The sequence below is a fragment of the Lentibacillus salinarum genome (genome assembly GCF_042679865.1).
Taxonomy (GTDB): domain Bacteria; phylum Bacillota; class Bacilli; order Bacillales; family Amphibacillaceae; genus Lentibacillus; species Lentibacillus salinarum.
In genome coordinates this window covers 1-44,074 of record NZ_JBHTNH010000028.1, presented here as the reverse complement: position 1 = coordinate 44,074, position 44,074 = coordinate 1, and the positions used below count along the sequence as shown (strand labels likewise).

The 44,074-nt window shown below is 44.9% G+C and carries 42 protein-coding genes and 1 tRNA gene; 42 read left to right on the top strand and 1 reads right to left on the bottom strand.

The features are described 5' to 3' along the window. Nucleotides 1–311 precede the first annotated feature (311 nt). The 27 genes from rnmV to ACFQ4A_RS12840 all read left to right on the top strand — a co-directional run bounded on the left by rnmV (nt 312) and on the right by ACFQ4A_RS12840 (nt 26,486). Nucleotides 312–881, top strand: a complete 570-nt coding sequence (rnmV, locus tag ACFQ4A_RS12970) for a ribonuclease M5 (RefSeq protein WP_382401300.1) — start codon at nt 312–314, stop codon at nt 879–881. Beyond that, the gene (rsmA, locus tag ACFQ4A_RS12965) at nt 871–1,758 is read left to right on the top strand and encodes a 16S rRNA (adenine(1518)-N(6)/adenine(1519)-N(6))-dimethyltransferase RsmA (RefSeq protein ID WP_382401298.1); all 888 of its coding nucleotides are present in this window, start codon (nt 871–873) and stop codon (nt 1,756–1,758) included. The genes rnmV and rsmA overlap by 11 nt, the downstream gene beginning before the upstream one ends. A 506-nt stretch (nt 1,759–2,264) precedes the next feature. Continuing rightward, a complete protein-coding gene (gene yabG, locus ACFQ4A_RS12960; RefSeq protein WP_382401296.1) occupies nt 2,265–3,137 on the top strand; it encodes a sporulation peptidase YabG in 873 nt (290 codons plus the stop codon). 245 nt (nt 3,138–3,382) lie between these two features. Further along, the gene (veg, locus tag ACFQ4A_RS12955) at nt 3,383–3,643 is read left to right on the top strand and encodes a biofilm formation stimulator Veg (RefSeq protein ID WP_382401294.1); all 261 of its coding nucleotides are present in this window, start codon (nt 3,383–3,385) and stop codon (nt 3,641–3,643) included. A 312-nt stretch (nt 3,644–3,955) separates the two neighbouring features. Next, the gene (locus ACFQ4A_RS12950; RefSeq protein WP_382401292.1) at nt 3,956–4,123 is read left to right on the top strand and encodes a small, acid-soluble spore protein, alpha/beta type; all 168 of its coding nucleotides are present in this window, start codon (nt 3,956–3,958) and stop codon (nt 4,121–4,123) included. Nucleotides 4,124–4,378: 255 nt separating this feature from the next. Further along, nucleotides 4,379–5,236, top strand: coding sequence for a 4-(cytidine 5'-diphospho)-2-C-methyl-D-erythritol kinase (gene ispE, locus ACFQ4A_RS12945; RefSeq protein WP_382401290.1), 858 nt, complete (start codon nt 4,379–4,381; stop codon nt 5,234–5,236). Nucleotides 5,237–5,308: 72 nt separating this feature from the next. Beyond that, the gene (gene purR / locus ACFQ4A_RS12940) at nt 5,309–6,127 is read left to right on the top strand and encodes a pur operon repressor (protein ID WP_382401288.1); all 819 of its coding nucleotides are present in this window, start codon (nt 5,309–5,311) and stop codon (nt 6,125–6,127) included. Nucleotides 6,128–6,289: 162 nt separating this feature from the next. Beyond that, a complete protein-coding gene (gene spoVG / locus ACFQ4A_RS12935; RefSeq protein ID WP_382401286.1) occupies nt 6,290–6,580 on the top strand; it encodes a septation regulator SpoVG in 291 nt (96 codons plus the stop codon). Between the two features lie 313 nt (nt 6,581–6,893). Further along, the gene (locus tag ACFQ4A_RS12930) at nt 6,894–7,403 is read left to right on the top strand and encodes a PTS sugar transporter subunit IIA (RefSeq protein ID WP_382401284.1); all 510 of its coding nucleotides are present in this window, start codon (nt 6,894–6,896) and stop codon (nt 7,401–7,403) included. A 19-nt stretch (nt 7,404–7,422) separates the two neighbouring features. Continuing rightward, nucleotides 7,423–8,262, top strand: coding sequence for a PRD domain-containing protein (locus ACFQ4A_RS12925; protein ID WP_382401282.1), 840 nt, complete (start codon nt 7,423–7,425; stop codon nt 8,260–8,262). Nucleotides 8,263–8,325: 63 nt separating this feature from the next. Then, nucleotides 8,326–9,711, top strand: coding sequence for a PTS transporter subunit EIIC (locus ACFQ4A_RS12920; protein WP_382401280.1), 1,386 nt, complete (start codon nt 8,326–8,328; stop codon nt 9,709–9,711). Between the two features lie 140 nt (nt 9,712–9,851). Continuing rightward, nucleotides 9,852–10,811 (top strand): translation initiation factor eIF-2B, encoded by a 960-nt coding sequence (locus tag ACFQ4A_RS12915; RefSeq protein WP_382401278.1) that lies wholly within the window; start codon nt 9,852–9,854, stop codon nt 10,809–10,811. An 88-nt stretch (nt 10,812–10,899) separates the two neighbouring features. Further along, nucleotides 10,900–11,820, top strand: coding sequence for a pseudouridine-5'-phosphate glycosidase (locus tag ACFQ4A_RS12910; RefSeq protein WP_382401276.1), 921 nt, complete (start codon nt 10,900–10,902; stop codon nt 11,818–11,820). 843 nt (nt 11,821–12,663) lie between these two features. Next, nucleotides 12,664–14,043: a bifunctional UDP-N-acetylglucosamine diphosphorylase/glucosamine-1-phosphate N-acetyltransferase GlmU gene (gene glmU / locus ACFQ4A_RS12905; protein ID WP_382401274.1), complete on the top strand. Its 1,380-nt coding sequence runs from the start codon at nt 12,664–12,666 to the stop codon at nt 14,041–14,043. 15 nt (nt 14,044–14,058) lie between these two features. Continuing rightward, the gene (locus tag ACFQ4A_RS12900) at nt 14,059–15,012 is read left to right on the top strand and encodes a ribose-phosphate diphosphokinase (RefSeq protein WP_382401272.1); all 954 of its coding nucleotides are present in this window, start codon (nt 14,059–14,061) and stop codon (nt 15,010–15,012) included. Nucleotides 15,013–15,150: 138 nt separating this feature from the next. Beyond that, nucleotides 15,151–15,780: a 50S ribosomal protein L25/general stress protein Ctc gene (locus ACFQ4A_RS12895; protein WP_382401270.1), complete on the top strand. Its 630-nt coding sequence runs from the start codon at nt 15,151–15,153 to the stop codon at nt 15,778–15,780. 122 nt (nt 15,781–15,902) lie between these two features. Continuing rightward, nucleotides 15,903–16,463 carry an aminoacyl-tRNA hydrolase gene (pth, locus tag ACFQ4A_RS12890; protein ID WP_382401268.1) on the top strand — a complete coding sequence of 187 codons (561 nt, stop codon included), beginning with the start codon at nt 15,903–15,905 and terminating at the stop codon, nt 16,461–16,463. Between the two features lie 110 nt (nt 16,464–16,573). After that, on the top strand, nt 16,574–16,804 hold the full coding sequence (locus ACFQ4A_RS12885) for an anti-sigma-F factor Fin (protein WP_382401266.1): 231 nt from the start codon (nt 16,574–16,576) through the stop codon (nt 16,802–16,804). 82 nt (nt 16,805–16,886) lie between these two features. Further along, nucleotides 16,887–20,417: a transcription-repair coupling factor gene (gene mfd / locus ACFQ4A_RS12880; protein ID WP_382401264.1), complete on the top strand. Its 3,531-nt coding sequence runs from the start codon at nt 16,887–16,889 to the stop codon at nt 20,415–20,417. A gap of 216 nt (nt 20,418–20,633) precedes the next feature. Beyond that, nucleotides 20,634–21,170, top strand: coding sequence for a stage V sporulation protein T (gene spoVT / locus ACFQ4A_RS12875; RefSeq protein WP_382401262.1), 537 nt, complete (start codon nt 20,634–20,636; stop codon nt 21,168–21,170). Nucleotides 21,171–21,397: 227 nt separating this feature from the next. Then, nucleotides 21,398–22,984, top strand: coding sequence for a putative polysaccharide biosynthesis protein (locus ACFQ4A_RS12870; RefSeq protein WP_382401260.1), 1,587 nt, complete (start codon nt 21,398–21,400; stop codon nt 22,982–22,984). Beyond that, nucleotides 22,984–24,432: a bifunctional methyltransferase/pyrophosphohydrolase YabN gene (locus tag ACFQ4A_RS12865; protein WP_382401258.1), complete on the top strand. Its 1,449-nt coding sequence runs from the start codon at nt 22,984–22,986 to the stop codon at nt 24,430–24,432. The genes ACFQ4A_RS12870 and ACFQ4A_RS12865 overlap by 1 nt, the downstream gene beginning before the upstream one ends. A gap of 5 nt (nt 24,433–24,437) precedes the next feature. Next, entirely contained in the window at nt 24,438–24,695 is a 258-nt protein-coding gene (locus ACFQ4A_RS12860) for an RNA-binding S4 domain-containing protein (RefSeq protein WP_382401256.1), read from the top strand. Between the two features lie 56 nt (nt 24,696–24,751). Then, nucleotides 24,752–25,051: a sporulation protein YabP gene (gene yabP, locus ACFQ4A_RS12855; protein WP_382401254.1), complete on the top strand. Its 300-nt coding sequence runs from the start codon at nt 24,752–24,754 to the stop codon at nt 25,049–25,051. Next, a complete protein-coding gene (yabQ, locus tag ACFQ4A_RS12850) occupies nt 25,048–25,647 on the top strand; it encodes a spore cortex biosynthesis protein YabQ (RefSeq protein WP_382401252.1) in 600 nt (199 codons plus the stop codon). Before yabP ends, yabQ begins: the two co-directional genes overlap by 4 nt. Nucleotides 25,648–25,651: 4 nt before the next feature. Beyond that, nucleotides 25,652–26,032: an FtsB family cell division protein gene (locus tag ACFQ4A_RS12845; protein ID WP_382401250.1), complete on the top strand. Its 381-nt coding sequence runs from the start codon at nt 25,652–25,654 to the stop codon at nt 26,030–26,032. Nucleotides 26,033–26,105: 73 nt separating this feature from the next. Continuing rightward, nucleotides 26,106–26,486 carry a S1 domain-containing RNA-binding protein gene (locus tag ACFQ4A_RS12840; RefSeq protein ID WP_382401248.1) on the top strand — a complete coding sequence of 127 codons (381 nt, stop codon included), beginning with the start codon at nt 26,106–26,108 and terminating at the stop codon, nt 26,484–26,486. A 181-nt stretch (nt 26,487–26,667) separates the two neighbouring features. On the opposite strand, the gene ACFQ4A_RS12835 is transcribed toward ACFQ4A_RS12840, so the two are convergent. Beyond that, a tRNA-Met gene (locus ACFQ4A_RS12835) sits at nt 26,668–26,741 on the bottom strand. A 247-nt stretch (nt 26,742–26,988) separates the two neighbouring features. Here ACFQ4A_RS12835 and spoIIE point away from each other — a divergent pair. The 15 genes from spoIIE to lysS all read left to right on the top strand — a co-directional run bounded on the left by spoIIE (nt 26,989) and on the right by lysS (nt 43,450). Next, nucleotides 26,989–29,445 carry a stage II sporulation protein E gene (spoIIE, locus tag ACFQ4A_RS12830; RefSeq protein ID WP_382401246.1) on the top strand — a complete coding sequence of 819 codons (2,457 nt, stop codon included), beginning with the start codon at nt 26,989–26,991 and terminating at the stop codon, nt 29,443–29,445. Nucleotides 29,446–29,588: 143 nt separating this feature from the next. Further along, nucleotides 29,589–30,329, top strand: coding sequence for a VWA domain-containing protein (locus ACFQ4A_RS12825; RefSeq protein WP_382401244.1), 741 nt, complete (start codon nt 29,589–29,591; stop codon nt 30,327–30,329). After that, entirely contained in the window at nt 30,292–31,230 is a 939-nt protein-coding gene (locus ACFQ4A_RS12820) for a protein kinase domain-containing protein (protein WP_382401242.1), read from the top strand. The genes ACFQ4A_RS12825 and ACFQ4A_RS12820 overlap by 38 nt, the downstream gene beginning before the upstream one ends. 97 nt (nt 31,231–31,327) lie before the next feature. Further along, the gene (gene tilS / locus ACFQ4A_RS12815; RefSeq protein ID WP_382401240.1) at nt 31,328–32,716 is read left to right on the top strand and encodes a tRNA lysidine(34) synthetase TilS; all 1,389 of its coding nucleotides are present in this window, start codon (nt 31,328–31,330) and stop codon (nt 32,714–32,716) included. A gap of 15 nt (nt 32,717–32,731) precedes the next feature. Next, nucleotides 32,732–33,280, top strand: coding sequence for a hypoxanthine phosphoribosyltransferase (gene hpt, locus ACFQ4A_RS12810; RefSeq protein WP_382401238.1), 549 nt, complete (start codon nt 32,732–32,734; stop codon nt 33,278–33,280). 127 nt (nt 33,281–33,407) lie between these two features. Beyond that, on the top strand, nt 33,408–35,420 hold the full coding sequence (ftsH, locus tag ACFQ4A_RS12805) for an ATP-dependent zinc metalloprotease FtsH (RefSeq protein WP_382401236.1): 2,013 nt from the start codon (nt 33,408–33,410) through the stop codon (nt 35,418–35,420). A 609-nt stretch (nt 35,421–36,029) separates the two neighbouring features. Next, on the top strand, nt 36,030–36,836 hold the full coding sequence (locus ACFQ4A_RS12800; RefSeq protein WP_382401234.1) for a type III pantothenate kinase: 807 nt from the start codon (nt 36,030–36,032) through the stop codon (nt 36,834–36,836). Further along, a complete protein-coding gene (gene hslO, locus ACFQ4A_RS12795) occupies nt 36,833–37,711 on the top strand; it encodes an Hsp33 family molecular chaperone HslO (RefSeq protein ID WP_382401232.1) in 879 nt (292 codons plus the stop codon). Before ACFQ4A_RS12800 ends, hslO begins: the two co-directional genes overlap by 4 nt. A 233-nt stretch (nt 37,712–37,944) precedes the next feature. Further along, nucleotides 37,945–38,871 carry a cysteine synthase A gene (gene cysK, locus ACFQ4A_RS12790; protein WP_382401230.1) on the top strand — a complete coding sequence of 309 codons (927 nt, stop codon included), beginning with the start codon at nt 37,945–37,947 and terminating at the stop codon, nt 38,869–38,871. A 104-nt stretch (nt 38,872–38,975) separates the two neighbouring features. Further along, nucleotides 38,976–39,809, top strand: coding sequence for a dihydropteroate synthase (folP, locus tag ACFQ4A_RS12785; protein WP_382401228.1), 834 nt, complete (start codon nt 38,976–38,978; stop codon nt 39,807–39,809). After that, complete coding sequence (gene folB, locus ACFQ4A_RS12780) at nt 39,802–40,167, top strand: dihydroneopterin aldolase (RefSeq protein ID WP_382401226.1); 366 nt, start codon at nt 39,802–39,804, stop codon at nt 40,165–40,167. The genes folP and folB overlap by 8 nt, the downstream gene beginning before the upstream one ends. After that, the gene (gene folK, locus ACFQ4A_RS12775) at nt 40,164–40,676 is read left to right on the top strand and encodes a 2-amino-4-hydroxy-6-hydroxymethyldihydropteridine diphosphokinase (RefSeq protein ID WP_382401224.1); all 513 of its coding nucleotides are present in this window, start codon (nt 40,164–40,166) and stop codon (nt 40,674–40,676) included. Before folB ends, folK begins: the two co-directional genes overlap by 4 nt. Beyond that, on the top strand, nt 40,646–40,876 hold the full coding sequence (locus ACFQ4A_RS12770) for a helix-turn-helix domain-containing protein (protein ID WP_382401222.1): 231 nt from the start codon (nt 40,646–40,648) through the stop codon (nt 40,874–40,876). The genes folK and ACFQ4A_RS12770 overlap by 31 nt, the downstream gene beginning before the upstream one ends. After that, nucleotides 40,876–41,865, top strand: coding sequence for a tRNA dihydrouridine synthase DusB (gene dusB / locus ACFQ4A_RS12765; RefSeq protein WP_382401220.1), 990 nt, complete (start codon nt 40,876–40,878; stop codon nt 41,863–41,865). The genes ACFQ4A_RS12770 and dusB overlap by 1 nt, the downstream gene beginning before the upstream one ends. Nucleotides 41,866–41,968: 103 nt before the next feature. Continuing rightward, on the top strand, nt 41,969–43,450 hold the full coding sequence (gene lysS / locus ACFQ4A_RS12760) for a lysine--tRNA ligase (RefSeq protein WP_382401218.1): 1,482 nt from the start codon (nt 41,969–41,971) through the stop codon (nt 43,448–43,450). The last annotated feature ends 624 nt before the right edge of the window (nt 43,451–44,074 follow it).

The following is a 44,074-nucleotide window of genomic DNA, read 5'->3' as shown; positions in this document are numbered from 1 at the left end:
GTTCAACTAACATTCAGCGGGGAAAAGCGTCCCACTGAATGAAGTTTCACTTTATCCCGCATATAATGGTCAGTAACCCGCCAAAAAACGGCGGATAACTGACCTTAAATGTCCGATTCTGTTCAACTAACATTCAGCGGGGAAAAGCGTCCCACTGAATGAAGTTTCACTTTATCCCGCATATAATGGTCAGTAACCCGCTAAAAAACGGCGGACAACTGACCCTAAATGTCCGATTCTGTTCAACTAACATTCAGCGGGGAAAAGCGTCCCACTGAATGAAGTTTCACTTTATGAGAAGGGGAATGCATGTGAAAATCAAAGAAGTGATTGTCGTGGAAGGACGCGACGATACAGCCAAGATCCGTCAGGCTGTAGATGCCGATACGATCGAGACCAATGGTTCTGCCGTTAGCGATAGCGTTATAAAACAGATTAGGCACGCACAAGCTAAACGGGGCGTTATCATTTTGACCGATCCAGATTACCCCGGTAAACGAATCCGGCATATCATCGATCAGGCTGTTCCCGGCTGCAAGCATGCTTTTTTGCCGCGTGATGCGGCTCGTGACAGACATTCCGGCCGACAGAGTCTCGGGATCGAACATGCATCAGCTGCGGCAATTCAGGCGGCCCTCCAGGGTGTTTATGCACTGGCTGACTATGGACAGGCTGCGATAACCCGGGAGAACTTGATCGATGCTGGCCTGATCGGCAGTCCAAAAGCAAGCACTCGGCGGGAACGCCTTGGTGACATCCTGAAAATCGGGCATACGAATGGCAAACAGCTGTTGAAGCGGCTCACCATGTTCCGGATTACCAAAGATCAATTTGACAAAGCGATGCGTCAGGTTATTCAGGAGGAAGAAGATGACGGATAAATGGATTGCAACTCCTACACGCACGAAAGCAATACTTGAAACATACGGCTTTACCTTTAAAAAGAGTTTGGGACAGAATTTTATCATTGATGTCAATATCCTGCAGAATATTATCCGAAAGGCCGGTATAGACAAACAAGCGGGTGTGATTGAAGTCGGTCCCGGTATCGGCGCTTTGACAGAACAGCTGGCTATTAGTGCAGACAAGGTGGTTGGCTATGAAATTGATCAGCGCCTGTATCCGATCCTGGCTAACACGCTGGGGCCTTATCCCAACGTGAACATCCTTCATGAAGATATTCTGGAAGCAGATGTGAAGCGCACGATAGATGCCCATTTTGAACCTGCTCAGCCCGTTCATGTGGTCGCCAACCTTCCGTATTACATTACGACGCCGATCCTGATGAAATTGCTGCGTGATCATGTGCCCGTTACTAGCCTAACGGTCATGATCCAGAAAGAAGTGGCCGATCGGATGGCAGCCGGGCCGAATCATAAAAGCTACGGATCACTGTCGATTGCGGTTCAGTATTACACCGAGTCAGCTATTGTCATGAATGTTCCCAAAAATGTGTTTATGCCCCCGCCGAATGTCGATTCAAGTGTGTTAAAGCTCGTCAGAAGGGAACAGGCACCGGTTCAAGTAGACAATGAAGAATATTTTTTTGCGATCGTCCAAGCGTGTTTTGCCCAGCGGCGAAAAACATTACGGAATAATCTCATCAGGCATTTTAAAGCCATGGCTGACAAAACAATCGTTTCAGACACTCTGAAAAAAGCCGGTATTGATGAAACAAGACGCGGCGAATCCCTGACGATGGCGGAATTTGCTGTACTGGCAAATACCTTTTACCGGCTGATCGAAAATAATTCATAAAAAACTGCTGTCTTATTGAAAAGGCAGCAGTTTTTGTAAATATTGAACGACGTTTTCAACATCGAAGTCGGCAGACTCCTCGATCTCATCAAATCTGACTTCTGACCAGCGTTTTTTCTGCCGCACGTCACAGGAACATCTTCTCTCTCATAGCCTGTAGGTAGTGACATGTTTTTATCCCACATATAGCCAGACAGTAAAACCCCTGAGAAGACGGGGTTTAACTGCCTATAAATGTCCGATTCTGTTCGGGCCTGCAGGATGCAGGTCACAAAGGCGTTGCCACAGGACGTGGCGCTTTTAGCCTTTGTTCCTTGGGGGTGTAAGGGAAACCTCCACTGAATGAAGTTTCACTTTATCCCGCATGTAATGGACAGTAACCGGCCAAAAAACGGCGGATAACTGTCCATAAATGTCCGATTCGTTCAACTAACATTCAGCGGGGAAAAGCGCCCCACTGAATGAAGTTTCACTTTATCCGGAACAGAAGCTGTGAGGTGAGCTTTATGAGCTTTTCAACTGGCGAACGTGTGACACGCACATCCTATCATCATGATTTGCTGTTCCGCATTGCAACCATTTCCGGGGATATGGCGATATTGCACGGTGAAGATATGCGTCTTGCCGCAGATGCGCCTTTGGATGACCTGGTGCGTGTCAATGAGAAAGAATTGGCGAAGCGAAAAAAGCAGGGAAAAGAGCAAGAGGAATTTTCCTACCGTTTGTTTCGTCAGGATTACCAGCTGATGAAAGAAAAGCGCGATTACCAATCGGGTAACGGGTATCAGCATTCAGCGGGATTGTTTCAACTGCCGGCAAGGGTTCTGCACATTGATGGTGACCGAACCTACTTGCGGAAGTGTACTGAATTATATAACCGCCTGGGGCTTGACGTCCATGGGGTTTACGTCCATGAAAAGGAAATGCCGCAAGAAATTGGATCTCTCGTAGACACCATTCAGCCGCATATTATTGTGATTACAGGGCATGATGCTTATTCCGGCAATAAAGGCGTGAAAAGTAATCCGCAAGCCTACCGTCATTCGCAGTATTTTGCCGAAACCGTTGACGTCATCAGGCAAAAACACCCACGCCTGGATGATTTGGTCATCTTTGCCGGTGCCTGCCAATCACATTTTGAGTCGCTTATCCAAGCGGGTGCGAATTTTGCAAGCTCACCGTCACGGATTAACATCCATGCACTGGACCCGGTCTATATTGCAGCAAAAATCGCTTATACGCCCTTTATGGAAAAGGTCAATGTCTGGGATGCCCTGCGCAATACATTAACCGGTGAAAAAGGTATGGGCGGCGTGGAAACGCGGGGACTGATGCGGACAGGAATGCCTTACATTCCGGACCATGAGGAGCATGATTAGCGTACTGATGGGAAAAATCTTTCTCGCATAAAATGGAATCGGCGTTAAGCCGGTTCCTAACAATTTCCGACCTCTGACATCTTATCTCTTGTGATATACATAATTTGTTAACATTCTGCCATAATAACCATAGGATGCCAATTTTTATTATTGACATCAAAAAAGCTATGCTGTTATAATATATAGTTTTATTTGACTACTATAACAGCATATGATATTATAGTGGATGAGTGAGGTGGAGTATAGTGGCTAAAACATTGATCGAAATTAAGCAAGGTCTTGAGTCTCATGTTGGTCAGCGACTACGCTTAAAAGCGAATGGTGGCAGGCGTAAAACAATTGAGCGGTGTGGCATATTGGCTGAAACATACCCTTCTGTTTTTATTGTTGAACTGGATCAGGACGAGAATGCATTCGAACGTGTTTCATACAGCTATGCCGACGTATTGACCGAGACGGTGGAATTAAGTTTTCAAGATGAACGAGCACTGATGGCCGAGCAGTAAACAGAAGTTTGCTGCTTTTTTGCGTTTTAGAGTTATACAAAAAGCCCGGAACATGACGCTTCAGATGACGAATCATTCAGCACCCCGACAACGTTTTTTGCGTGATACATCGTTCTTGGATGTTGACGTCACGACATCCTGTGGCTTTTCCTGTAGTTTGGCATGACAATCCGGAAATATGCTCTATCCTATAGACGCAATTGAATTTAAATATTTCCTTTTTTGTCTACATCTTACGGGTGTTTCTTTTGCCATTATCCACAAACTAAGCATGTCGTAAGCACGCTTGACAGGAAAGGGGATGTTTCTCTCGTGGCAAGACGAAAAGGCGCCATGTCAGAGCAACTGAAAGAGGAAATTGCCAAAGAGTTAGGCTTTTACGACACTGTACAGCAGGAAGGCTGGGGTGGCATCAGGGCAAAAGATGCCGGTAATATGGTGAAACGCGCGATTGAAATGGCCGAGCAAAACATGAAGTAACGAGGCAGACCCTTAGGGGGTTTGCCTTTTTTAAAGAATAAATTTTTGGTGACGTTTCTCAACACCGAAATTGGCAAATTCGCCGATTTCTTCCAATCCGACTTCTAACCTCTGGCATCTGAAAAGACCGTCAAATTATCTGCTGGAACAGCCCCTTGAAGGTCGCCTCGTCGGATTGAATATGATACAATTTGCTGTAAGTTTTACATTTCGGATCATGGTCCAATCCTTTTGTCGCAAAGTGTGGTGATAGCGATGGTTTTCTATGAACGGGCACCTGCCAAAATCAATTTATCACTTGATGTTCTTGGAAAACGTCCAGATGGGTTTCATGAAGTGAAGATGATTATGACAACCGTTGATCTGGCTGATCGGATTGCATTATCCGAGATTGAGGAAGACAGGATCGAGGTATCCACTGATAGCCCATATGTTCCCAATGACGAACGGAATATTGCCTGTAAAGCCGCCCGGGTATTTAAACAGCGATACCAATTACGGCAAGGCGTCCGGATTGATATTCAAAAAAACATCCCTGTATCAGCCGGCCTCGCTGGCGGAAGCAGTGATGCAGCTGCTGTATTGCGCGGTTTGAATCAGATGTGGTCGGTTAATGCGTCGCAGGATGAATTGATTGAGCTTGGTGCCGCACTCGGCTCAGATGTTCCGTTTTGTATCTCAGGCAAAACAGCAATTGGGACAGGCCATGGCGAGAAAATCCGTACGTTAGCATCACCTCCTCCCTGCTATGTGGTTCTGGCAAAACCGGAGATCGGGATTTCCACAAGACATATTTTTCCCAGAGTGACCATGGATACTCTAAACCATCCAAACACCGACGCAGTCATCCGCGCCTTGGAGACAAAGGATTTTGCCGACCTGTGCCGGCATATCGGTAATGCTCTGGAAGGTGTCACCTTTCCTTTATACCCTGAAGTGAAACGAATCAAGGACAAGATGCTGCAAACGGGCGTTTCCGGTGCCGTTATGAGTGGGAGTGGCCCCACTGTGGTCGGACTTACCGGGCACTTCAGCAAAGCCAGGAGGATTTATAACGGATTAAGGGGTTTTTGCAGTGAAGTCTATATTGTGCAGCAGCTCGACCGCCGTTGAGATGATTTGATAAAACACGTATAATAGTGGTATATTTAAATAAAATATTCGGATATAACTTAGAGGTGGCATATGAAAAGAAGTGATCGACTCGTATCATTAACACATTATTTTTTGGAAAATCCAAAGTACCATACGTCATTGCCGTATTTCAGCGAAAAATACGGTGCGGCGAAGTCCTCTATTAGTGAGGACCTGGCGATTATTGACCGGGTGTTGCAGGCGGAAGGAACCGGCCATTTACAAACGCTTCCCGGTGCATCAGGAGGTGTCAGCTTCGTCCCCGAATTATCCCGGGAAAATGGCAGCAAGTTTATTGCTGAGTTACGTGAAACCCTTGAGGATCCCGCCCGTATTCTTCCGGGTGGTTATTTATACATGAGCGATATTTTAGGTGATCCGAAAATGGTCAACCAAATAGGACGTGTATTGGCCGCTGCATTTTCAGGATTGGCTATTGACGTTGTCATGACGGTTGCAACCAAGGGGATTCCGCTTGCTTATGCAGTCGCCGCTGTGTTGAATGTCCCCGTTGTGATCGTCAGACGGGACCCTAGGGTGACTGAAGGGTCATCTGTGAGCATTAATTATGTTTCCGGATCGTCACGGAAAATCCAGACAATGGTCTTGCCTAAGCGAAGTTTACAGGAAAATGCCAATGTTTGTATCATTGATGACTTTATGAAAGCAGGCGGAACGATTAATGGCATGGTCAGTTTACTGGGTGAGTTCAATGCTAATGTTCAGGCTATCGGCGTTTTGGCTGAGGCGGATGATGAGGAAGATGAGCGTGTCGTGGAACACTACACCTCCCTTGTTAAAATTACGAATGTCGATATGAAACAGAACACGATTGATGTCCATCCCGGAAATGTCGCTGACTATCAATAAGCTGTTTTGGGAGCACCTTCTGAATACCACGTGAGCAAGATGTGAACCATTCTTTTCAAAGAAAACAATATTTTCTCAAATTTTTTTGATAAATAGGCAGGAATTCTTATACTTATGTTGAATTATTGGTAATAAGACAAAGGGAAAAGGTGGTGAAACATCATGGAAGTAACTGACGTGAGATTACGCCGCGTGAACACAGAGGGGAGAATGCGGGCAATCGCTTCGATTACCATGGATGAAGAATTTGTCGTTCATGATATCAGGGTGATTGAAGGCAATAATGGTTTGTTTGTGGCGATGCCATCTAAGCGTACCCCTGATGGTGAGTTCAGAGATATTGCCCATCCGATCAATTCAACCACCCGCGGTAAAATTCAGGATGCCGTATTGGACGCGTACCATCGTGCTGGCGAGACAGAAGAGAAATACGAAGAAGCCGGGGCGTCCTAAAATAGCTGACAACAAGAGGTCTAATCTGAGGGCAGGTTAGCCTTCTTTTTTTGTCCCGCCTTAACGGGCAGGCCCGACAGTAACATCACAATATACTTGCAAATAAGAGGGGAACATTATATACTTAAAATGTAAGTGATTACATTGTCTAATTAAATAATAGCTAAGTGAGATTGTGACTTTCGTCAATGGTCTTTCTAATCTCTATATTATTAGAAGACTGATAAATTCGTTAGGCAAGACTCAAAGCAACTATTCTTTAGTTTGTTTTGGGTCTTTTTTATTTTTTGGTAATGATTTAAGGAGGGGTAGTTTGAAAAATATAGTTAAAAAACTTCTAAGGGGTAAAGAGGAAAGCAGTAATCATTCAGGCATAGACAAGGTATATGCTCCGGTTGATGGAGAAATTATTTCATTGAAGAACGTAAATGATCCGGTTTTTCAGGATGGCAGCATGGGGGATGGATGTGCAATTATTCCGACAAAAGGAGTGGCTTATGCACCGATTTCAGGGAAAATAACGACAATGTTCCCGCATGCTATAGGCATCATTGGTAATGACGGGAAAGAGATACTATTACACATTGGTATTAATACTGTTGACTTGAATGGAAACGGTTTTAAACCTTATGTAAAAAAAGGAGATGATGTGAAAGTTGGTTCCAAGATAATGGAATTTGACTTAGAACTCATTAAAGAAAAGGGTTATGAAACCGATGTATTAGTTATTCTAACAAATTCAAAAGAATATAATGGAATTTCTCTTGAACCGAAATCTGTAACACGTAATGAAATCCTTTTTACGGTAAATGATAAGAGTTAAAAAATATTGGGGGATGTTCATGATTATAGTTAGGATTATGAACAATAATGCGGTGGTGGCATTAGATAACAATGAAAATGAAGTCGTTCTATTGGGAAAAGGTATTGCTTTTCAAAAGAAGCCAAAACAACACGTTAATCCCGATAAGGTAGAAAAGAAGTTCGTTTTGCAATCTTCAAACGAGCTACACTACCTAGAGGAACTGATTCGTTCGATTCCTCTTTCCTATATAACAGTAACAAACGAGATTGTTCAAAAAGCTCAAGAATTACTTGAGGCTGATATAAAGGAAGATAGTTTGTTTATTACACTTGTGGATCATATAGCGTTCGCTATCGAAAGGAAAAAGTCTGATGACTATCTGAAGAATCCTCTATTAATCGAAATTCAAAAATTCTATTCAAACGAATATAAGGTGGGTTCAATTGCGCTTGACATTATCGAAAAACATACAGGTGTACGGTTAGATGAAGATGAAGCTGGTTATATAGCATTTAATATAATAAATGCTACCCTCAAAGCTGGCTCCAGTGATGTGAAGGAAGTTACGGTTGTTATTAAACATTTAATATCAATTATTGAGTCTCATTATCAGTTAGAGTTAAAGATCAATTCTGTTTATTATATACGTTTTATCACGCACTTGAAATATTTCTTATATCGTCTATTTTCAAATGAGGAAAATAGCAATGATGAGTATTTATATAAAGTTGCGAAAAAGAAATTTCAAAATGAGTATGATTGTGCAAAAAAGATAGCAACATTTTTGAAAGAAAAGTATAATTTCTCTGTATCAAATGAGGAACTTGGATATTTAATGATTCATATTAACTCAATGATTCTTCATAACGGCAAGTAGCAATAAGCAGTGCACAAATGCTTTCATGTCAAACCTTATCCTATTCAGAGAAGAGGTCTATTTATGGAAATTAATAACCTAGCTAAGGAAATATTGCATCTTGTTGGCGGTAAGGAAAATATTTCTTCTGTAACCAGTTGCATGACTAGACTACGATTTGTATTAAAAGACAATTCAAAAGCACAACAAGAAAAAATAACTGAAATACCTGAAGTCATTAAAGTTATTGAGTTTGGTGGACAATACCAAATTGTCTTAGGATCCATTGTGGAAGATGTTTATAAGGCCATTATAAAAATGGGAGATTTACAAAGTAAAGAATTGGGTGAGGATAACCAAGGTACTGAAGCATCAGATAATAATGCTATTAAAGATAAACAAAGCATCATAGATTCATTAATCGGCACCTTGTCGGGGATTTTCACACCACTTATTCCGGCGATGTTGGGCATGGGGTTCTTGAAAGTTCTCTGCGTGATTTTAAATGTTTTTTGGGGAATAACAGAATCGAATGCAACCTATGCGATCTTAATGACGTTATCGGATTCGTTCTTTTATTTTCTTCCAATACTTGTCGGTTGGTCGGCAGCTAGAAGGTTCGATACAAATGTTGGTGTCTCGTTAGTGATTTTGGGATTACTCATTCATCCTGATTTTATTGAACTTTTGGATACTACAAGTGATGTCACGTTTTTAGGCATTCCAGTATCTGATGTTTCGTATGCTAGTTCTGTTTTACCAGCCATTCTATCGATATATTTACTATCAAAATTCGAATTATTACTAAAAAAGGTAATCCCTAAAACGCTGAGATCCATATTGGTTCCATTTTTAAGTTTACTAGTCATTGCTCCAATCACTGTATTATTGTTAGGTCCAATTGGAGATTGGGGAGGGAGATTAATTACCACCGTCTTTACCAGTCTATATGATCTAAGTCCATTACTAGCCGGAGCCTTAATAGGTGGTACCTGGCAGTTGCTTATCATTGGGGGGATGCATGTCGTAATACTTTCAATGGTAACAATTCCTAATATTGCGGCTTTTGGAAGGGATACTGTTATTGTAACCCATGCACCTGGACTGATTTGTCAGTGTGCTGCTGGGTTAGCAGTTGCTTTAAAAGCAAAAGATCCAAAAATAAAAAAGACCGCGGGGTCACTAACTTTTTCCAGTTTTTTTGCTGGTAGCGTGATTGAACCGGTTATGTATGGTGTTAATCTGAAGTATAAAAAGCCATTTTATTTTGCTTTAATTGGAGGTGCAATTGGAGGTGCAATTGCAGGAGCAAGTTTTGCTGGGGTAACTGCGCCAGTAGCCTTGAGTATTTATTCCTTACCTGCATTTTTTGGAACTGGCTTTACAGGACTAATAATAGGAACAATTATTGGTAGTTTAGTAACTTTTGTGCTTACCTATGTAGTTGGCATAGATGAAGAAATAGAGTAGAAAATACTTGGTTTATCGAATTAAGGGGGTGAGGCGAAGAAGTAACCATTAGCAAAGTAGTTATTCCTAATACTGTCAATTTAATTAAAATTCATATCAAGCATATTCTTTATAGGATAAATAAAAAAGGAGTTTTCAAAATGATGCAAGTAACAGATATCGAGTTTAAGTCGGCTGAACATGTAATAGAAGAAATAGAAAATATGAATGTAAAAGGTGGAAGTCCTTTTGGAAGAGCAGCAGCATGGGCTTATAAATTAGTTTCTGATCAAGAAAAGTTTACCAATGTAAAGGATTTAAAATTAAGATATGACCGAATATCTTCTGAAATGCTACGGCTAAAACCAACGATGGCGACTATTTATAACAGTAAAAAGTTAGTTTATAATCTTTTGGATTCAATTCCTGAGGATACAGATGTATCCGAAATTCAACGACAAGTAAGTGAACTTTGTGCAAGTATTATTAATTATTCACTGAAGGCCGTCGATTCGCTAGGAGAATATGGTTCTAATATTATCCAAAATGGAGATACAATTATGATGCACAGCTACAGTAGTGCATTAATGAGTATATTTATTCAGGCTGCAAGTGCCGGTAAGAAATTCAGTGTAATATGTACTGAATCCCGTCCACTTAGAGAATCGAGATTAGCAGCTAAAATACTGCAGAGTTATAATGTCCCTGTAACATATATAACGGACGCCTCTGTTTGGGAATTTATGCCTGTTGCCGATTATATTATGATGGGGGCAGATACAATTTCTTGTAACGGTAGTGTTGCCAATAAAATGGGAACTGCTTTAATTAGTAAATTGGCGCAAAGCTGTAAAAAGAAGGTTTATATTGCCAGTGAAATATACAAGATTGACCTTAGAACCCAAGAAGGACAACCAGTTGTGTTAGAACGACGAACAAAAGATGAGGTAATTCAGGACGGAGATTTTGATAGCCTAGATGGAATTGACATAATTAATCAATTTTTTGATTTAACCCCTGCGCCCGAGATAGAAGGTATTATTTGCGAGTTTGGTGTTGTTCCACCTTCCATGGTTACAAGTTATTGGGGGAAGCTTGAGGAAATAGTAGCTGGAAATTAATTGTTTTGAAATGGTTAAACCATTCGATCAAAGTGTACCTAAAGAAGGAATTATCAAAACGCAAACATGATGTGGAGGAAATTTTTAAATGAATCAGTACATTGATTTATCAGCCGAAGTCCAGCAAGCAAAAGAAGAAGGCAAAGCCATTGTGGCATTAGAGTCTACCATTATCTCTCATGGCATGCCTTATCCCCAAAACGTCCAAATGGCACGAGAAGTGGAACAAATTGTCCGTGATAACGGTGCTGTTCCTGCGACCATTGCGATCATGGACGGAAAAATAAAAGTCGGTCTGTCGGACGAGGAATTAGAACTTTTCGGCAATAGTTCCGATGTTGCCAAAGTGTCCCGACGTGATTTGGCCGAAATTGTCGCCGCCAAAAAATTAGGAGCCACTACGGTCGCAACCACGATGATTTGTGCTGAATTGGCTGACATTAACGTATTTGTCACGGGCGGTATTGGCGGCGTACATCGCGGTGTTGAAGAAACAATGGATATCTCAGCCGATTTGGAAGAACTGGCAAGAACCAATGTGGCCGTCGTTTGTGCAGGCGCGAAATCGATTCTGGATTTACCAAAAACATTAGAGTACCTAGAGACACAAGGGGTGCCTGTCATTGGCTATGGAACTGAATTTTTGCCTGCGTTCTTTACCAGATCAAGCGAGCATAAATTAAACGCTTCTATCGATTCGGTTGACACGATTGCTGACACACTCATCGCCAAATGGGACCTGAATTTAAATGGCGGAGCAGTAATCGCCAACCCAATCCCGGAAGAACATGCGATGGATGAGGACTACATTAATGGCATTATTAATCAGGCCATCAGTGAGGCAGAAGAAAAGCATATTACGGGTAAAGACAGCACACCATTTTTGCTTGAAAAGGTAAACGAAATGACAGAAGGCAAAAGTCTCGATGCCAACATTGCATTGGTCAAACATAACGCAAAGGTTGGTGCAGAAATTGCGGTCCGTTTTAATCAGAAAACGAAAAACTAAATCACCCCACCATAATACCTTTTAGAGTCTGTTCAAAAAGGAGGATAAAAGGACCGAGAAGTTCGAGGCGGCGCAGTTTCGAGCAGCGGAATGTATGCATTTAGATACATGAGCAGCGGAGAAACAAGCCAACGACGAAATTCGATGTGTCATTTTTACCGGACTTTTTGAACAACCTCTTTTAGTAATACAACTGAACTGACCAGAAGCCACTTGTCTTAGCAGGTGGCTTACTTTACGTGGAAAGGGATCCTTTTTGGCCAGTTATTCCGGAAAATCAATCAGAATTTGTTCGCCTGACTGAATGTTCCTATCCATGACGCATCATTGGCAATTTCTTTATCTGTTGGCAGAAAATCACCGTTTATGATATTGTCTTTGATCTTCTTTGTCAGACCGTTTCCCTGTTTATCAAGAATCTTGCTGAATAGCCGAAATGATTCAGACCGAAATATACTGGTATGAGTTCCCAGACATATTCAAACTAATCGGCATAACTTTTCATGATGGCGATTGGCATATCGCACATATTTTGTGCTTTTACTCCATATTAATGGCCCATTTCATAATGTAGCTCTGATTTGGTTTTTATTCGTCAATCAGTAGTGCCAAGTTAACCTGCGAAATTACGATTAAGGAGCCATTTTCGTTCATGATAACTTTATCTTATCTTTTGCGCTCTCATACAGCCGGGATAAGAATATTTTTCATGTTTTTTGCCTCTTTTGCTGAACATCGCCAACCCTTTATCCCCGGGATACTTTTAGTTGACATATTTAATTGTTGAAATTAACGTTTTTTTAAGATATATTCATAATGATAAATGGAATGGAGGATTCCCTCATGGCAAATCGTTATGCTGTGATTCTTGCTGCGGGACAGGGTACCCGAATGAAGTCAAAACTGTATAAAGTGCTTCATCCAGTTTTAGGCCGTCCCATGGTGCAGCATGTAATCGAACAATTGAATTCGTTTAAGCTTGATAAAATGATTACAATCGTTGGCCACGGTGCCGAGAAAGTTTCTGAGCATATTGGCGATAACAGCCAAATGGTTTTACAGGAAGAACAATTAGGGACAGGCCATGCCGTATTACAGGCTGAGGATTTACTGAAAAACCAGGATGGAACGACAATTGTCGTCTGTGGTGATACCCCTCTGATCACGGGTGAAACGTATCAGGCACTTTTCGACCATCATGAGCAGGAAGACGCCAAGGCAACGGTTTTAACCGCAAAAGCTCCAAACCCCGCAGGCTATGGCAGAGTGATACGCAATGATCGAAATGAAGTGGAGCGAATTGTAGAGCACAAAGATGCGGAAGGTTCAGAAATTCAAGTGGATGAAATCAATACAGGGACCTATTGTTTTGATAATAAAGCACTTTTCGAAGCACTACACCTTGTATCGAATAATAATGCACAAGGTGAGTACTATTTGCCGGATGTCATCGGAATCCTGCAAAGCCGAGATGCAAAAGTAAGTGCTTTCCATACATCCGATTTTGAAGAAACGGTAGGAATCAATGACAGGGTGGCACTGGCACAGGCTGAAAAAACAATGAAAAGACGCATCAATGAAACCCATATGCGAAACGGTGTGACGCTGATCGATCCGGATAATACGTATATCGATCCGGATGTTGTCATCGAACCGGATGTGCTGATTCATCCGGGCTCGATCATTAAAGGCAAAACAACGATCAGAAAAGATGCTGAAATTGGCCCGCATACCGAGATTGACCATTGTGTTGTCGGTGAGGCTAGCCGCATCAGACAAAGTGTGGCTAAAGACAGTCATATCGGTGACCAGGTGCAGATAGGGCCGTACGCACATATCCGGCCGGAAGCATCCATCGGCAATGAGGTGAAAGTCGGCAACTTTGTCGAGGTGAAAAAGTCATCTTTGGGCGATCGGAGCAAAGTGCCCCATTTAAGCTACATCGGGGATGCCGATGTGGGTAGCCATGTCAATATTGGCTGCGGGACGATTACGGTTAATTATGATGGAAAGAATAAGTATTTGACGACGATTGAAGACGATGCCTTTGTTGGCTGTAATTCCAATTTAATCGCACCGGTAACAGTCGGAAAAGGCTCCTATGTTGCTGCAGGCTCGACCATTACAAATGATGTGCCCGAGGATTCATTGTCGATTGCTCGCGCAAGACAGGCGAATAAAGATGGTTATGCATCACGAATCAAAAATCAAAACAAGTACTAACGGAGGGTTAATCTCATGGCATCTGGCTATAAGGATCCAATGTTGAAAGTATTCTCGTTAAATTCGAATCACAAATTGGCTGAAGATATTGCTGACCATATTGGAACGACACTGGGCAAGTGTACCGTATCGGCATTCAGTGACGGTGAAATCAAGATCAGTATTGATGAAAGTGTGCGTGGTGGCGATGTATATGTTGTGCAATCGACTTCTTCCCCGGTAAATCAGCATATGATGGAACTCCTGATCATGATCGATGCCCTGAAACGTGCTTCGGCAAGGTCCATCAATATTGTGATGCCATATTATGGATATGCCAGACAGGACCGTAAAGCACGCTCAAGAGAGCCGATAACGTCAAAGCTCATGGCTGACCTTCTGGAAACTGCAGGGGCTGACCGGGTGATCACCCTTGATCTGCATGCACCGCAAATCCAGGGCTTCTTTAACGTCCCGATCGATCACCTACAGGGTGTACCGCTGCTGGCCAATTACTTTGAAAAGAAAGACCTTGAAGATATCATCGTTGTTTCCCCTGACCATGGCGGTGTGACACGGGCAAGGAAAATGGCGGATTATCTCAAGGCACCAATTGGTATCATCGATAAACGCCGTCCGCGTCCGAATGTGGCAGAAGTGATGAACATTGTCGGTAATATCGAAGGGAAGACAGCCATCCTGATTGATGATATTATTGATACAGCAGGTACGATCACCCTTGCCGCCAACGCATTGGTGGAAAACGGGGCGAAAGAAGTTTATGCCTGCTGCACACATCCGGTCTTGTCAGGTCCGGCCATTCAGCGTATAAATGATTCCAAAATCAGGGAATTGGTCGTGACCAATTCGATCCCCCTTTCAGAAGACAAACAGAGTGATAAAGTTACGGAGTTGTCGGTTGCCCCGCTGATCGGCGAGGCTATCACCCGTGTGCATGAACTGAAGTCGGTCAGTATCCTGTTTGACTGATATGCTACACATACTAGCCAGTCAGAGGTTTTGTGTCAAGACACGAATTATGTTTTAATAGAAACGTTACTGAAATAACAATTTGCCATCGGAAACCCGGGCAAAATCCGGGTTTTTAAATAATGGAGGGTGATAGGAATGGCAGTAACATTAAAGGCAGCAAAACGCGAAGACCTTACGAAATCTGTAACAAAACAGATCAGAACGAATGGCGATGTCCCGTCAGTTGTTTACGGTAAAGATAAGGAATCCAAGGCTATTTCGGTCAACAGCATCGAATTAGTCAAAACAGTCCGTGATGAGGGCAGAAACGCGATTATTTCACTTGCTATTGAAAACGAAAAACCGGTTAATGTCATGCTGCATGATTATCAGACGGAGCCATTGAAAGATGAAGTGATTCATGCTGACTTCTATATTGTCAACATGGATGTGGAAATGGATGTATCCGTATCCCTGTCTCTGGAAGGCGAGCCGGCCGGTGTGAAGGATGGTGGCGTCCTACAGCAGCCATTGTATGAAGTGCAGGTAAGGGCAAAACCGGCGAATATTCCGGATGTCATCACTGTCGACGTAGCCGAATTGGGCGTTGGGGATACACTAACTGTTGGTGATTTACCTAAAGCAGACAGTTATGAGGTCATCGATGAAGAAGAAACGACTCTGGCGACGGTTGTTCCGCCGGATACAGTCGAGGATACTGAAGAGGCACCGGACGACGGTGCTGAACCTGAATTGGTGGATGCTTCAAAAGAAGAAGAGCAATAAATAAGCGAATAGCTTAAAAGGTGAAGCCCTCCTGATCAGCAGCCATTAGGAGGGTTTTGCTTCATTGGCGAAAGCCCGTATTCAAATAGCTTTCCGAAAAATGACATAAAGGAAGTCATCACATGAAATGTATTGTGGGCCTTGGCAATCCAGGAAAAAAATATAACAAAACCCGTCACAATGTGGGGTTTATGGTCATTGATGAACTGGCCGGCCGTCATAACTGGACATTAAAAAAGGATAAATTTAAAGGCAAATCAACTGTGGAAACGCACGATGGCGAAAAGGTTATCCTGCTTAAACCCCAGACATACATGAATCTTTCCGGCGAGTCGGTTCGTCCGTTAATGGATTTTTACCAGCTTGCGCCGGAAGATGTGCTGGTTATTTATGATGATCTTGATCTGCCGGCAGGAAAAATCCGTTTGCGTCAGAAAGGCGGTCATGGCGGGCACAACGGCATCCGTTCACTAATTGATCATTTGGGTACAAAAGAATTTAATCGATTGCGGATTGGGATCGGAAGACCGGATACAGCTATGCCTGTTGTCGATTATGTCCTGCACCCATTTTCCAGGGAACAGCAGGAGGATATACAATCAGGCGTTAAAAAAAGTGCGGACGCATGTGAATGGTGGATGCAGCGGCCGTTTGCCGAGGTTATGAATGAATTTAACAATTAGGATGGTTAGAAAGTTCGACGACACTCCCTGTTAAACGGCCAGATGTCGTATAAAAATACGCTTTTCGGATAAACTTTAGGATATCGTTTGTTTATTCGAGGAGGTATATTATGCCTATTGTCTATAAATGCAGGCATTGCGGACAGGAGATTGGCAGGCTGGAACAACAGGTTGTTGATGAGTCAATGCTCGGACTGGATCAATTATCAGCTGAGGATAAACGTGATATGATTAGCTATGAAGCAAATGGTGATGTCCGGATAAAAGCCATATGTGAAAACTGTGAAGCGTCACTTGGCAGCCATCCGCATTATCATGAACTGGACTATTTTATACAATGATGTAATATATTAGGTAAAAAAGCTTTGGTTATCTTGATTTATGATAATCAAGGCATTTTTGCACGTAAACAGGTGGGGAAAAATGAACGGAATCCATGAGTTTTTACGATCGAAAGAAGATATAGAATCAGTCATCAATGGCGTCTCCGGCGGTATGAATGAACAGCTTATCGCCGGCTTGTCGGGATCGGCCAGAAGTCTTTTTGTATCAATTGTCAATGAGGCGCTCGACAGACCTGTTTTGCTGGTGACGCATCAGCTCGTCCAGGCACAGGAACTGTATGATGATCTGGCGGCGTTTGTTGGGGAAGAGAGGGTTCACTTATATCCGGTCAATGAACTGATTGCCTCGGAAATTGCTATCGCTAGCCCCGAACTGAAAGCACAGCGGATAGAAGCCTTAACGGAGTGGTCCCAAAAGAAATCGGGCATTTTGATTGCGCCTGTCGCAGCCTTAAAACGGATGCTGCCACCAACCGATTATTGGCGCAACTATCAGCTGGCTTTTACGACCGGGGAAGAAATTGACCTGGATACCTATCTATCATCCCTGGTAGATATGGGCTATGAACGCGTCTCGATGGTAACGGCCCCGGGGGAATTCAGCCGGCGTGGTGGCATTATTGATATTTATCCGGTAACCGAAACACATCCCGTCCGTATTGAGCTGTTTGACGATGAAATCGATTCCATTCGATTATTTGATGCAGAAAGCCAGCGTTCATTGGATAAACAGTCGTCGATCACAATCGGCCCTGCCACAGAGATGCTGCTGACTGAAGAAGACAGGCTGTCAGCGGCACAGCGGCTGGAATCGGCATTGGCCGAATCACTGAAAAAGACCCAGTCCCAGGAAGCTAAAGAAACCCTTGCTGAGACGATCGACTATGACATTGAACGACTGAAGAATTCAGAACACTTTCAGGAAATGTACCAATACATTGGCTTCTTCTATAACAAACCCGCTAGTTTGTTAGATTATTTGCCTTCTGATGGGCTAATCATCTTGGATGAAATGAGCAGAATCCAGGAAACAGCCACCAATCTTGATACCGAAGAGGCCGAATGGTATCGTACACTGCTAGAAGCCAATAAAATGGTGCGGAACAGTCGATTTTCTTATGACTGGCATACGGTCTGGGAAAATATTGATCAACAGCGTATTTACATGTCGGTGTTTTTACGGCATATTCCCAATACCCAGCCACAAAACATTGTTAATTTATCGACACGGACGATGCAGGAATTCCACGGTCAGATGAATTTGTTCAAAAATGAGCTGAAACGTTGGGAAAAGGGTGACTTTTCCGTCGTTATTCTGGCCACCGGCAAGGAACGGGTGGAAAAGATTCATTCCATTTTCATGGATTATGACATTGAGGCAGATGTCACAAGTGATCTGAAGCTGCCTGTCAAGCGACCTGTGATTACGACAGGAAATATCAGCAATGGCATTGAATTTCCGATGCATAAGCTCGTTTTGATTACGGAAAATGAACTGTTTAAAAAGAAAACAAAGCGGCCACGTAAAAAACAGAAGCTTTCCAACGCCGAACGCATCAAAAACTATCAGGAATTAAAAGTGGGCGATTACGTGGTCCACGCACATCACGGCATTGGGAAATATTTGGGCATTGAAACATTGAAGATGAATGAATTGCATAAAGACTTCATGCTGATCAAATATTCCGGTGATGATAAATTATATGTCCCAATCGATCAGATCGACCTCGTCCAGAAGTATGTCGCCTCCGAGGGTAAAGAGCCAAAACTGTATAAACTGGGCGGTAGCGAGTGGGCCAAGGTTAAACGGAAAGTTCAATCCAGTGTGGAGGACATTGCAGATGACCTGATCAAACTGTACGCCGAGCGCGAAGCAAGACAGGGATATGCCTTCAGTGAGGAGACGGAACTGCAGCATGAATTCGAGGCTGTTTTTCCTTATGACGAAACGGAGGATCAGTTGCGGTGCATTGCGGAAATCAAAGCAGACATGGAAAAAGAACGGCCGATGGACCGGCTGTTGTGTGGTGATGTCGGCTACGGAAAGACCGAGGTGGCCATCCGGGCTGCATTTAAGGCGGTAGCAGACGGTAAGCAAGTTGCCATTCTGGTCCCAACAACCATTCTGGCCCAGCAGCATTATGAAACGATCCGGGAGCGATTTCAGGATCAAGCCGTCACGATTGGTATGTTAAGCCGATTCCGTACACGAAAACAGCAAAATAAAACCATCGAAGGCATCCGTAAAGGCCAGGTGGACATTGTGATCGGCACCCATCGTCTATTATCCAAGGATGTCACCTATCGTGACCTAGGATTGCTCGTCGTGGACGAAGAACAGCGGTTTGGTGTCAAACATAAGGAAAAAATTAAGCAGTTGAAATCCAATGTGGATGTGCTGACATTGACGGCCACCCCTATTCCAAGGACACTGCATATGTCGATGCTCGGGGTCCGTGATTTATCCGTGATTGAAACGCCGCCGGAAAATCGCTTTCCCATCCAGACATATGTCATGGAGTATAATCCAGTTTTTATACGGGAGGCGGTTGAACGGGAAATGGCCCGCGGCGGACAAGTGTTTTTCCTTCATAATCAGGTGGATGATATTGATAAAGTTGCCAGAGATCTGGGTATGCTGGTCGATGACGCGCGAATCGCTGTCGCCCATGGCCAGATGAATGAAAATGAACTGGAAAATATCATTTTCGACTTTCTGGAAGGCGAGTATGATGTACTGGTCAGCACAACGATTATTGAAACAGGTGTTGATATTCCAAATGTCAACACGTTAATTGTCAATCAGGCTGATCGCATGGGTCTCAGTCAGCTTTACCAGTTGAGGGGCAGGGTCGGCCGCTCCAATCGGGTTGCTTACGCCTATTTCACCTATCATAAGGATAAGGTGCTCAGCGAAGTGGCCGAAAAACGGCTGGAGGCTATCAAAGAATTCACCGAACTCGGCTCCGGCTTTAAAATCGCCATGCGCGACTTGTCCATCCGTGGTGCCGGGAACCTGCTCGGGGCAGAGCAGCATGGATTTATTGATTCCGTCGGGTTTGATATGTATTCCCAGATGCTCAAGGATGCCATTGAGGCGCGCAAGTCCGGCAAGCATCTAGATGAAATCGAAACATTTGAACCGGAGTTATCACTGACGATCGATGCCTACATTCCGGAGTCTTATATTGATGATGAAAAACAAAAGATTGATATTTATAAACGATTTCAGTCCATGGCGTCGGTTGATGATGTCGAGGAGCTACAGGATGAATTGACTGACCGTTTCGGCGATTACCCGGAAGAAATAGCGAACCTGTTTACGGTCTCGTCCCTTAAACGGCAGGCTAAACAGCAGCGGATAGAATCCATCAGTGAAAAGCCCGGCAAATTGGAATTGCTCATGAGCGAAAACCGCAGTCAGGAAGTTGACGGGTCCAAGTTATTTGAACTCGCGAATCAGTTTGGCCGGGAAATACAGCTTGGCACAGAAGGCAACAAACTAAAAGTACTGTACAAATGGACACGTGATACCAAACAGCAGCGGTATAAGAACCTTGAGGACTTCATCAGCCAGTTATCTACTGTCAACCGTGATGACGGATTTTGATGAATGTCAGGCTACGGAAATCGGCTATTCGCTGATTTTCCCAATCTGGTCTCTGGTCTCTAAAAAACGAGGCGATTGCCAAGTTTTTTCAAACATGTATAGTTATGCTGCGATGATTCATACTAAACCAACAGCTGGTGTTTTTTTCTCATGGAGGAAACCACTGAAAATACATACACCAGATACAATCATCGCAGAAAGTGAGGCTCCAGACAGATGAAAGCAACAGGAATCGTACGCCGCATTGATGATTTAGGAAGGGTCGTCATTCCAAAAGAAATCAGACGAACCCTGCGTATTCGTGAAGGTGATCCATTAGAAATATTTGTTGACCGGGAAGGCGAAGTTATCTTAAAGAAATATTCCCCAATTAATGAGCTGAGTACATTTGCCAAAGAGTATGCAGAGGCATTGTTCGACTCACTCAACTACCCGGTGATTATTTGCGATCGTGATGAGGTGATTGCTGTCGCCGGTGAGTCTAAAAAAGATTATTTAAATAAAAGTATCGGGGCACAGCCGGAAAAGACGATGGAAGACCGCGTCCTGACGTATGAAACGGAATCAACAACAGCTGAACTGATCCAAGGGCAGGACGAGGAGCTGGATTCATATTGCATCAGTCCGATTATTGCCAATGGTGACCCGATTGGCTGTGTGATGCTGTTTTCCAAAGATGGGGATAAATTGAGTGAAGTCGAACAAAAAGCCGTTCAGACGGCTGCGAGCTTTCTGGCCAGGCAAATGGAATGACCGGGTGACATAGCCTTCTCACAATTACAATCAAAATACGAGTGGAAAAAGTGTCATGATTTTTTTCAAAAAAGATGACACTTTTTTCGTTTATCACTTCCACAGGATGTGGGCGGATTCAACAGAAGGTCCGCGGATCGGCACGACATTTGTCGGGCTTTTGAACCTCTATTTTTCTTCTTATGCTATAATGGATAGAAGCACAGATAGCAGGGAAAGGGTTTAAAATGGAGAAGAACGGTCACGAGCACAACAAACTGCTGCAAGGCGCTTTATGGCTGACGCTGGCGGGCATGATCAGCAAACTGCTGAGTGCTGGTTACCGGATTCCGCTGCAAAATCTGACAGGGGATCTTGGGTTCTATGTTTATCAGCAGGTCTATCCATTTCTGAGTATTGCCATGATGCTGGCTTTATATGGCTTTCCTTCTGCTGTTTCGAAAATGACCGTTGACATGAAATCTGCTGGGAAAGGCTTGTCAATGCGTTCCTTTTATTTGCCGCTGTTCATACTATTGTCGGTTATTGCTGGGAGTGTCTTTTTATATCTGGTTTTTAATGCAGCCGAAATAGCGGTGTGGGCGGGAGATCCTGAATTGGAGCAAGCGTACCAGCTGACCGCATTTGTCTTTTTGCTGATCCCTTTTTCCGCGTTGATGCGCGGTGTATTTCAGGGGCTTGCCTGCATGCAGCCAACCGCTTATTCACAAATCGGTGAACAGTTGCTTCGTGTTATCCTGATTTTGACTGCTGCGGTATGGATTTATTTAAGCCACGACCATATATATATGATGGGACAAGCCGCCGCCATGGCTTCACTTATCGGTGCTCTGACCGCTATTGGGATTCTTCTTTGTTTTGTCGTCCGGCACCGTCCGATTGACAGTGTTCGGTTTACGATACCATGGCGATACTATGTGACAACATTGCTCATTTTAGGGGTTAGTGCGGCACTCAATCATATGGTATTGGTCATCATCCAATTGGCTGATACATTGACCCTTATACCGGTTTTGCAGGCATACGGGCTTTCCGGTGAGGAGGCCATGAAGGCAAAAGGTGTTTTCGACCGTGGCCAGCCGCTTATTCAGCTCGGGACGGTTCTGGGTTCATCGTTTGCGTTAGCCTTGCTGCCAGCCATCCCAGGCGAAAAATTGAAGCAGGATACTGAAGCGATTTATCATTCGATCCGCAGTACCTTGCTCTTCAGTTTTTATTTGGCGATTGGTGCGACCATCGGATTGATGATGATTTTTCCGGAAGCCAACCGATTGCTTTTTCAGAACGCAGACGGAACAGGTACTTTACAAATACTGGCGAACGCTGTATTTCTCAGCTCCGTCGGAATTACAGCCGCTTCCATTCTACAGGGATTGGGTTATATGAAACGGACGGCCGGATTTGTCGCCGTTGCCTTTTTCCTGAAATGGACAGCCAATCAAATGCTGGTTCCCTGGTTGGGAATAACCGGAAGTGCTATCGCCACTGTTCTCAGCTTGGCTGTTTTTGCCGGGCTGTTGATGCAAGCTTTAAAACGAAAGCTGCCGAAACTGCAAGTTGCTCGGCATATCAGCTGGTTTGCCCTGGCAGTGGCAAATGCGGGAATGATCGGTTTTATCCTTGGCGTGCGTTACCTTGTCGGGCCGATTGCTTCAAGGACCGGTTTACTGGTTTATGTTATGGTCATCTCGATCACTGGTGCACTAATTTATTTAGGGCTGCTCTTAAGGTTTAAGGCATTCACCGAAAAAGAACTGTCCCTGCTTCCGTTCGCCCGGATATTCATTCGACTGCATAAAGAGAGGGATCATTAATGTCTTATCCAATCGACATTGTCGGGATTGGTGCCGGCGATTTAAATCAAGTGCCCCTAGGCATTTACAAAAAATTAGTGAAACAAGAGGCGGCGTTATACGTTCGCACGGCCGATCATCCAGCCGTCAAAGCATTGCAGGAAGAAGGTGTATCCTTCCAGACGTTTGACCACATTTACGAGGCAACAGAGCAGTTTGCGGAAACGTATCAGCAAATGACCGATACATTGCTGGAAAAAGCACGGCAGCAGGCGATTGTCTATGCGGTGCCGGGTCATCCGATGCTAGCCGAAAAAACCGTGCAGCTGTTACTGGACCAGAGCGATGTGCCCGTTAATATCATTGGCGGGCAAAGCTATCTTGACGCGCTGTTCACGTCGCTGAAAATTGATCCGATTGACGGGTTCCAATTTGTTGATGGGCTCGATTTTGAACGGCAGTATCTGGATTATCGCCACCATATGGTGTTCAGTCAGGTCTATGATCAGTTTATCGCAGCTAATGTCAAATTGACATTGCTGGAAGATTTACCGCCGGATTACCCGGTCAAAATTGTTGAGGCAGCAGGGAGTGATCAGGAAAAAGTCACCGACGTTCACCTGGCTGAACTGGATCGCGCCTTTCCGGATATCCATAATCTGATCTCTGTCTACATTCCACCGGTCCCGGACCATCTCCTGCACCATACCTTTTCACAGCTGCGTAAGGTAATTGCGGCATTAAGGGCACCAGATGGCTGTCCGTGGGATCGTGCCCAGACACATGAAACATTGCGGGAATACGCGATTGAAGAAGTTTATGAATTGATTGAAGCGATTGATGAGCAGGACGATGCCGGCATAGTGGAAGAACTCGGCGATATACTGTTGCAGGTGATGCTGCACAGCCAGGTTGGTGAAGATGATGGCTATTTTACAGTTGATGATGTCATCCGATCGATTACCGACAAAATGATTCACCGGCACCCGCATGTGTTTGCCGATCAGTCAGCTGAGACTGTGGATGCGGTTTATAAGACGTGGGATACGATGAAACAGGACGAAAAAGGTGACCGGACATCGTTATTAGATGGGATTCCCACCAGGCTTCCAGGGCTGGCCAGGGCTTACAAATTGCAGAAAAAAGCAGCTAAGGTCGGGTTTGGCTGGGACGATGTCCGAGACATTTGGAAAAAATTCCATGAAGAGCTGGAAGAAGTGCAAGAGGCCCTTCGCCAGCAACAGCAGCCGAAAATGGAACGAGAACTTGGTGACGTTTTGTTTGTATTGGCCAACATATCACGCTATTATAAAATCAACCCGGAACTGGCCCTTAATCAGACAAATGAGAAGTTCATGTCGCGGTTTGCCTATATTGAACGTCAATTGCAGGCACAGGGAAAAGATATTAAAGAGACTCCCCTGGAAGAAATGGACGTCTATTGGAATCAAGCAAAAAGAAGAGAGTGATTGTAGTGCGGCTGGATAAATTTTTGAAGGTTTCTCGGCTGATTAAACGCAGGACGTTAGCTAAGGAAGTTGCCGGTCAGGGACGCATTACCGTTAACGGCCAGCCGGCAAAAGCTTCTACTGTCCTTTCAGCGGGTGATGTATTGGTGATTAAGTTCGGACAGAAAGTTGTCACCCTGGAAGTAACAAGTTTAAAAGAGGCCGTGAAGAAAGATGATGCCGAAAGCATGTATAAAGTGGTCCATGAAGAGAGCGTGAATTAGGGTTCTATCCTTGTCCCTTCTATCATAAAGTAATAGTGATAAGGAGGGCGAATTGTATGAATGACTATGAACAGCAACCGGTTAAACGGACGCATGAGGATCATATGGTCAAAATGAATAACCGGAAAAACCTGGAGATAACCGGCGTCAAGGAAGTCGACAGCTTTGATAATGAAGAGTTTTTACTGGAAACGGTCATGGGTTATTTAATTATCCGAGGGCAAAATCTGCAAATGAAAAACCTGGATGTGGGAGATGGCCTGGTTACGATCAAAGGCAAAGTGTACGAGCTGTCCTATGTCGATGAACACCATCAGGAGAAAGCTAAAGGGTTCTTTAGCAAGCTATTCAAATGACACTCGATGTACAGTTCATCACGATGATTTCCATGACCTGCGGTGGCTTCTATCTGGGGATGGCGCTGGATACATTTCGGCGTCTTTCCATCTATTGGCGGCCTCGTGTCTTTCTTGTCTATGTTATGGAAATCAGTTTTTGGCTGACGCAGACATTGCTGTTATATTATGTTTTGTTTCGGGTAAACAGTGGTGAGCTACGATTTTATGTGTTTGTTGCCTTGTTACTGGGATTTGCCATGTACCAAGCCCTAGCAGCCAAAGTTTATAAACGGCTGCTGGAACGGGTGATCCGTATGACGATGTCGATTTATCATATGCTGGCTAATATGATAAGAGCGATCATTGTGACACCGATCCTGTTTATCGTACAATTGCTGGTGACGGTGGTTGTGTTTACAGGCAAACTGCTGTGGCATGTGGTCCGCCATATCCTAAAAATCGTATGGGTTCCGGTCTTTTGGCTGCTCCGACTTATTTACCGGATGCTTCCGTATTCAATCCAAAAAAATTTACACAAAATTGCAGGATTTTATAGTACAATAGAGAATACCTGTAAGAAATGGCTAAATAAGTGGCTGTCTAAAAGGAGGTAGACCTGTGCCTTTCAGGAAGAAAAACGTGACTAGGCTCGATTCAAATTATATGCAGCAGTATGATGCCTACATAGAGCGGCAAAAACGCAAGAAACAGCGGGTGATACGGCGGCTTGTTTTATTTTCCATTGTAGTGGCCATAGCTGTCGGCAGTTTGGCAACTTACCATTTTAACCAGCGTGCCCTTTATGAGAAAAAAGAATCGCAATATGAACAGCTGCAGAACGAGGTGGCCACACTGGAAAAAACGGAACAGAACTTGAAGGAAGAAATTGAACTGCTGAATGATGAAGAATATGTGTTGGATATTGCAAGGACCAATTATTTCTTCTCAAAAAAAGGCGAATTAATTTTTAAAATCCCTGAAGAAGACCCCTCTTATTGACACACTTTTACATGACTGGCTATAATATATAGGAAGTATACTTTTTAAAATTCTAAGGAGGAGCACTTTTTTTATGTCAATCGAAGTAGGCAGCAAGCTGCAGGGTAAGGTGACTGGTATCACGAACTTTGGGGCCTTTGTGGAAGTTGAGGAAGGAAAAACAGGCCTTGTGCATATCAGTGAGGTTGCCGATAACTATGTTAAAGACATTCATGAACATTTGAGCGTTGGTGACGAGGTAACGGTCAAAGTGCTCAATGTCCAGGATGACGGCAAAATAGGGCTTTCCATCAAAAAAGCAAAAGATAGACCGCCACGCCAACGTAATCGTCAACGTTCGGAATCATTTGAATCAAAAATGAACAAATTTCTAAAAGATTCGGAAGACCGTTTAGCCTCTTTAAAGAAGCACACGGAATCCAAACGCGGAGGTCGAGGTGCTAAAAGAGGATAGCACGTTTGCTGTCTACGAACAATTGATGATAAATTAACGATATAAATAAGCAGGTGCTGCGCTTGATCGCGGCACCTGCTTTTGCTTTTTTAGGGTAAAAAAGGAAATCGGCTGACTCACCGATTTCTGCAATTCCGGCCGCTGACCTCGCGGGTAGGTGCTAGCCGTATTTATCTTATAGTAGCGGTGGAGGGGTTCGAACCCACGACCTCACGGGTATGAACCGTACGCTCTCGCCAGCTGAGCTACACCGCCAAATTCAGTCACAAAAAATATAATACAACACCGTTGGCTGTGTGTCAATGGGGAAATTTGAAAACGGCTGAAATCGCCCGCCGCAAACCGAAAAGGTGACACCACTATACAGAATACGGAACCAGATGTAGAAAATCGCTTGTCCACTTAGAAACCAGTCGAACGATTTTTTGGATTCGCTCTGTTGTTTTGACAAAAATAGAATGCATCCTATGTTTTAATAGTTGGCAAGAGGGAGTGGTAGGATATGATCAATTCAGTCTCAGGAATGGAATCCAAAGGGCTTAGCGTTCATAAGGGCTGGTGGGAAAAATTCCATACGAAACTTTCCGCACAGATGAAAACCCTGCTCTTTGAACAAGGCTGGCTTTTTTATCTTGTTGGTTTTTTACTTGGACGGGCTGTCATCCTGTCGGTTGTCTCACCGTTTGCTATCGGGTTTTTGGCCGCGGTGTGGCTTATACATAGGGATAAGGCACCAAAAGTCATGCTGTCCATCCTAGCCGGAACGTTAAGCTTTTCGTTAATGCACAGTGCGTTTATCACATTGGCGATGATTACCTTCGTTTTTTTGGCCGGCATCTTTAAACATGTCCAAAAGCAGCAGATTCTGATACCGCTGTTTGTGTTCGTTTCCACAGCAGCTCCCCGGTTGTTTATTTATTCGATATGGGGGCAGCTGTCATCGTATGAATGGATGCTTCTGTTAGTCGAAGGGGTTTTGGGAACCGTTCTTGTTCTTATCTTTATGCAAAGCATTCCATTATTATCACCACAACGTTTTAAACCCACATTAAAAAACGAGGAAATTGTTTGTCTGATTATCCTTCTGGCGTCGATTCTGACCGGTACGATCGGCTGGGAAGTGTATAATGCCTCGATTGAACAAATTTTTTCCCGGTATTTTGTCCTGCTGCTGGCATTTGTCGGGGGAGCGGCCATTGGGTCAACCGTGGGCGTCGTAGCCGGTCTGATTTTATCACTTGCCAATGTGGCCAATCTTTATCAGATGAGTTTGCTTGCGTTTTCCGGACTGCTTGGTGGTCTTCTTAAAGAGGGCAACAAGATCGGCGTCAGTATCGGCCTTTTGGTCGGGACGTTTCTCGTGGCGATTTATGCTGATGTGGCGGGTATCATACCGTCCATTACCGAAACAACCATCGCGATTGGCTTATTTATGCTCACCCCGTCAAGCTGGATCAAGCAATTGTCCCGGTATGTGCCCGGAACCGAGGAACATACCAACGAGCAGGAACAGTATTTACAGAAAGTCCGCAATGTAACAGCCAAACGCGTTGAGCAATTTTCCGATGTCTTTGAGGCACTGTCGAAAAGTTTCTCGGCAGCGGAGGAATTGAAAGAAGATACGCTGGCCAATAGGCGCGAAACGGATTATTTTCTCAGCCAGGTGACCGAAAAAACATGTCAATCCTGTTTTATGAAAGAGCGGTGCTGGCAGCAGCAATTTGATAAAACATATTCACTGATGGAACATTTAAAGGATGACCTTGAAGAAGGTATAGAGCCGAATCGCAAGACCCTTCATGCATTTGAAAATCATTGTGTCAAATCCAAAAAAGTATTGGATGCGATGAATGAGGAAATCTCCTTTTTTGAAGCGAACAAAAAACTAAAAAAACAAGTGATGGAAAGCAAGCGGTTTGTCTCCGATCAATTGCAGGGCGTGTCAGAGGTTATGGATGATTTTGCCAATGAGATTCTTAAAGAGCGGCAGCATCACGAAATTCAAGAAATGCAAATCATCAACACACTAAAAAATATGGGGATCGTACTGGAGAAGCTGGACATTTACCGGCTGGAAAAGGGAAATATTGATATTGAGATGACCGTGTCATTTTATGATTACCGCGGAGAAGGGCCCAAGCTGATCGCCCCGGTTTTATCCGATATTTTAAACGAAATGATCATCGTGAAAAATGAAGAGGTCTCACCATTTCCGAATGGTTATTGTCAACTGGTGTTCGGTTCGGCAAAGGAGTATGTCGTGGATACCGGGATCGCGAATGCCGCAAAAGGTGGCGGGATTGTTTCGGGTGACAGTTATCGGACGATTGAGCTGGGTGAAGGCAAGTATGCGATGGCGATCAGTGATGGCATGGGTAACGGCCGGCGCGCCAGCGAGGAAAGTGAGGAGACTTTGCGATTATTGCAACAGATTTTGCAGACGGGTATCCCGGAAAGTGTCGCGATTAAATCGATTAATTCGATTTTATCGCTGCGCACGACGGATGAAATGTATGCCACCCTGGATCTGGCGGTCATCAACCTGCATAATGCGTTCGTCCGGTTTTTGAAAATTGGCTCGACCCCAAGTCTGATCAAACGGGGCGAGGAAATCATTAATGTTGAGGCCAGTAATTTGCCCATGGGGATTATTCAGGAATTTGATGTTGAAATTGTCGGGGAACAGCTGAAATCAGGCGATATTTTAATCATGATGAGTGATGGGATTCTGGATGGGCCGAAGCATATCGACAATACGGATGCATGGCTGAAACGGAAAGTCAGGGATATGAAAACCGATGACCCGCAGGAAATGGCCGATTTAATATTGGAAGAAGTCGTCCGGACAGGTGGGGCGATTGATGATGATATGACAGTGGTTGTTGCTAAAGTGACAAAAAATTCACCGCAATGGACCTCTATCCCCATGAATGCCGCTTATGCCGAAGCGGCCCAGTGACGGATGGTTATAACAGCTTTAGCAGTTCGATGCTGCCACAGGGAGAGGTGCGGCGCGGGCTGCTTTTGTTTTACGTCTCTGTCCACGTATATCGGCCGGCGATTGTGGCGATGATGGTAGTGGATAAGAGGGAGGTATGCCAGGTGAAAAAAGGAACGTTGAAGCAAATTTTGTTAATAACAGATGGCTGTTCGAACAAGGGCGAAGATCCGGCTGTGACAGCAGCGCTCGCCCAGCAGCAGGGGATCAGCGTCAACGTGATCGGGATTATGGATGATGACCAGACAGAGGAACCTGACGGGCTGCAGGAAGTGGAGGACATTGCTTTATCCGGCGGTGGGGTCAGCCAGATTGTTTATAAGCAGGCTTTATCCCAGACTGTCCAGACAGTCACACAACAGGCGATGACTCAGACACTGCAGGGGTTTGTCAATCAGGAACTGAAACAGATACTCGGGCCGGATCAGACCCTTGAGGAGATTGAACCGGACAAACGGGGCGAGATCATGGAAGTGGTGGAAGACATGGGTGAGACATGTGATCTGGAAGTGCTGGTGCTGACAGATACGAGTGCCAGCATGCATGATAAGCTGCCCACCGTTAAAGAAGCGTTAACCGATTTATCAATCAGCCTGAATGCTCGGATTGGGCGGAACCGGTTTGCGATATATAGTTTTCCCGGAAAGCGCAAAAGTATCGGCAAAGTGCTTGACTGGTCGCCTAAGCTCGATTCAATCTCGACGGTCTTCCCAAAGTTGACGAGCGGTGGCATCACACCAACCGGACCGGCCATACGAGAAGCGATGTACCAATTTGGCAAAAAAGGCTTGTTACGAAACCTGAGGGATGAAGATGAACCAGGCATGGAAGAAGCAGGGTATTAGCATAAGACCGGGCACCGTCATTACCGGAAAATGGCATCAGCATCGTTACGTCATAAGAAGGAAACTCGGTCATGGTGCAGTCGGGACGGTCTACTTGTGCGAACGGAACGGTCATTATGCAGCGTTGAAAGTCAGTGAAAATGCCACATCCATGACGATGGAAGTCAATGTCCTGAAGTCACTCGATAAGGTCCAAGGCAGTCGTCTTGGACCTTCTTTGCTGGATGTGGACGACTGGGAAGTTTCACAGCACAGGAAGTATTCATTCTACGTCATGGAATTTCTGCAGGGGGGATCGTTAAGCCGATTTATTGGCAGACACGGTCATGAATGGGTCGGTATTTTGATGCTGCAGCTGCTCGATGATCTTGAGCAGCTGCATCGGGCTGGTTGGGTGTTTGGGGATTTTAAACCGGATAATCTTATCGTGATCTCACAGCCCCCGAAAGTACGGTGGATTGATGTTGGCGGGACAACGCAAATCGGCCGTTCAATCAAGGAATACACCGAATTCTATGACCGTGGTTACTGGGGGCTTGGTTCAAGACGTGCGGAACCAGGTTACGATTTATTTGCATTAGTGATGGTGTTTTTAAATATATATTATCCTAAACGGTTTGAAAAAGGATCGAACCCAAAGGCAACGCTGATGAAAAAGTTACACGACGTCAGGCAGCTGCGCGTATACCAAGACACGCTGAAAAAAGCGCTGCTTGGCCATTATCGGACAAGTGCTGATATGCGGCAAGACGTTGTAAATGCGATCAACCGCCAGCGAACCCGGGGGAGGTCGGATAGCCGTACCCGTCACACGACACTCTCCCAGGCGCCCTTTAAAGAGGGTGGTGGGATTCTTCTGACCGCTTTAGTTTATTACCTTTCATCACTCTTGCTGCCTTGAGCTATACCGGCAACATGACGCTTTGTCAGGCTATCAAATTGTGATAGAATAAAAGAGGTAATCAGAGGGAACTTGCTAAATCTGGAAAGGAATTATGATGGATAACACAGTTCGCGCATTTATGAAGCATCATCAATTGATAAACGAGCATTCAACGGTTTTGATTGCCGTCTCGGGCGGGCCGGACTCCATGGCATTGCTTCACTTTTTTTACAAGGTGCGTGCGGAATGGGATTTGCGTCTGATTGCTATCTCGGTTGATCATCAGCTGCGCGGGCAGGAATCGCTGGACGATCTTGACTATGTCAGACAGATGTGTCAACAGTGGGGCATTGAATTTGTCGGGACATCATTGGATGTGCCAGCCTATAAGCAGGAAAAACAGATCGGGACACAGGTGGCGGCAAGAGAACGCCGCTATCAATTTTTTGCCGAACAGATGACCACGTACCAAGCAGACTATCTTGCATTTGGCCATCATGCCGATGATCAGGCGGAGACGATGGTGATGGGGCTTGTCCACTCAGCCAGTGTCAAATCACTGGCAGGTATTCCGTTGGAGCGGGATTTTGCTTCCGGGAAGATTATCCGGCCTTTTTTATGTGTCACGAAAGAACAAATCGAACACTATTGCAGGGAACATGGCATCACACCAAGACGAGACCCGTCCAACATAGAAAGTACATATACACGAAATGATTATCGGCACAACATCCTGCCCTTATTAAAAGAAAAGAATCACAATTGGCATCAGACGATCCGACATTTGAGCACATCACTTCAGGAAGATGAGGCCTTTTTGCAGCGGGAAGCCGAAAAGATGATTCAAGATGTCGTTATTTTCGGCCAGCCGGAGACCAGTGTTCATTTTAATATTCATACGTTTAAAGCATATCCCCGTTCTTTACAAAGGCGAGCGCTTCATCTAATATTGGGATATCTGTACAATGGGAATAAAATAGACATTACATATGTTCATGAAGAAGCGTTTTTGACGATGTTATTGAGTGACCATGGTCATGTCCAAGTTGATTTTCCACATCAATTACGGCTCACCAGATCGTATGGGACGATGTCTTTTGATTTCCAGCGCGATCAGCCGGAATCCTACCATATGATAATGGCCCTTCCTGGTGAAACGGCATTACCGGGCGGGATTACGTTCGCAGCGGATGTCACCAATGATCCACAGCGTGATCGTGAAACGGTCTATGTATGCCATAAAGGCGCGGTGGCTTTGCCATTGCATATCAGGACACGCGAGCCCGGCGATCGTTTGCGGTGGACAGGATTACACGGAAGTAAAAAAGTGAAGGATATTTTCATTGATGCTAAAATTCCAGTAAATGAAAGGAATACATGGCCAGTCATAACCGATAATAATAATGTTGTTTTATGGCTTCCGGGTTTGAAAAAAGGTTTGCCGCCAGTACAGACGGAAAATGGCACTTATATTCAAATCAGTTATACAAAACGGGATACATAATATAGGAGGAGCACCATGCACAACGATATTGAAAAAACATTGATTACAGAAGAGGAAATTGCCGCCAAATGTGAAGAGCTAGGACAACAGTTGACGAAAGAATACGAAGAGAGATTCCCGCTGGCAGTTGGCGTTTTAAAAGGTGCATTGCCGTTTATGTCGGATGTGCTCCGGCATATTCACACATATCTGGAGATGGACTTTATGGACGTGTCTAGTTATGACGGCGGTACACGTTCATCAGGCGAAGTAAAAATCGTCAAAGACTTGGATACGAAGGTTGAAGGTCGGGACCTTTTGATAATCGAGGATATCATTGACAGCGGTCTGACATTAAGCTACCTGGTGGATTTATTTAAATATCGGAAAGCAAACTCCATTAAAATTGTGACGCTACTTGATAAACCGTTAGGACGGACATCACATATTAAAGCGGATATGGTCGGATTTGAGGTACCGAATGAATTTGTGGTTGGTTACGGGCTGGACTATCAGGAGCGCTACCGCAACCTGCCATATATTGGTGTGCTCAAGCCGGAAATTTATGGAGGCGACGAAGCGTAACCCGGTCTCGGAAGGTCACATTTGCCCGGTATAAATACGCATGAAAGGTAAATACAATTAGTTGTGTTGGCTCTTTTTTTTATGGTACGATTGTTTATAGTTTTTCCCGCTTGGGAGGAGGTAAGGAATGAATCGGATATTTCGAAATGTCATATTTTATTTACTGATATTCTTAGTTGTTATCGGCGTCATTGGCGTCTTTAATGGACAAGGTGAACAAAGAGAACAGTATGATGTCCAGGAATTCATGAATGTATTAAATAATGGTGAAATCGATGAAATGACGATGCAGCCGGCTAATGGCATCATGCGTATCACCGGTAATCTGTCCGGGGGCGAGGAATTTATCGCTCAAGTACCAGATACGACAGACATTGTCACGCAAGTTTACGAACAAGCGGCAGATCAGAGTACTAAACTTAGTACAGCAGAAGAGGAACAACCAAGCGGCTGGGTCACATTTCTGACAACGATTATTCCATTTCTAATATTAGGGCTGTTTTTCTTCTTCATTTTAAGCCAGGCTCAAGGCGGCGGTGGCGGCCGTGTCATGAACTTTGGCAAAAATAAAGCGAAAATGGTCAGTGAAGATAATAAAAAGGTTCGTTTCAAGGATGTGGCCGGGGCAGATGAAGAAAAACAAGAACTCGTTGAAGTTGTTGATTTTCTGAAAGATCCCCGTAAGTTCTCGTCAGTCGGGGCAAAAATTCCTAAAGGGGTGCTGCTTGTAGGACCTCCGGGAACAGGTAAAACATTGCTGGCCCGTGCTGTTGCAGGGGAAGCGGGTACACCGTTTTTCTCCATCAGTGGTTCGGACTTTGTGGAAATGTTCGTTGGTGTCGGTGCATCCCGAGTACGTGACTTATTTGAAAATGCTAAGAAAAACTCGCCATGTATCATTTTCATAGACGAAATTGATGCCGTCGGTCGGCAACGTGGTGCAGGTCTTGGCGGCGGTCATGATGAGCGTGAACAGACGCTGAACCAGTTATTGGTTGAAATGGATGGATTTGGTGTCAATGAAGGCATAATCATCATTGCGGCAACGAACCGTCCGGATATTCTTGACCCAGCTTTGTTGCGCCCGGGACGTTTTGACAGACAGATTACGGTTAACCGTCCGGATGTCAAAGGTCGTGAAGAAGTACTGGAAGTGCATGCACGGGATAAACCATTTGATGATACAGTTGATCTCGAGACGATTGCGAGGCGAACACCGGGATTCTCGGGTGCCGATCTGGAGAACCTGTTGAATGAAGCGGCGCTTGTGGCAGCGCGCTTCGATAAAGATAAAATCGGCATGGAAGATGTGGACGAAGCGATTGATCGGGTTATTGTCGGCCCTGCCAAGAAGAGCAAAGTTATTTCCAAGAAGGAGCGCGACATTGTTGCCCACCATGAAAGCGGGCATACCATTATCGGTCTGGTCTTGGAGAATGCGGATGAAGTTCATAAAGTGACGATTGTGCCGCGCGGTCAGGCAGGCGGTTATGCCATCCAGTTGCCGAAAGAAGACCGGTCATTCATAACCAAACCGGAACTTTTCGATAAAATTACCGGATTATTGGGCGGTCGGGTCGCTGAAGAAGTGATGTTCGGTGAAGTGAGTACAGGCGCCCATAATGACTTTCAGCAGGCAACCAACATTGTACGCAAGATGATTACGGAATACGGCATGAGTGATAAAATTGGTCCGCTGCAGTTTACGAGCGGCGGCGGGGAAGTCTTCCTTGGCCGTGATATCCAAAACGACCAAAATTACAGTGATGCGATTGCGCATGAAATTGATAAAGAAATGCAAAACTTTATTAATTACTGCTATGATCGTGCCAAGAAAATCCTTACCGAGCATAAAGATAAGTTGGAATTGATGGCGCAGACCCTGCTTGATGTTGAAACACTGGACAGAGAGCAAATCAAATCATTGTTTGAAGACGGTGTGCTACCTGAACCGGAAGAAGACGATCAATCTTCTGATGATGTCAGAGTGAATATCCAGTCGAAAGACGATGACGGGGAACCGACACCTGTATCGTATGATGAAGCCAAAGAAAAGGCTGAAGAAAAACGACGGGAAGAACGTCAGGAACAAGACGAGGATACTCAAGAATCAACAGATCCGGAAGATAGAAAAGAATAATAGCGTGACAAATGATTCAGCCTCTCATGACATGAGAGGCTGATTTTTGCTCTTAGGCTGTATTATCTTGTAGAGGTTGTTCAGAAAGTCCGGTAACTGCAGAGTGTCGGCTCGAGAAGGCTTGGCGCGAGCCCGCGGAAAGCGAAATGTATGTCAACTGCGATGGTCTAAAGCAATAATATACTCGAAAAGCGCATAATTTTAAATGTCAAGCAGCTGACTATCCTAAGTTTTTCTAATCATTATAAGGCATATTTTTTCCCCGCATGTAATGGTCAGTAATTCCCCATACTATGGGGGATAACTGTCCGTGAATGTCCGATAAGTCTCGGGCCTGCACGATGCAGGTCACAAAGGCGTTGCCACAGGACGTGGCGGTTTTAGCCTTTGTTCCTTAATTTCAGCAGAGAAAAGCGTTCTGCTGAATGAAGTTTCGCTTTTCCCCGCATGTAATGGTCAATAAACCCCCGAAAAACGGGGTTAACTGACCATAAATGCCCGATAAGTCTCACTATCATTCAGCAGAGAAAAGCACTCTGCTGAATGAAGTTTCGCTTTATGATATAGTAAAAAGATAGAAAAGGTATATACAGGAAGGTTTGGTCATAAATGCTTTTTGTGCTCGACGCAGGCAATACGAATACGGTGCTCGGTGTTTTTAAGGATGATACACTCATTCACGAATGGCGCATCAAAACGGACAGGTATAAGACGGAGGATGAATTTGCTGTCCTGGTCAAATCGCTGCTCGAACACGTGAATCTGACATTCTCCGATATCACCGGGGTGATTATTTCTTCCGTGGTGCCGCCAATCATGTTTGCGCTGGAAAACATGTGCACCAAGTATTTTCATCTGGAACCAATGGTGATCGGTAAAGAATCGGTTCATGCCTTTTTGAACATGGCATATCCCCATCCTGAGGAGATTGGGGCTGACCGTATCGTGAACGCGGTGGGTGCGATTGACGAATACGGGGCACCGCTCATTATCATTGATTTTGGAACGGCAACGACCTATTGTTATATTAATGATGATAAGGCTTATCACGGCGGTTTGATTGCGCCCGGGGTGTTAATATCAATGGAAGCACTCAATAGCAAAGCATCGAAACTGCCGAAGATCGAAATCCAGCCGCCGGATCATGTGATCGGACGTTCAACCGTCGAAGCGATGCAGTCAGGCGTGTTTTACGGATACGTCGAACAGGTTGATGGGATCGTGAATCGAATGAAACGGGAAATGCAGGCAGAGCCGACAGTTATTGCTACCGGTGGTCTGGCATCGTTAATGGCCGACGCATCCGTGACCATTGATTATGCTGATAAATATTTAACATTAAAAGGCCTTTATCTGATCTATAAAAAGAATATGGAACGAAAAGTGAATACGTCTAAAGGAGACAATCAATCATGAAAGATTACCTCGTAAAAGCAACAGTCTATAACGGTAAAGTACGAGCTTATGCCATCAGCTCGACAAATACGGTGGAAGAAGCGAGACGCCGACAGGATACATGGGCGACTGCTTCAGCTGCTCTCGGACGGACGATCACCGTCAGTGCCATGATGGGCGCCATGCTGAAAGGTGAAGATTCGCTCACCGTCAAAGTCGAAGGGGATGGCCCGATCGGTGCGGTTATCGCTGACAGTGATGCAACAGGCGATGTACGTGGCTATGTCACTAACCCGCATGTTGACTTCGATTTGAACGCGCAGGGCAAGCTGGATGTGGCGCGTGCGGTCGGCACGGAAGGGAACCTCAGTGTCGTTAAGGACTTGGGGCTGAAGGAGCATTTTACGGGTCAAGTACCGATTGTATCCGGCGAGATTGGCGAGGACTTCACCTATTACTTTGCCAACTCAGAGCAAATTCCTTCAGCAGTCGGTGCTGGTGTTTTAGTTAACCCGGACCACAGCATCCTCGCTTCCGGCGGTTTTGTTGTTCAGGTCATGCCTGATGCTGAGGAAGATGACATTAAGCATCTGGAGCAAAAAATTGAGTCATTCCCGCCGATTTCCACGTTAATCCGGCAGGGGAATTCGCCTGAACAAATCTTGGAGCGGCTTTTTGGCGATGATGATGTGACCATTCACGGACGTTTGCCTGTCCGTTTCCAATGCAAATGTTCCAGGGAACGTGTTGAGCAGGCCATCACTGGACTGGGTCATGACGAAATTCAAAACATGATCGATGAGGATCACGGTGCAGAAGCCACTTGCCATTTCTGTAATGAAGTTTATCATCTATCCGAACATGAGCTGGAAGAACTTAAACAATCAGCCGATTAATCGCGAAGCATGTGACGATGAAAAAATGATTGCCCGGGAAATAGCACAGTTGACAACGATGCAGGATATATGACTAAGGTAAGACGGGACAAAAAGAAAAGCGTTGTATTCGGGCTGCGAGGCCAGTAACAACAATCTATACGAAAAGGGGCTATTTTGATTGACATTTCTCCGATTTGTGCGTATATTATACATAAAACCTATAAAGATACTAGGGATTAGGAGGGAACAGTATGAGAGTTGCTGATAATATTGCCGGTCTGATTGGGGAAACACCCATTGTCAAACTGAACCGCTCCGTTGAAAAGGGCAGTGCTGATGTTTATTTGAAACTGGAATTTATGAACCCGGGCAGTTCGGTAAAAGACCGGATTGCACTCTCGATGATTGAAGCTGCTGAGAAAAAGGGAGAGCTAAAAGAAGGCGACACCATTATCGAGCCGACAAGCGGAAACACCGGAATCGGTCTGGCCATGGTGGCGGCCGCCAAAGGCTATAAGGCGATATTAGTGATGCCCGATACGATGAGCCAGGAGCGTCGTAATCTATTGCGTGCATATGGGGCGGAACTGGTATTAACACCAGGTGCTGATGCCATGAAAGGTGCCATCAAGAAGGCGGAAGAACTGCAAAAAGAATACGGCTACTTTATGCCGCAGCAATTCAGCAATGAAGCCAACCCGGAGGTGCACGCACGGACAACCGGGGAGGAAATTGTTAAGCAAATGAGCGACGGGCTTGATGCGTTTGTGTCCGGGATCGGAACCGGTGGAACCATAACGGGAGCCGGCAAAGTATTAAAGGACCATTTTGACGGGATCAAGCTTTACGCGGTCGAGCCCAACGATTCTGCTGTTTTATCCGGCGATTCACCAGGCCCGCATAAGATTCAGGGACTTGGAGCAGGTTTTGTGCCGGAAATTCTGGACACCGCCCTTTATGATGATGTGATCCGCATATCCAATGAAGAATCCTTTCAAGTATCCCGTGATGTTGCCAGACAGGAAGGCATACTGGGCGGCATTTCCTCGGGTGCAGCCATAGCTGCAGCCAAAGAGGTCGCCAAACAATTGGGTGAAGGGAAAAAAGTGCTAGCGATCATACCGGATAATGGTGAACGTTACTTGTCAACACCGCTTTATCAGTATGACGACGAATAATATGGCGGTTAGCGATTAGGATTGGCATCAGACAATTGATGCTAGTCCTTTTTTTCATGCTGTGATAGGATAATGATAATAAAGATAATGAAAGAGGGTACGTTATGAACTTAGTTACCGATTCCAAGACCTTTCATTTAGCTGATCGGACACATATTATGGGTATTTTGAATGTGACACCTGATTCGTTTTCGGATGGCGGCCGCTACACGACAGTGGAAAGAGCCGTTGAGCAGGCTGTCTTAATGGAAAAGCAGGGTGCAGACATGATTGATATCGGCGGCGAATCTACTCGGCCGGATCACGAACCGGTGTCGCAGGGGGAGGAACTTGAGCGTATTTTACCGGTCATTGAAGCGGTCAGGCAAAACGTCAATGTTCCGATCTCCGTTGACACCTATAAAGCGGAAACAGCACGACAGGCGATTGATGCAGGTGCGGAAATCATCAATGATATCTGGGGGGCAAAACATGAGCCTGGCATAGCACGTATTGCCGCTGAGCGAAATGTCCCGATAATATTAATGCATAATCGGACAAACAAAAACTACACATCGCTCATTGATGATATGAAGGCTGATTTGCAGGAAAGCATTGATATCACGCGTGAAGCTGGTGTCTCGCCGGAAAACATTGTGCTTGATCCCGGTGTTGGTTTTGCGAAAACATCTGCTGACAATCTGACGGTCATGAATCATCTGGAACAATTCACTAATCTTGGTTATCCAATGCTTCTCGGTACGTCACGTAAATCGTTTATCGGCAAAATATTGGATGTGTCATCAGATGAACGGGATAATGGCACCGGGGCCACTACCTGTCTCGGGATTACCAAAGGTGTGCAGATCGTTCGTGTCCACAATGTCAAACTTCATGCCGAATTGGCAAAAATGATGGATGCGATGCTTGGAAAACAGGGAGTGACACCTCTTGGATAAAATTATTCTGAATCAAATGATGTTTTATGGATACCACGGCCTGTTTCCCGAAGAGACAAGACTTGGCCAGCGTTTTTATGTCGATGCCGAATTGATGCTTGATCTGAAAACGTCCAGCCGTTCGGATGATATGTATGATTCCATTGATTATGGTGAGGTGTACAACGTGATTAAAACGGTTGTGGAAGGGAAGCCGAAAAATTTGGTTGAGACGGTTGCGCAAACCATTGCTGATGAATTGTTTCAAGCGTTTGATCTGCTGGAAGCTTGCCAAGTGACTGTTACCAAACCCAACCCACCCATTGCGGGCCATTACCGGTCGGTTGCTGTGGAGATTTTCCGGGAGCGAGACGAATGAATCATAGTTACCTTGCCCTGGGATCAAATATCGAACCACGTAAAGACTATCTGCAGCAGGCAGTGAACGCCTTGAATACCCATCAGCACATCACGGTGACCAAAGAATCGTTCATTTATGAGACAGCACCTGTCGGCTATACCGATCAGGCTGATTTTTTAAACATGGTTGTTGAAGTGGAGACATCCCTTTCGTCATGGCAGTTGTTGGATGTTTGTCAGGGCGTCGAACAACAATTGGGGAGAAGACGAGGGATCCGCTTTGGACCGCGCACAGTCGACCTTGACATTTTAATCTATAATCAGGAAAATAGAGAAACAGAACGATTGACGCTACCGCACCCACGTATGCTAGAGCGGGCATTCGTACTTATTCCGTTAGGTGACATTGCACCGGAATTGACCATACCATCAACTTCCAGGACGATAGCGGATTATATGAAAGAACTTCCTGACAGTGATATAGAGGGTGTAGCACATTGGACAGAGAACGGCTCGGCAGAAGAATAAAAGCGTTTCGTAAATTGAAAGGCTACACGCAGATAGGCCTGGCAAAAGAATTGGGAATCCCGATCATCAAGCTTGGAAATGTTGAACGGGGAACGCAGGGAGCCACGGATGACCTGCTGGATCAAATAGCCGGCCGGCTGGGCATATCAAAATTGGAACTGACGGATTCTGACCCGGGGAAAAGAAGGAGGAATAGCTAATGTTTCAAATCGGTGATATCACCATCCCGAATCGTGTTGTTCTGGCACCGATGGCTGGAGTATCCAATTACGCTTTCCGCCTGACCGTGAAGGAGTTTGGTGCAGGGCTTGTCTGCGCTGAGATGGTAAATGACAAAGGAATTAATAACAAAAATGAAAAATCCATGAACATGCTCTACATTGACGAAGATGAAATGCCGATGAGCCTGCAGATTTTCGGCGGTGCAAAGGATTCATTGGTGCAGGCTGCTCAGTTTGTTGACCAGTACACAAACGCAAGCATTATTGATATCAATATGGGCTGTCCAGCACCGAAAGTAACAAAATGTGATGCTGGCTCCAAGTGGCTGCTCGATCCGGATAAAATTTATCGCATGGTGTCGGCCGTTGTGGCTAACGTCGATAAGCCGGTTACTGTCAAAATGCGGAGTGGCTGGGATGACGATCATATTTATGCGCTGGATAACGCCAGGGCGATTGAGGATGCCGGTGCTAAAGGGTTAGGTCTGCATGGTAGAACGCGACTGCAGATGTATGAAGGCTCTGCTGACTGGGATATTATTAAACAGGTAAAGCAGACAGTTGATATTCCGGTCATCGGCAATGGTGACATTGACAGCCCGCAAGTCGCCAAACAGCGACTTGACGAAACCGGAGTGGACGCCATTATGATTGGACGCGCGGCCCTTGGTAATCCGTGGATTATTTATCAGGTTGTGAAATACCTTGAAACCGGTGAGCTGGTAACGAACCCTTCACCAAAGGAAAAAATTGATGTCTGCCTGCTGCATATGGATCGCCTGATTAAATTAAAGGGCGAGAAGATTGCCATTATGGAAATGCGCAAACACGCCGCATGGTACTTAAAAGGATTGAAGGGGAATGCCAAAGTCCGGCGGAAGATCAATGAAACGGAGACCCGCGGAAATCTGACTGATATTCTCTACTCATTTGCCGAAGTATTGGAAGCATCAAGCAAAGCTTCCTGATCGATAAAACCATGGTTGACCTTTCGGGAAAAACGAAGGGTTTATTACTGAAAGCCGGGTTCCCAAAAACGCGGAGCCGGCCGTCTAAAATGGAGTGATAATGGTGACAGAAGAATTAAATGATCATATGCGGGCACGGCGGGACAAGCTTGCCTTTTATGGGGAAAAGAATGTGAACCCGTTTGGCGACAAGTTTGCTAGAACCCATTCAGCAGCTGACTTGATCAGCCAATATGATCAATTTTCCAAAGAAGAACTGGAAGAAAAAGACGATGACGTAACAATAGCCGGCCGTATGATGACAAAGCGCGGTAAGGGAAAAGCAGGCTTTGCCCACGTTCAGGACCTGAGTGGCCAAATCCAGATCTACGTCCGGAAAGATATGATCGGGGAAGACGCTTACGACATTTTTAAGTCCGCCGATATGGGGGATATTGTCGGTGTCACCGGTGTTATGTTCAGGACAAAAGTTGGGGAACTGTCTGTCAAGGCATCGACGTTCACGTTATTAACCAAGTCATTAAGGCCTCTACCGGAAAAATATCATGGGCTGAAAGATGTCGAACAGCGGTATCGGCAGCGTTACCTGGATTTGATTACCAATCCGGACAGTAAAGAGACATTCATTTTGCGCAGTAAGATTATCCGATCAATGCGTCGTTATTTGGATGAACATGACTTTCTTGAAGTGGAAACCCCGATGATGCACGGCATTCCGGGTGGTGCATCTGCCCGTCCATTTGAAACATACCATAATGCGCTGGAGATTCCATTATATATGCGAATCGCGATTGAATTACATTTAAAACGGTTGATTGTCGGTGGCATGGAAAAAGTATATGAAATCGGACGGGTCTTCCGTAATGAAGGGGTATCAACACGGCATAATCCGGAATTTACAATGATGGAACTGTACGAAGCGTATGCTGATTTTCATGATGTGATGGCTCTGACGGAAAATCTTATTTCCCATATTGCCAAAGATGTACTTGGCAGTATGCAGATTCAGTATGGCGACGAAACCATTAATCTTGAACCGGAATGGCGCAGACTGCATATCGTCGATGCCGTCAAAGAATATACAGGTGTTAATCTTTGGCCGGATATGAATGATGAACAAGTACGGGAACTGGCTAAAGAACATGGCGTTGTGATTGGGGAGAATATGACGTACGGCCATATTCTCAATGAGTTCTTTGAGCAGAAAGTGGAAGAGTCACTTGTGCAGCCAACGTTCATTTACGGCCATCCGGTTGAGATTTCCCCGCTTGCCAAACGGAATGCAGAGGATGAAAGGTTTACAGACCGTTTTGAATTGTTCATTGTCGGCCGCGAGCATGCGAATGCCTTCAGTGAGTTGAATGACCCGATTGATCAGCGTGAACGGTTTGAGGCGCAAGTAAAAGAACGAGCGGAAGGCAATGATGAGGCGCATTTAATGGATGAAGATTTTCTGGAAGCACTGGAATACGGCATGCCCCCAACAGGCGGGCTGGGGATCGGGATCGACCGTTTAGTTATGCTACTAACCGATTCCCCGTCCATCCGTGATGTATTGCTATTTCCGCAAATGCGTAGTAAATGATCTGGTCATGTGCCATCTCTCGGGTAATGACCCAAGTCGGAGCTACTACGTTAAAGTTCCGGCTACGGGTGTTATCCGTTCTGGATGAATCGTTAGTGACAATTGGGATATCGAGCGGTTGAATTTGACAGCCAACCGAGATCTTCCGGCAGCAGTGTTTTGCAGAAAGTCCTTGAGTTCAGGCGGTCAACATTTGACGCCTGTATTCGACCTTTGTTGCATTTGGATAAAAAAACCAATAACTTTTTTGTTTAATTCTATTGATTCAGGGAAAGAATCATGGTAAATTATTAAACGTCGCGCAAAGAGGTGCGGCCGGCAACAAAAATTCAATAAAAAAGTTATTGACTTTGTTGTTAGAAGATGATATATTAATTAAGTCGCTTTCGAGAGGCGACATTGAATTTGCTCTTTGAAAACTGAACAAAACAACCAGCCTGAAACAGATGTCAGGTTAAGAAGTTGAAAGCCGTGTTGATTTCGGCAGAAGACTTCGAAACCCTGTATCAATTTTTGAAGCTAAGATATGCATAAGATTGATCGGTGTCAATCTTATCGCAAACTTTTTATTGGAGAGTTTGATCTTGGCTCAGGACGAACGCTGGCGGCGTGCCTAATACATGC

Excerpts from the sequence above, each read along its gene's own strand:
- ACFQ4A_RS12840 (WP_382401248.1), top strand. The coding sequence starts at position 26,106 with ATGTCAATCGAAGTAGGCAGCAAGCTGCAGGGTAAGGTGACTGGTATC.
- yabP (WP_382401254.1), top strand. The coding sequence starts at position 24,752 with ATGAATGACTATGAACAGCAACCGGTTAAACGGACGCATGAGGATCAT.
- spoVT (WP_382401262.1), top strand. The coding sequence starts at position 20,634 with ATGAAAGCAACAGGAATCGTACGCCGCATTGATGATTTAGGAAGGGTC.
- dusB (WP_382401220.1), top strand. The coding sequence starts at position 40,876 with ATGTTTCAAATCGGTGATATCACCATCCCGAATCGTGTTGTTCTGGCA.
- cysK (WP_382401230.1), top strand. The coding sequence starts at position 37,945 with ATGAGAGTTGCTGATAATATTGCCGGTCTGATTGGGGAAACACCCATT.
- yabG (WP_382401296.1), top strand. The coding sequence starts at position 2,265 with ATGAGCTTTTCAACTGGCGAACGTGTGACACGCACATCCTATCATCAT.
- rsmA (WP_382401298.1), top strand. The coding sequence starts at position 871 with ATGACGGATAAATGGATTGCAACTCCTACACGCACGAAAGCAATACTT.
- ACFQ4A_RS12925 (WP_382401282.1), top strand. The coding sequence starts at position 7,423 with ATGATTATAGTTAGGATTATGAACAATAATGCGGTGGTGGCATTAGAT.
- ACFQ4A_RS12910 (WP_382401276.1), top strand. The coding sequence starts at position 10,900 with ATGAATCAGTACATTGATTTATCAGCCGAAGTCCAGCAAGCAAAAGAA.
- ACFQ4A_RS12900 (WP_382401272.1), top strand. The coding sequence starts at position 14,059 with ATGGCATCTGGCTATAAGGATCCAATGTTGAAAGTATTCTCGTTAAAT.
- hslO (WP_382401232.1), top strand. The coding sequence starts at position 36,833 with ATGAAAGATTACCTCGTAAAAGCAACAGTCTATAACGGTAAAGTACGA.
- spoIIE (WP_382401246.1), top strand. The coding sequence starts at position 26,989 with ATGATCAATTCAGTCTCAGGAATGGAATCCAAAGGGCTTAGCGTTCAT.
- pth (WP_382401268.1), top strand. The coding sequence starts at position 15,903 with ATGAAATGTATTGTGGGCCTTGGCAATCCAGGAAAAAAATATAACAAA.
- tilS (WP_382401240.1), top strand. The coding sequence starts at position 31,328 with ATGGATAACACAGTTCGCGCATTTATGAAGCATCATCAATTGATAAAC.
- ACFQ4A_RS12865 (WP_382401258.1), top strand. The coding sequence starts at position 22,984 with ATGTCTTATCCAATCGACATTGTCGGGATTGGTGCCGGCGATTTAAAT.
- folP (WP_382401228.1), top strand. The coding sequence starts at position 38,976 with ATGAACTTAGTTACCGATTCCAAGACCTTTCATTTAGCTGATCGGACA.
- ispE (WP_382401290.1), top strand. The coding sequence starts at position 4,379 with ATGGTTTTCTATGAACGGGCACCTGCCAAAATCAATTTATCACTTGAT.
- mfd (WP_382401264.1), top strand. The coding sequence starts at position 16,887 with ATGAACGGAATCCATGAGTTTTTACGATCGAAAGAAGATATAGAATCA.
- ACFQ4A_RS12895 (WP_382401270.1), top strand. The coding sequence starts at position 15,151 with ATGGCAGTAACATTAAAGGCAGCAAAACGCGAAGACCTTACGAAATCT.
- ftsH (WP_382401236.1), top strand. The coding sequence starts at position 33,408 with ATGAATCGGATATTTCGAAATGTCATATTTTATTTACTGATATTCTTA.
- ACFQ4A_RS12820 (WP_382401242.1), top strand. The coding sequence starts at position 30,292 with ATGAAGATGAACCAGGCATGGAAGAAGCAGGGTATTAGCATAAGACCG.
- ACFQ4A_RS12870 (WP_382401260.1), top strand. The coding sequence starts at position 21,398 with ATGGAGAAGAACGGTCACGAGCACAACAAACTGCTGCAAGGCGCTTTA.
- glmU (WP_382401274.1), top strand. The coding sequence starts at position 12,664 with ATGGCAAATCGTTATGCTGTGATTCTTGCTGCGGGACAGGGTACCCGA.
- ACFQ4A_RS12920 (WP_382401280.1), top strand. The coding sequence starts at position 8,326 with ATGGAAATTAATAACCTAGCTAAGGAAATATTGCATCTTGTTGGCGGT.
- hpt (WP_382401238.1), top strand. The coding sequence starts at position 32,732 with ATGCACAACGATATTGAAAAAACATTGATTACAGAAGAGGAAATTGCC.
- ACFQ4A_RS12885 (WP_382401266.1), top strand. The coding sequence starts at position 16,574 with ATGCCTATTGTCTATAAATGCAGGCATTGCGGACAGGAGATTGGCAGG.
- ACFQ4A_RS12915 (WP_382401278.1), top strand. The coding sequence starts at position 9,852 with ATGATGCAAGTAACAGATATCGAGTTTAAGTCGGCTGAACATGTAATA.
- spoVG (WP_382401286.1), top strand. The coding sequence starts at position 6,290 with ATGGAAGTAACTGACGTGAGATTACGCCGCGTGAACACAGAGGGGAGA.
- yabQ (WP_382401252.1), top strand. The coding sequence starts at position 25,048 with ATGACACTCGATGTACAGTTCATCACGATGATTTCCATGACCTGCGGT.
- purR (WP_382401288.1), top strand. The coding sequence starts at position 5,309 with ATGAAAAGAAGTGATCGACTCGTATCATTAACACATTATTTTTTGGAA.
- folK (WP_382401224.1), top strand. The coding sequence starts at position 40,164 with ATGAATCATAGTTACCTTGCCCTGGGATCAAATATCGAACCACGTAAA.
- ACFQ4A_RS12800 (WP_382401234.1), top strand. The coding sequence starts at position 36,030 with ATGCTTTTTGTGCTCGACGCAGGCAATACGAATACGGTGCTCGGTGTT.